Here is a 57,105-nt window from a genome sequence, read left to right as displayed (position 1 = left end):
CGACCAGCACCGGGATTTTGGCCTGGCGCAGACGGGCCAGCAGCTTGCCGATGCGCTCGATGTTGCCGGGCAGGTAGGCCTGGTACCAGCAGCGATTGCCGGTGGCTTCCTGCAGGCGCTCGAGCGGCACGCTGGAGGCGCCGCTGATGATGAAGGGAATGCGGGATTCCTGGGCGACTCGCGCCAGCGCCAGGTCGCATTCATGCATGACGATCGCCGAAAATCCCGTGGGCGCGAAGCCCACGGGCATGGCGTAGTCCTGGCCGAACAGGCTGACCTGGCTGCTGCGCCGGTCCACCACGCGCAGGCCGCGCGGGCGAAAGCCGATATCGCGCGGGGCGCGCAGGCTTTCGGCCAGCGATTCGCCGTCTTCGGTGCCACCGCAGATGTAGCCTTCGACGCAGCGCGGCATGATGCGCCGCGCTTCGCGCTCGAAGTCGCCCACCGACAGGCAGCGGTCCAGGCGACTCATGCGGCCACCGGCGTACCGGCTTGCGCGCCCAATGCTTGCAGGCAGGCGGCCAGCGAGCGCGCCTGCGTGTCTTCGTACAGCGCCAATTCGTCCATCACGGGCGCACCCAGGGCCTGCTCGAACGCGGCCTGGCTGGCGTTCTGCGCGTACTCGGCCTGCGCCTTGTCGCCCAGGTTCGATTGGAAGATGCCCGCGGCGCTGACCGGCAGGAAGTCTTCATACACCAGCGGCTCGAACTGCAGGTAACCCTGCCCGATCAGCGTGGACAGGTCCGTCGCGTCCGGAGCGCCTTCCTTGCCGGTCAGGAAATAGCGGAAATACGCCAGCCCCTGGTCATGCAGCGCCTTGTAGTCATCCGGAAACGCGGCAAAGCATTCCTGCAGGTTCTGCATGTAGGCGGCCGCATTGCCTTCGTTGGGCGCGCCGCTGATGCGGCTGCGCGCCAGATCCAGCAGCTGGTCGTACAGGGCGCGGCCCTTGCGGGTCAGCGCCACGCCGCGCTGCTCGATCTCGCCGAAGCGGGCCGTATGGCTGCCCACCGACGTGCCGCCGTCCGGGCCGGCAAAGCGCACGGGTTCCTCCAGCGCCTTGAAGCTGGTCTGGCGCAGCAGGATCGGGCACTTGCGCGGCGGCGGGCCTTCGATGACGGCCTTGGCCGACACGCCGCGCCGGGGCATTTCGGCCTGCGCTTCGTCGATGTCCAGGGTGCGCGGCGTCAGATGGTTGATGTGCGGTCCCTTGAAGGCCACCACGTCGGCAATCAGGCGGTGCAGCCCATGCAGCTCGCGATAGTCTTCCAGGCTGACCGTGGACTCGCTGTGCCAGCGGAAGGTGTGCAAGGCCTCGGCAACGAATTCCTGCGCATCGGCGTCGTTCAAACCGCCTTGCGCTTCGGAACAGGCCGTCAGCTCAAGCACGCGGGCGGTGAAAATCCGGCGCGCCGACAGGATCCGGGCGGCCTTCTCGCGCAGCGCCGCGTCGTCGATCAGTTCCAGCCGCAGCAGGGACGTGAAAACGCGGAAGGGGCTGGCCTGCAGCGCGGCTTCGTGCGTCGCGCGAAACGCAGTCGAATGCACGGGGACGCCGGCTGGCGACAGGTCGTAGTAGCCCACCGGCTGCATGCCCATCACGGCGAAAACACGCCGCATGTTGGCCAGCTCTTCGGCGGTGCCCACGCGGATCGCGCCATGGCGCTCGATGTCCAGGCGCTCGATCTCGCCGGTGCGCGCCAATTGCGCGGCCAGTTCCGGCTGCCCGGCCATCGTCTTGGCGTTCACCTGGGCCACCAGGTCCAGCAGCGTGTCGTACAGCGGCACTTCCTGCTTGTACATGTCGGACATGGCGCGCGAAAACCAGGCGCGGATTTGATCGGGACTGACGAAACTCTGACTCATGGCGGGCTCGGCGCATCGGTGAACAAGGGATGGCCCGCATGAAATCACGCCCGGCGGGGCGCAATCAAATGAAAAAAATCGGGTTAATCAGTCCGTTTTTTCATGGACCGCGGCCGCGGGGCCTTTCGGGCGTCCAGCCGCCCGGCCTCGTCTTCCACCCAGGCCACGAATTGCTTGATCTTCGGCACCTCGGCCGAATGCTCGGAGTACGCGACGAAGTACGCGCCGTCGCTGGGCTGCACATAGTCCCAGGGGATGACCAGCTTGCCGGCCTGCAATTCTTCTTCGGCCAGCAGCCGGGGCGTCAGTGCGATGCCGCAGCCGCCTTCGGCCGCGCGCACGCACATGTAGAACGTATCGAACCGCGGGCCGTGGTAGCTGCGGTCGGACTGGAATCGCTGATGGGAAAAATAGTCATGCCAGGCCTCGGGGCGCGAGGCGCACTGGATCAGCGTCTGCTGGCCCAGCTCCTCCAGGTCGGCGACCTTGTCGCCGCGCAGGAATCCGGGCGCGCAGACCGGCACCACGTCGGCCTCGAACAGTTCGCGGCATTGGGCGCCGGGCAGCGTGCCGTGCCCGAAGAAAAACGAAATGTCGATCCTGGCCTGCATCAGATCGAACGGCCGGGTCTCGCTGCGCACCTTCACCTGGATGTCCGGGTGCGCGGCCATGAAGCGCTGCAGGCGCGGGATGAGCCAGCGCGCGCCGAAGGTCGGCTGGGTGCCGATGGTCAGGACCTGGGTTTCGCTGCCGTAGGTCAGGATGGTGCGCGAAGACATGTCCACCTGGTTCAGAATGGCCCTGACCTCGGACTGGTAGAGCGCCCCGGCGGGCGTCAATTGCAGTCGGCGCCGCACCCGCAGGAACAGCGGATTGCGCAGCAGCGACTCCAGCTGCGCGATCTGCTTGCTGATCGCGCTCTGCGTCATGTGCAGCTCCTCCGCCGCGCGCGTGAAGCTCATGTGCCGCGCGACCGCCTCGAAACACTGCAGCGCCATCATCGACGGCATCAAGCGCTTTTCCATGGAGCTCCCCTGCGGATCACTTCACTGCTGCAACAATAAAAAAAGGCCGGCATGCGCCGGCCTTTCTTCCTGCTGCCACCTTACTTTGCCGGCGCGGCGGGCGTTTCCGCCGGCTTTTCGCCAGCAGGCGCGGCGGGCGCGGCCGGCGCCGACGGCACCGAGGCGTCGGGCTTGGCGGCGGGAGCCGGAGCCGCGCCGGGGACCGACGAAGCGCCAGGCACGGACGACGCGCCAGGAGCGGCGGGCACGGAACCCGGCGCTTGCGGGACCGAGCGGTCGGCCGGGAAGCTTTGCATCACGCCGGAATCAACGGCCGGGCCGCTGGTGCCCTTGTGGCTGACGTAGGCCAGGCCGGCGGTGGACGCGAAGAACACCACGGCGGCCCACTTGGTGGCGCGCGACAGGAAGTTCGCCGCGCCGGTGGCGCCGAACAGGCTGCCCGACGAGCCGCTACCGAAAGCGGAGCCCATGTCGGCGCCTTTGCCCTGCTGAAGCAGGACCAGGACGATGATAGCCAGCGCCGAGATCACTTGGACGGCCAGCAGAATTTTGAGCATCAGGGGCATTACAGACTCCGGAACGGAAACTTAGATGGCGGCAATTCGCAAAAACTCTTCGGCCACGAGCGACGCGCCGCCGACCAGGGCTCCGTCGATATCAGTCATGGCGAACAAACTGGAGGCGTTGGCGGCTTTCACGCTGCCGCCATACAACACTTGCACCTGCGCGGCGCCCAGGGTGCGCAGCGCGGCGCGGATGGCGCCGTGGACTTCCTGGGCCTGCTCGGGGCTGGCGGTGCGGCCCGTGCCGATGGCCCAGACGGGCTCATAGGCCAGGACCATGCGCGACACGGCGTCGGCGCCCAGGGCCAGCACTGGCTTCAACTGGCGTTCGATGACGGCCAGCGTATTGCCGGCCTCGCGGTCGGCCAGGGATTCGCCCACGCACACCACCGGGGTCAGCCCGGCGGCCAGCGCGGCCTGGGCCTTGGCGGCCACGACTTCGTCGGTTTCACCGTGCAGCACGCGGCGCTCGGAGTGGCCGGCCAGCGCCCAGCGGCAGCCGAATTCCTTCAGCATGGGGCCGGACACTTCGCCCGTGTATGCGCCCTTTTCGTGCGCGCTGACGTCTTGCGCGCCCCAGGTGACGCTGCTGCCGGTCAATGCCGAAGCGGCCTGCGCCAGGTACGGGAACGGAACACAGATGCCGATTTCGCAGTGGCTCGCAGCATCCGCGGCGCGAAGCTCGGTCAGCAACGCGGCGTTCTCGGCCAGGTTGCCGTGCATCTTCCAGTTGCCCAGCACGAGGCGGGCGCGGTTTTCGACTGAAGTCATGGCGAATTTGTTTGGCGAATTTGTCTGGAGGCGGCAAAAGCCGGGACCACATGCACCCTGTCCGGGCGGGCCGGCCTGGAAATCCAAGCAGCGGGACCTGAAACAGGGGTCTTATGGGGCAACTGCGGCAACCGCCCACGGGCCTGCCTGGAAAAAATTCCAGGCGAAACCCGAGATTGTATCCTGTTGCGCGGCGATACGCCGAACGCCGCGCGTTTCTTACATTGTCAGGATGATTTTGCCGATGTTTTCACCGCTTTCCATCATGGCGTGCGCCTTGGAAGCCTCGGCCAGGGGGAAGGTGGCGTGGACGATGGGCTTGATGGCCCCATTTTCCAGCAGCGGCCAGGCCTGTTCGCGCAGGGCGCGGGCAATGGCGCCCTTGAAAGCGACCGGACGAGGACGCAGGGTGGAGCCGGTGATGGTCAGGCGGCGGCGCATGACCTGCGAGGTGTCCACATTGGCGTGGGATCCGCCCAGCTGGGCGATGATGACGATGCGCCCGTCGTCGGCAAGGCATTGCATGTCGCGGCCGATGTAGTCGCCGGCCACCATGTCCAGGATCACATCCACGCCGCGGCCGCCGGTAGCGTCCAGCACTTCCTTCACGAAGTCCTGCGTCTTGTAGTTGATGCCCTTGTCGGCGCCCAGCGCTTCCACGGCACGCGCGCGGTCGTCGCTGCCGACCGTTGCATAGACCTTGTGGCCCAGTGCGCGGGCAAGCTGGATGGCCGTGGTGCCGATGCCGCTGGCGCCGCCGTGCACCAGCAGGGCTTCGCCGTCGGCCAGGCGGCCGCGGTCGAACACGTTGCTCCAGACGGTGAAATAGGTTTCCGGCAGGCCCGCTGCCTCGATGTCGGACAGGCCCTTGGGAATGGGCAGGCATTGCGCCACGGGCGCGACGCAGTATTCGGCGTAGCCGCCGCCCGCCACCAGCGCGCAGACCTTGTCGCCCAGGGCAAAACCGCTGCCCGCCACGTCGCCGCCCACGATCTCGCCGGCCACTTCCAGGCCCGGCAGGTCGGACGCGCCGCGCGGCGGAGCATAGTTGCCCTTGCGCTGGAACACGTCGGGACGGTTGACGCCCGCGGCGCTTACTTTGATCAGGACTTCGCCGGCCCCGGCTTCGGGCGTGGGACGCTCCACGGGGACCAGGACATCCGGGCCACCGGGCCGGGAGATTTCAACAGCGTGCATCGCGTGCCTCCTTCGCAGCAAATGGATTATTATTGCGCCCTTTACGGGATATCGCGCCTTCGTTCGGGCAGAATGTTTGCCAGACGGCCGGATTGCGAGGCAACAGCCTGGCAGTATCCGCGCAGCAGTGTCAGGGCAATAACCCGGCAATACCAAAGCAGTACCAGAGCAATACCCCGGAAGCGTGGCAGAGTGGTCGATTGCACCGGTCTTGAAAACCGGCAACGGGCAACCGTTCGTGAGTTCGAATCTCACCGCTTCCGCCAAAATCAAAGGCAACCGTCCCCTTCAGGCGTAGTATGGACGCAGATTCCCCCTGGAGGTTGCCATGTACAAGCACATACTCATCCCCATCGACGGATCCAGCCTCGCCAATTCCGGCCTGGAGCAAGGATTGGCCCTGGCCCGCGAGCTCGGCGCCAGCGTCACGGTGCTGACGGTGTACAGCCATTTCCACATGCCATCCATGGAGACCGTGCAGCTCGAGGGCGTGCGCCAGGTCTACGAACATCAGGCCAAGGAACTGGCCAGCTCATATCTGTCGGAAGCGGCAGGCAAGGCCAGCACGGCAGGCGTCGCCTGCGCCACGGAAATGCGCGAAAGCGATACCCCTTATCAGGTGATCGTCGACGTTGCCGTGACGCGCAATTGCGACCTGATCGCCATGTCCTCGCACGGGCGCGGCGGCATGGCGGCGCTGCTGCTGGGCAGCCAGACCCAGAAGGTGCTGGCGCATTCCACCTTGCCGGTACTGGTGTACCGCTGACCTTCAGGCGGCTGCGTAGGTCCTGGGAATGCCCGCGGCGGCCACGCCGCTGCGCAGGCGTTCGTGCGGCAGCGACGCCGCCAGCAGTTCGCGCGCGGCAAGCAGCCGGGGCAGATTTACGCCCGTCCGGTAGCCCATGCTTTCCAGCATGAACACCAGGTCTTCCGTCACGATGTTGCCCGATGCGCCCGGCGCGAACGGGCAGCCACCCAGCCCTCCCAGGCAGGAATCGAAGCTGCGGATGCCTTCATCCAGCCCCGCCAGGACATTGGCCAGCCCCAGCCCCATCGTGTCGTGCAGGTGCAGCTTCGTGAGCGTGGCGCCCACTGCGTCCTGCGTGGCGCGCACCGCCTCGCGCACCCGCGCCGGGTGGGCGTAGCCCACCGTGTCGGCCAGCGCGATTTCATCGGCGCCCGCGCGCGCCACCGCCGCGGCCACCTGGGCCACGCGCCGCACCGGCACCTCGCCTTCCATCGAGCACCCGAAGGCCGTCGCCACGGCCGCGTCGATGCGCATCGGCCGCGCCTGCGCGCGCACCCAGTCGACGATGGACTCGAGCATCGCCACCTGCGCATCCGTGCCCTTGCCCACGTTGGCGTGGCTGTGCGTGTCGCTGACCGACACCGGAAACGCCAGCACGTGCGCGCCCGCCTCGTACGCGGCGATGGCCCCCTTGAGATTGCAGGCCAGCGCGCAGACGGTCAGGCCGCTTATCTTCAGGACCTCGGGCAGGATGGCGCCCGTGTCCGCCATCTGCGGCACCAGCCGCGGCGACACGAAGCTGCCCACCTCGATCTCGCGCAGGCCCGCGTCGGCCAGTTGCCGTATCCAGCGCAGCTTGTCCGCGCCGGCCATCATGCCCTTGGCCATCTGCAGGCCGTCGCGCGGCCCCACTTCACAAAGCCTGACTTCCTGGTTCATGTGCGTCCCGTTTGCCGTTTCCGGATCTATTGCTGGATGACGATGCCGGCGCTCTTGATGGTCTGGCGCGCCTTGCCGATGTCCGACTGGATCAGCGCGGCGAATTGATCGCTGGACACCGGGTCGGTTTCCAGCCCTTGGGCCGCCAGCGCTTCCTGCACGTCCTTGCGCGCCAGCAGCTTGTTGAAGTCGGCGTTCAGCCGGGTGACGATGTCGGCCGGCGTCTTGGCCGGGGCCAGCACGCCGTAGTAGGTCACCACGCTGAAATCCTTGTATCCCAGCTCCGCCACGGTGGGCACGTCGGGCAATGCGGGATTGCGCTTGGGCGAAGTCACCGCCAGCGCGCGCACCTTGCCGGACTTGATGAGGGTCGCGGCCGACGAGATCGACGAGCCCGCAAACTGCAGGTGTCCGCCCATCAGGTCCGCCAGCGCCGGCGCGGATCCCTTGTACGGCACATGCTGCATCTTGAAGCCGGCTTCGTGCTGCAGCATTTCCATGGCGATGTGTACGCCCCCGCCCGTGCCCGACGTCCCGTAGGAGATCTTGTTGGGTTCCTTCCTGGCCGCCTCGATCACTTCCGGCAGCGTCTTGTAGGGCGATTGCTCGGCCACCAGCAGCACCATCGGCGTCGTGGCCACCAGCGCCACCGGCGCCAGATCCTTGACGGGGTCGTACGCCACCTTCATCAACAGCGGAATCAGCGTGACGTTGTCGGACTGGCCTATCACCAGGTCATAGCCCTGCGCGGGCGAACGCGCCGCTTCGGCCAGGCCCAGCGCCGTGCCCGCACCGGGCTTGTTCTCGGGCACGACCGCCCAGCCGGTCAGTTCATGCAGCTTGGTGCTCATCAGGCGGCCGATGTAATCGGTGCCCCCGCCCGGCGTGGACGGGATGATGATGCGGATGGGTTTGCTGGGATAGTCCTGCGCATGGGCCGTGCATGCGACGGCCAATGCGGCCATCGCGACTAGTTTGCGGATCATCGGGTTGTCTCCTCTTTGATGGACGTCTTGGCGGTCTGGCGCCGCCTCGACAGGGATCAGGCGCTACCGCCCGGTCTTCATGCAATGACTCCCTGGGCGCGCAGGGCTTCGATGCGCGCGGCATCCAGGCCCAGGCCCTGCAGAATGGCGTGCGTCTGCGCGCCCTGCTCCGGCGGATCGAACCGCTTGCCCGCCTTGCGCCCATCGAATTCGATGGGCAGCGCCGCGGCCGATATCTCGCCGCCGTCCGGCAGCCGGGTCTGGAGCAGCGCGCCCCCGGCGTTCAGGTGCGCATCGTCCAGCAGGTCGTGCGGCTGGCGGATCGGCCCATAGGACAGATTGGCCGCTTCGAGCGCCGCGCACAGGTCGTCGGTCTTCCAGGTTTTCAGGATCTCGCCCACGCCGGGAACCAGCCAGGAGCGCGCAGCCTCGCGGTCGACAGCCGTCGCCAGGCGCGGATCCGCGGCCCATTCGGGCGGCAGGAACTTCTGCGCGAAATTGCGCCATTGGGCATCGCCCACCACCGCGACGAACACGCGGCCGTCGGCGGTCTCGAACACGTCGTACACCCCCCATGGCGGCTTGCGCTCCGCGCCCATGGGCTTGGGCGCCATTCCGGTCAGCTGGAACTGCGCGATGAACTGGGCCACCAGCAGCAGGTTGTTTTCAAACAGGCCCGACCGGACATGGCGGCCGCGGCCGGTCGCGTGGCGGTCGTGCAGCGCGGCCAGCGCGCCCACCACGCCGAAGGTGCCGCCCAGGATGTCGTTGACGGATGCCGCCACCCGCTGCGGCGTGTCGGCGCCGCCGTTGATGTAGGCCAGCCCGCCCATCATCTGCACCACTTCGTCCAGCGCGGTGCGATGCTTGTAGGGCCCGGACAAGAAGCCCTTCAGCGAGACATAGATCAATCCAGGGTTCTCGGCCGACAGCGATTCGTAGTCCAGCCCGTATTGCGCCAGGCTGCCGTCGCGAAAATTCTCCACGATCATGTCGGTCTGCAGCGCCAGCTTGCGCACGACTTCCTGGCCCTCGGGCGACTTGAGATCGATCGCAAGGCTCTGCTTGTTGCGGTTGAAGACCGGAAAGTAGCCGCTGCCGGATCCCTTCAGGCGACGGGTGCGGTCGCCGTCGATGGGCTCGACCTTGATCACGTCCGCGCCCAGGTCGGCCAGCGACAGGCCGGCGGCCGGCCCCATGATCATGTGGGACAGTTCCAGCACCTTGATGCCGCGCAAGGGCAATTCGGCGCTGTCCATGAAGTGTGAAGCCCGTGCTGCTGTCATCAACGATTTCCTCTTGCCTGCCTGATCAACGGAGGGAACGGCAAGAATGGAATCAGGCCTGCCGCCGCCAGAATGGACCCATGATCGCGGGCTTGCGCGGGCAGCGGGTAGCGGTCTTTCAGCACGGGGGCATTCTCGTTTCGGAACGTCCGGGTTTGCCCTGAGCCACGCCCAGCGTCAGGCGGACGCGGCGGGCAGCACCCCCAGGTGCGCCAGCAGCGCCCGCGCGGCCGGCGACAGCGCTTGCGGATCCCGCACCGCAATGCAGAGCGGCGTGCTGGACCAGGGGCCCCGCAGCGGAATGAAGCGGATGTCCAGGTGCGCCAGGCGCGGCTTCAGGTAATGCGGCACCACGGCAACGCCCATGCCGCGCGCGACCAGCAGGCAGACGGTCTCGTGCGAGCTGACCCGCGCGCTGATGCGGCGCGTCATGCCCGCATCGCGCGCCGCCTGGTCGAACACGCTGCTGATGCCGTTATCGCGGTTCAGCTCGATCTGCTCGAACGGCAGCAACTGCGCGTAGTCCAGCGTCTCGCGGTCGGCCAGCAGGTGCTGGCCCGGCACCACGGCCGCCAGTTCGCAATGGCCGCAAGGGAACACCTGCAGGCCGTCATGGCCGAAATCCGACCCCGCCGCCACGTCCGCCTGCCCATCCAGCACGGCGCGGAACGCCGCCTGGGTCGTGTCCTCTTCCAGCGAGATATCGATCTGCGGATACGCGCGCCGGAACGACTGGATCTGCGCCGGCAGATCGCCCGACAGCGCCGCGAAGCTGACCGCCAGCCGGATATGCCCGCGCACGCCAGTGGCGAACCCAGCCATGTCCCGGTGCATCCGGTCGATGTCCTGCAGCACGCGGCGCACGTGGGTAGCCAGGGCGTCGCCGGCCGGCGTCGGCTGCACGCCCTTGACGCCGCGCTCCAGCAGCGGCACGCCGAAGGCGTCTTCCATCTCGGACATGCGCTTGCTGACGGCGGACGGCACGATGTTCTCGCGGGCGGCGGCGCGCGCCAGGCTGCCTTCTTCCAGCGCGGCCAGGAAAAGGCGCAGGGAGACGGGATCGATATCGCGGATAGTCGGGGCGGGCGGGGTCGGTTTCATGGCGCAAAGTGTCGTCCCTGCCCCCCCGGGCCGGGATCGGGGTTTTCCCGGCCGCAGCCGGATTCGGGCTTCCGGCGATCCAGGCCGGACGCCATTCGCCCGATCCGGGAGACGCGCGTATCATCCGCAGTCCCGCCGCCCCGGCCCCGATATCCGCGCCGCACCCTCCATGCAATGCCCCCGCTGCAACTGGCAGAATCCGGCCGCCCACACGGTGTGCTTCAACTGCAATAGCCCCCTGCCGGTCAAATCCGCCGCGCCGCCCGCCCAGCGCGCCCGAACCGGCAATGCCCCGGTGTTTCCCAGCATCTGGCCGCGGCTCGGCGCCACGGCGATCGACGCCCTCTTTATGCTGGCGGCGATCACCGTTCTGTGCCTGGCGGCCTCATACACCTACCAAGGCCTGACCGGCGCACACCACCCATTGGCGCTGATGGCGGCGGCGGGGCTGCTGGGCTGGCTGCTCCCCGCCTTCATGGACGCCTGGGGCAATGGTTCGCCCGGCAAGCGGCTGCTGAAGCTGCGGGTCGTCGCCCGCAAGGGCGGCGCTCCCGGGCTGTTGCGCTCGATCTGGCGGCACACCCTGAAATACACGCTGAACGTGGCGCTGCCGGGCATCTTCCACCACATACAGCAGACCATTTTTGGTGAGCGCGCCATGCACAACGCCCTGGCGGGCACGCATGTGGTGTCCAGCCAGGCCGATCCCCGCGCCGTGCCGCCCGCGCTGGCCCAGGCCCGCACCGTCACGGGCGCTGGCAAATTCCTGTTCGTTGTATTCGGCGTTGCCGCCCTGGTCCTGGCCGGCATGGTGATCGGCGTGGTCGCACTGGACAAGGACAAGGGCGACAATCCCCTGCAATCCGCAGTGATCCATCTGGACCGGGTGTCGGATCCCGTTCGCAGGCTGGCGGAAAGCCACTACCAGCGCACGCGGACGTTCGCACCCGACATGGCCGCCCTCGGCGTGACACAGGCTTCGCTGGAAGCCAGCGGCTTCAGCAAGCTGGACATGAACCCCGTCAACGGCGTGCTGCGCTTCACCATCGCCGGTGAACCGGGCACGGCGGATGCGCCTTCGCTGGGCGGCAAGCACCTGGTCTACCTGCCCGAGCTGCGCTCGGAAAAGAAGGGCGGCGGCGTGCGCCGCTGGCAGTGCGGCAGCGACGACATCCCCCGCGCAGACCGCCCTTATAGCTGCCGCCACGAAGCCGGCGCCCTGGCGCGTTGACCCGACATCCTGAATACGGAACCGCATGTCCAGCCTGATCGACTCCATACACCGTGCCGACGACGGCCACGACGACGCCCACATGCTCGCCCTGTGCGAACAGGGGCTGCGCGAACAGCCCGCTTCGGCGGTCATGTGGGCGTTGCGCGCCCGTTATCACGACAAGCGCCGGGCGTACGCGCAACGGGATGCGGACCTGAACCGCGCACTGGCGCTGGATCCGCAATGCAGCGATGCCATCCGCGTGCGCGCCACCGCGCTCTACGACTCGGGAGAGCGCGAGGAAGCCTGGCGCCTCCTGCGCGATGCCCGGCAACGCGCGCCGTCGCACTTCGGGCTGCTGATGTCGGAAGGCTACCTGCTGATCAACGACCGCCGGCTTGACGACGCCATTGCCAGCTGGACCACCGCCTCGCAAATGCGGCCCTCTGCCGCGGCGCCGCACTGCTATATCGGATCGAACCTGCATAACGCCGGCCGCTATCGGGATGCCCTGCCCTACCATCAGCGCGCCGTGGCGCTGGCGCCCAACAACGGCAACTTCCTGTACGACGCCGGAAACAACTACCGCCGCCTGGGCGACCTGGACAACGCCATTGCGATGTTCGACCGCGCCCGCGCCATCCTGGGCGAGGAAAACGCCATCCAGCACAACCGGGCTTCCTGCCTGCAGGCGCTGGAACGCCACGAGGACGCGGTGGAAGAATGGACCAGCCTGCTGCGCCGCGAACCTGACTGGGACTGGCCGCTGGAAGGCAAGGCCCGTTCGCTGCACCGGCTGGGGCGGGCGGACGAGGCGGCGCCGCTGTGGCGGCATCTGGATGCGCTGTCGGACAGCGGCTGGGACGGCCGCCGCGAACAGGCTCGGGAGTATGTGCGCAGCGGCGATCCCGAACTGGCGGAACAGGTCCTGCAGGGACTGGATCCGCTGACCAGCGGCGACTCGCAACTGCTGTTCGTGGCTGGCAATGCGCAGCGCGACCAGCGCTGCTGGGAAGAGGCGCTGGCCTACTACCAATGTGGTTATGCGCTTGCGCCCGGCAACGACTTCCTGCCCGGCAACGCCGCCGACATGCTGAACCGCCTGGAACGCCACGACGAGGCCCTGCCCTTGTCTGAAGTCGCGATCTCGCTGGATCCGGACTGGCTGAAATGGCGCCGCGCCCGCATCGAGGCGCTGACCCGACTGGGCCGCGCGGCCGAAGCCATCGCCGATGCCGACCGGGCCATGGAACGCTGGCCGGACAACGGTGCGCTGCATGCCGACCGCGTCAATGCCCTTATTGCCGCGGCCCGGTACGAAGAAGCACTGTCCGCCTGCGACCGCCTCATCGCGCTGGATCCGGATTACCGCAGTTGGGCCCTGTTCTCGCGCGGCGAAACCTACGGCCACATGAAGCGCCATGCCGAGTCGGCCATGGCCTTCCGTCAGGCAGCGGCCTCTTACCAGCAGAACGGCAAGCCGTACTTCCAGGAGCTGTCCCTGAAGAACGCACTGGCCGCCGAAGAAGCCGCGGCCGCTCCGCGCGGCTTCCTGGGCCGCCTGTTCGGACGCAGATAGGCGCAGCCGGCGCGAATTGCTGCGACGCGTTCCTAGGCGAGCGCCCAGTCAAAACTGTCCAGCAGCCCCAGCAGGCAGCGCCTGACGGCCGCCACCGCTCCATCGCGCAAGGCGTCGCCACGCCAGCCCATTTCGATCGCATACCCGGGCATCGCGACCGGGCACGGCAGCATCCGCAGGCCCGACGCCTCGGCCAGGCCACGCGCCGCATGCGTGGGCAGGGTCGCCAGCGACTCGCCGCCCCGCAGCAGGAAGGCCAGCGCGGAGAAATGCGTGGTCGACGCCTGCACCCGGCGCGTCAGGCCCAGGCCATGCAGCACTTCGTCCACCACCCCGATGAAGCCGCCCGAAGACACCAGCACATGCTGGCGGCGCGTGAATTCCTCGACCGTCAGGCTTGCCTGGCCCGGCGCCAGCGTCGCGGGATCCAGCAGGCAGGCATAGCCGCCCTGCCCCACGGTCACGTGCTGCAGCGCCGGCGCGGTCAGGCCGCCCGATGCGATCACCAGATCCACTTCGCGCGCCATCAACATCTCGGCGGCCAGACGGCTGTGCGTCTGGCGAAAAATGATGCGCAGGCCGGGCGCGCTGTCCGCCAGCGCGTGGATCACGTCGCGCCCCAGCGCGATCTCGAAATCGTCCGACAGCCCCAGCGTCACCGACCGCCCCACGTGACCTTGCGCGCCAGGGCGCACCAGCGACAGGCTCTGCCGGAACTTGTCCAGCGCCTCGCCGATGATCGGCCGCAATTCGCGCGCACGCAGGCTGGGTGTCAGCCCCCGCCCCGTGCGCGTGAACAGCGCGTCGCCATACAACACGCGCAGCCGCCCGAGCGCCGCGCTGACGGCCGATTGCGTCACGCCCAGCCGCAAGGCGGCCCGGCCCGCGCCGCCCTCGTCATAGATGGCCTCGAAGACCTTGAGCAGGTTCAGGTCGGCCGACTCGATATCGATCTGATTCATATCATTTATCTTTAGGCGGGATTGATTGATTTTAGGGCGGACCAGACACTAGCTGCTCCCCCGTCCACTTCCGCCAAGGAACCGCCATGACCGCCACCACCGTCGCCGCCCTGCAGATCGGCTCCGCCCCCGAGGGCAAGGCCCGCACCCTGGATCAGATCCTTGCATTCGAGGCCGACATCGCCGCCTCGGGCGCCTCGCTGGTGGTCATGCCGGAGGCGCTGCTGGGCGGCTACCCCAAGGGCGAGATCTTCGGCACCCGGCTGGGCTACCGGCTTCCCGAAGGCCGCGAAGCGTTTGCGCGCTACTACGACAACGCGATCGACGTGCCGGGTCCCGAGACCGAAGCGCTGGCCGGCCTGTCCCAGCGCACGGGCGCCAGCCTGGTCGTGGGCGTAATCGAGCGCGGCGGCAACACGCTCTACTGCACCGCCCTGTTCTTCGAACCCGGCATCGGCCTTGCCGCCAGGCACCGCAAGCTCATGCCGACCGGCACCGAACGCCTGATCTGGGGCCAGGGCGACGGCTCGACCCTGCCCGTCATCGACGCCGCGGCGGGGCGGATCGGCGGCGCCATCTGCTGGGAGAACCACATGCCGCTGCTGCGCACCGCCATGTACGCCAAAAACGTCGAAATCTGGTGCGCGCCCACGGTCGACGAGCGCGACATCTGGCAATGCTCGATGCGCCACATCGCCCACGAAGGCCGCTGCTTCGTCGTCAGCGCCTGCCAGGTGCAGCCCTCGCCCGCCGACCTGGGCGTGGACGTGCCCGGCTGGGATGCCGGCCGCCCGCTGATCAACGGCGGTTCGGTCATCGTCGGGCCGCTGGGCGACGTGCTGGCGGGTCCGCTGCGCGGCGGCACGGGCCTCTTGACCGCCCGGATCGACACGGCGGACCTTGTACGCGCCCGCTACGATTTCGACGTGGTGGGCCACTATTCCCGCCCCGACGTCTTCTCGCTGACCGTGGATGAACGCCCCCGCCCGCCCGTGCGGTTCATTTCGTGATTACCCTCGCTTTGGCGTCGCCCGGCAAAATCCCTGCGGGCAAGATGGTATAGTCTCGCCCGCTGCCGGCCCGCCACGGGCCGCGCAACGCCCGAGTGGTGAAATTGGTAGACACAAGGGACTTGAACTAATTTGAGCCCTTCGGAGGAAACTCCAAAGGTGAAGCCCGTCAAACTCGGCGAAGGCCCTGGACCTGTTCCGCGCTAACGCCGAGCCAAGCCCCGGTTCCGCAACCGGGGAAGGTGTAGAGAGCAGACGGCGGGCACCTAAGGCCCATGGGCTATGGTGAAGGCGTGCTCCAGACCACGAACAGCAAGCCCTTGCTGGCGGCGAAAGCCGAAGTGGTAAGAAAATCCCTCGGCCTCGCGGCCGTACCGGTTCGATTCCGGTCTCGGGCACCACCCCGCTTTTCCCCAATGCAATCCCTCGGCGGACCAGCACCGCGCTTCAGCCCATGCCGGGCTGTCCGGCCTGCACCCTCCCCAAGCTGGACAAAATGCGCGGCATCGGCGCAAGCTTTGACATCCAGGAGGCGTCCGGCTGCGGCTCCTGAAGTCCGGGAGCCGCGCATGTGTTCGCACTATCAGACGCTTAAGGATGCGGAACTGCTGCTGAAGCGATTCGGCGTGCGGCAAAAACCGGCCGCGGTCGGAAAGTACGACATGTGGCCCCGGTACGAAGGCGTCTTCGTGCGCCGCCCGCCCGAACACGATGCAGGCGATGACGCCGTGCCCGACCGCGAAGCCGTCGCCGGCCGCTGGGGCCTGATCAGCGCCATGACGCGCGCGGACGGCCTGGACAGGGCCGGCAAGCTATCCACCTTCAACGCCCGAGCCGAGACGGCCGCCACCTCGTACACCTTCGGCAACGCCTGGCGCCGCGCGCAACGCTGCATCATCCCGGCCGACGCGATCTTCGAACCCGACTGGCGATCCGGCAGCGCGGTCGCCACCCGATTCACCCGCGCCGACGGCGAACCGCTAGGCATCGCCGGCCTGTGGGACCGATACCGCGACGCGGCCGGACAGTGGCGCGACAGCTACGCCATGCTGACCATCAATGCCGACAACGATCCCGTTTTCAGGCACTACCAGCAGGCGGGCAAGGAAAAGCGCATGGTCGTCATCCTGCCCGAAGGCGCCTACGAAGACTGGCTGACCGCCACCGCAATGCAGAGCCGGGATTTCCTGCTTGCCTTTCCCCCCGACAAGCTGGTCGCCACGCCGGCCGGGTGAAACGGCATGCACGGCCCAGGCAGCGCGGGGGGCCAGGCGCTTCAGCGCCCATTCGCGGGCTTGCCCCTGGCCACCCTGGCGGGAGCAGCAAAGCCCGCAGCAGGTCTGGACTTGGGCGGAGCCTCGGCCAGCAGCGTGCGCGGCAGCGCGAATCCGTCGAAGAGCGCCTGAGTGAACGGATTGTTCGATTTCTCGGCCATGATCCGATAGCGCATCGCCCCATCGCTCGCGGCAAAGCTCAGGTCGACGCTGTTCGTCGTCGCGCTTTCGAGTCTGGCCTGGCTTAACAGGCGGAACATGGACCAGGAGCCCCGGTAAACCAGGCTGGTGCTGGTGCCGCTGCCGCCCACCAGTGAAATACGGCTTTCGGTGTTGGCGCCGAGGCTGTTGGGCCAGATCAGCCCGACGCTGTTGGCGGCGCCATGGCTGTAGGAAATCAATTGGCCCTCCACGCTCAACACGCTGCTGCGCCGGGTCGGCGCCAGACCCAGAGGCTCCACGCTGAACTGGACGCCCAGCGCTCCCCGGCTGTTGAAGAACGCATCCCGGATGCGGTCCGCCGCCTCCAGCTGTTTCAGCACATCCATCCGCACCAGATATCCCCCGCGCCGTTCCGAATACAACGCTTCCAGATTGTCCTCGAGGAACAACTTCAGATACTGCTCCTTGAACTGCGCCAGCCTGCCTTGCGGACCGAACATGGCCGTGAAGTCCTCCAGCGAAGCGTCTGTCCTGCCTGCGGGATTGAAAGGATAGCGGTTGGCAAGCCGTTCGTCGTAGAACCGGTAGACCTCGTCGTTCCAGCGGCGCTCCAACTCCTTCAGCGCTTCGATCACCAGCACCTGCGACGACTCGTCCGCCAGCTTCCTCACCTGCCTGTTCAGCGGCTCCGGCATGCCAGCAGCCATGCGCTGCAGGTTTCCGATGGGATCCGAGCCCTTCAGCGCGAACCTGTCCAGCACCACGCCCAAGGCGGCCCTGCCAGGGTTGGGACTGTCCTGTACGCTCTTCATGACGTCATAGACGCGGGCGATCGCCGCCATGCTCTCGTCCAGATAGGAGGGCTTGTCGTCGGCCGATACCAGCACGCCGGCGAGCGGCGCGAACGGCCGCGCGATCGTCGCGATTTGCTGCGCCCTGGCGGCGCCCGAGGGCGGCAGCGCGGCAGGGTCCGATTTGGCGGCAGCGGACGAAGGCTCGGCCGGCTGCAGGCTGGTGTTGTCGCGCACGGTCTCGACCAGCCGGCGCAAAGGCGCCGTCGGGCTGGTGACGCTGCCCAGCACGCTGACCGCCTGCGAAATGTCGTCGAAGTCCACGACTTCCAGGCGATTGATCCCTCGCTGCCAGGTATCGATGTAGTCGCGGTTGTAGATGGCGCGGACGCGCTCCGCCAAGGCCTGCTTGTCGGCTTCGGAATAGTCGATGCGCTGGCGTTCGCCCAACGTCCATTGGTCGATCATGGCCAGATCGGTGAAGTCCAGGCTGCGCGGATCGAAGTATCCGCGAAATCCCTTGGCGGTGAGCAGGGCATCTATCCGCGTATCCATCGCCTCACCCCCGCCCTGCACGCCGCCCCCCGACCGGAAGACGATGTCGAAGGTGGGACCGATCTCGTTGCGCAGGTCCAGCGGGCTGCGCAACGCTTCGGCGGCCTGCTCCCGCATGCTCATGTACACCCGTTGCGGCATGGGCATCTGCCGCAACCGCTGCTGCACCTCGGCCACGCGCCCCCGGTACTGCGGAAGGTCAGCACTCGCGTACTTCATTGCATAGGCCAGATGCCGCATCAATCCGTCCTGCACTGCGCCGTCGCCCGGAAAGGCCGCTTGCCATTGCTTGCTCATCCAGTCCTGCACGATGGGCGCGCGGCGATTCGCGCGATCCTCGATCATCCGATAGACGCGCAGCGCGGCCAACTGCCGGTCACTGTCGGCGGGCGCCGCGTTGACGGCGTCCATGACACCGCCGGCCAGTTCCGGCAAGAACCGCCTGGACAACAGTTGCAGATATGCCTCGTCGACCTGGGGACCGATTTTCCGCCCCTGGTACAGCCCCAGGTCAGACACCAGGGGCCACGCTTCGCGGTAGTCGCCAAAGACCGCCACCGCGCTCCTGATCTGGTCCAGCGGCTCGAGCAGGTTGCGGCCCGTCGGATCCGCGCCGCCATCTATCTGGCGGGCGCTGAAGTCCCGGCTCTTTTCCAACACCCGGTCCAACATGTCGCGATTGATGCCGTAGTAGTGATACCAGCCGCCGACAATCAGACAACCGCCCAGCGCAGCTACGGCAAACCCCACTCTCAGCACGCGCCGCTTGTCCGCCAGGACCTTGAGGTTGTCGCCCGCCAGGCCGGCCTCGGGGTAGATGATCCGCTGGAACACCCGCTGCGCGAAATACACCACCGAGCGCCCGGCCGGCTGTGTTTCGGCCACCGGCTCGTTGAGGCCGTACGATTGCGAGGCCGCGTTGACAAAGGCATTGCACAACAGCCCCTGCTGATAGACCGAGGAAAAGTACACGCCCCGCGGCAGCGCCGGCGTGGTGTAGCGGTCGCTTCCCAGCGTCTCGGCCAGAAAGCCCAGCAGCACGGACCGCATGCCCGCCAACTGCCGCATCAGCGAAAACAGGGCTTCCCGCGTTTCCAGCGAGCCTGCCTCGCTCAGGGCGTCGAACACACGCTCGTTCAAGCGGGAAATGAACCCGTCATAGCCACCGGCCAGCTCATCCAGCCACGCGTCATAGTGCTTCACGGAGTCCAGCGTGAACGTAAAGCCGAAGATCTCCTCGCGTGCCGCGCGCGGCAGGCGGGCGAAGAACGGTTCAAAACCGGCCAGCAGGTCGAACTTGCTCAGGACGACATAGAGCGGCGGCCGCGTGCCCAACTGGCGGCTGAGTTCACTCAACCGGGTGCGCAGCAGAATCGCAAGCGCCTTGCGGTCGCTCGCCTTCTGGTTCAGCAAGGTCGCCAGATCCACCATCAGCACCACGCCGTTGAGCGGACGGCGGCTGCGGTTGCGGCCCAGCCAGTCGATCAGGCTCTCCCAGAGCCGCCCGTGCAGGCCGGGAGGAAGGTTCCTGCCCGGCGCGGCCGTTTCCGCGTCGGCATGGCCGTCGGCCGCCTGCGGCCCGGTGCCGGCGGCCCGGGAGTCTTGAGTTTCAACCTGGCTGATCAGTTCACCCGGCGGATCGATCAGCACGGCTTCGCCGCCCATCCACCAATCGATGGCGTAGGCGAGATCGGGGTCGGCCATGACTCGCCTGCTGCCCGCCTTCAATTCGCCGGTCAGCGAGAAATTCTGGTTCGAGCGATTGATGAAGCTGGTCTTCCCGGAATTCTGCTGACCCAGCACCAGGTACCACGGCAATTCGTAGAGACCGTTGCGCCCCCTCAGGTTGCCGCGCAGGGATGCGAGGCTCAGGTCCAGGGACCGCTCCTGCGCCTGGACGAACCGCAGCGCGGGATCCTCCTGCAACTGCACGTTCTGCGCGCGTTCCCTCTCGAGCCGGCGATTGCGGCGCGTCAGCGCCAACAGGCAGCCCAGCAACGGGATGATCAGCAGAACCAGCGTGGCCAGCACGCGCGCGGCCGGCTCGGCCAACGGTTTCCGCTCGCCCCAGCTCCAGTGCGGCCCCAGCCACCAGATGCCTGCCAGCAGGAAAATAACGGCCAACAGCAGCAGCACAGGCATTGCGCTCTTGAACTGGCGCAGCACGGGCAAGCCAAAGCGCTTGAAAAAGGCCCAGATCTTCGACATCGTGTTTCCTTCCATGAATCCCGCTCTATCGGGGGGCTGCCGCATCCTGCCGCGCGGGCGCGTGCTTGCTCAAAAGTCCGAACAGGTCCGGCTCCCACTGGCTGGCCGGCGTGCACGCCATGATTCCCCGCACGCTGGCATACAGGTCCTGCGCCAGCCAGGACAAGCCGCGCGCGGCGAGCATGTCCGCGGCGATGGTCGTGGCATGGCCGCGCTGACGCGGGCTGGTCTCGCCTTCCTGAATCTCCTGCAACCGCCGCAGCACGACTTCAACCCCGTCGCATTCCAATCGCGCCGCCAGCTCTTCGCGCAAGGCGCGAAACTCCTGCGCAACCGGCTGGCCTCCGTCCCCCCCATCCGCGCCGCTCAACCAGGCCAGCGTTTCACTGTCGACGAACGGACGGCCATCGTTGAACTTCAGTTCGACCAGAATGGGAATGCGGCGCACGAAGCGTTCGGTGGCCAGCCTTATCGCCACGGCCACTTCCTTCATTTCCAGACGCCCGGCGATGCTCGCGGCAAGGAAACTCCCGCGTATCCAGTAAGGCGAGGCCACGACGCTTTTCTCCACGCGCTGCAGCAAGGCAGGGTTTATCGTGTTGGCCGACAACGCTTCGCGATAGCTCTCGGCAATATCGGTCGGCACCGCCATCAACTCGGTGCGATGCTCCTTGCGGGCGGGCGGTGCGGCGTTCAGGTGAGCCCACAAGGCGAAGCGCCGGAGCTGGTAACCCGTCGGGTCATAGGCGTCCTGCTGGTTGATAAACTCGGCCACGCCCAGCAGGGAGCGCCGGCTCGCGCGTTCGTCGCCCAGTTTCAACGCATCGCCCGGGCTGCTGAAGAACGCCTCGCTGATCGCCTGGCCTCCCTGCTTTTCCGCCTGCGCCACGACCGCGGCCGGCTCCGGGAATCGGACCTGCTCCATACGACGCGCCAGCAAGCCTTCCAGGCGGGTCAGCATGGCGACGTCGAGCCTGGCCGCGGCGGCGCTGGCGTGCAACGCGTCCAGCGCCCGCCGCGCGCTCTCCTGGTATTCCCGCGCATCCGCTTCCGCGCCCAGCTCGGCCAGCCCCTCGCCCAAACGATCCACCTGCAGCGCGACAAATTTTCGTTTCGCCGGGTAGCCCGTCGGGCCGGGTTTCGGGTAGCCGGTTTCCCAATAGCCCTCCACCATGCAGACCAGCACGTTGGCGGCTTCGGTCCAGGTGCGCCAGGACCGCCCGCGCAGGCGCGCCGCGATCAGATGGCCTGCAACGCGGAAATGCTTGCACTGCGAGCCCAGATACTGGCGCGACGCCTCGTCCACGTACGCCCAATCCATGCGAGGCTCATGCAGCCCGCCCAGCTTGACCATTTCGTGATCGATGCCCTGAAAGGTTTCGTCTTCCTCATCGAAGCAGCCCGCCGGATTGATCGCATCCAGCGGGGCCAACAGTTTGTCCAGGTCGAGGGGAGGATAATTGTTCACCAGTGACAGGCCTCTCGTTGCTGCGCGACCAGGCCCTGCAGGCCTTCCGCGTCGAACATCAGCCCGTGGGCCGGGGCATAGTCGCTCTCCACCCGCAGCCGGCCTCCCGACGACAGCAGGCGCAGCAGTTCGATGGCAACCAGTCCGCGTCCCGCGTCGATCACAAGGCCCTCTTCCATCACCTGCCACGTCCGGGTCGTCGACAGCGGCCGGGCGTCGACAAACAGCCGGATGCGAATCTGATTGCGCTCGGCCGGCCTGGGCAGGAGCAATTGCAGGCGGGAGATGTTCGAGATACAACTGATCGCCAGGTAGGCGCGCTGCGCGGAGCCATCGAGCGCCGGGGCGGAGATCACCACCTGGTTCTGCTCCGGCTGCTGGTCTTGCACGCGAGTCATCCGGAAAGAAACATCCCGCTCGTCGCGTTCCGCTTCGTTCAGGCGGACCAGTTCAATCACGTCGGGTATGGACGGCGAAGGCGCGAACGGCGCGGGCGCAGCGGCGCCCGGTGCGGCGACGCTCCCTCCTGCGGCGCCCGCCACGGGCGTCGGCGGTGTGCCGGCGCCGGCATCAAAGCATGCAAGCCGTTCAATGTCGGACACGATCATCCTGCAATCGCGCGCGGCGGAGCCGGTCGCCTGCCCGGCGTGGCAGTGGGCGGCGGCCAACAGCAGCGGCAACAACGTTGTGAGCAATTTCATGGTTGGGGTTCCTCTCGGTCCAGATTCCAGGCCTGGCACCTGCGCGCCAGCGTGCGCTTGGGAATGCCCAGGCTCTGCGCGGCGCGGCTGCGCGACCCGTCGAGCGCACGCAGGCGAGCCGAAACAAGCAGCCGCTCGAAGGTCTCGAGGGCATCGGGCAAGTTGTCCGTCTGCAGCAGACCGCGAAGATTCCCGTCGCAGAGACCGTCCGCGTCCGCGTCGTCGGCGCCCGCCTGCAGTTGGCGCAGCAACGGCTCGCTGATCGGATGGCCCGTCTCGGTCCTCTCGGCGGCAACCAGCAACAGGCTGCGCAATTCGCGCACGTTTCCGGGAAACGCATGCCCTTCGAGAATGGCCAATGCGCCAGGTTCGATGCCGGCCACGTGGGTGCGCCGTTCCCGGTTGTGCTGCAGGATGATGTGCGCCGCCAGCACGGAAATGTCGCCCTTTCTGTCCCGCAACGGAGGCAGGTTCAATGTCTGCTGCCGGATGCGGAAATACAGGTCTTCGCGGAACCGCCCTTCACGGATAAGCTTCAGAAGCGGCTGATGCGTGGCGCAGATCAGGCGGAAATCCGACGAAAATTCCCGCGAGGAGCCCAGCGGGCGATACTTCTTTTCGTTGAGCAGGCGCAGCAGGGCGGCCTGCAGCGCCATCGGCATATCGCCGATTTCGTCAAGAAACAGCGTGCCGCCGGCTGCCTCGGCAACCAGGCCCGAGCGCGCCTGGGTCGATCCGGTATAGGCGCCGCGGACACTGCCGAAAAGTTCGGCCTCGATCAGATCCTTGGGAATGGCGGCGCAATTCACCGGCACGAACTTTCCACCGCGCGGCGATGCCTGGTGAATGAGCCATGCGGCGTGGTCCTTTCCCGTGCCGGTCTCCCCCGTCAGCAGCACCGCCAGCGTTGACTCGGCGAAGCGGAGGATGTCTTCCCGCAGCGTTCTTGCCGCGGCGCTCACACCGATGAATTCGGCGGCCAGCAAACGTCCCGCGTGCACGCGCCTGCGCTCTTCCTGCGGCTGGCGGACGCTGCGCTCGTAGCGCGCGTCCTCCGCCACGCTCATGTGTTCCAGCAGCCGGGCGGACAGGCGTTCGTGAATCTGCAGCAGCATGGCCCACAGGGGATCATCTCGCCATGCCGTCACGGCCGCCACATCGCCCGTCGCCACCAGCACGGAATGCGCCTGCGTGCGCCAGTCCCGCAGCGGCACGACCAACATCGCATTCCACGGCCCCAGGCATCCGGCCAGGGTTTCGAAGCCGGCGCCCACTCCGACCAGGTTGGAAATGCGCTTGATCAGGCAGCTCCGCCCTCCCGTCAGGCTGTAGACGAGCGGATCGTCCACCGCCTCCATGCCGATCGCCGGCAGGCGTTCCCGCGCGATCGGCGTGCTGGCCAGAGGAACCAGTTTGTCGCCGGCCGCATCGCGCCGGTACAGACATGCGGCCCGCAGGCCCTCCAGCCGCGTCGCGGCCGAAAGCAACGCAAGGGCCTGGTCGTCCGGGCGTTCAGCCAACACCATGGCCCGCACAATGCCCGTCGCCTCAAGCGCGTCCATTGCAACCTCAGTCCAGCGTGGCCGCGAACGTGCCGGCGCGCCAGTGCAGACAGGCCTTGCGTATCGGCTTTCCGCTCGCAAGGCGCTCCAGCACGGCCATGGACAGCGGCGGCAGCAACTCCCCATCGATGCTGGCGTCCAGCAACCGGGCGCCGTTCTCGTGACGGCTGCAGCGGCCGTGCAACGCTTCGCGCGCCTCGTCATCGATCTGCAGCAAGGCGTCATAGCGTTCGCTGAACTGGTCGCGCAGGCGCTGCAACCTGCTCTCTATGATCTCGCCAAGCACGGCCTCATCCAGATACCGGTAGGGAATCAGTTGCATGCGTGCCAGCAGCGCAGGCTTGAAGAACGCCAGGAGCCGCTGGCGCAAATCCTGCTCGGACAGGTCCGTCAGGGCGCCGCCATGCTGATCGAAGCCAAGATTGGAGGTCAGGATGAACAGGGTGTTCCTGCAATCTATCCGGCGCCCTTCGCCATCGGCAAGCTCGCCCTTGTCGAACGCCTGGTAGAAGATATTCAGGACTTCGGGATGTGATTTCTCCACTTCATCAAGCAGCACCACGCCGTACGGCTGCTTTCGGATGGCCTCTGTCAGCACGCCGCCTTCGCCGTATCCGACGTATCCGGGCGGCGCACCCAGCAGCCGGGACACTGTGTGCTTTTCCTGGAACTCGGACATGTTGATGACCGTCAGGAAATTCTTGCCGCCGAACATCGCATCGGCCAGCGCTAAGGCGGTTTCGGTCTTGCCCACGCCGCTTGGTCCCACGAGAAGAAATGCGCCCAGCGGCGTGCCGGGCCTGCGCAGGTCGGCCGTCGCGGTGAGCAGGTGCTTGTGCAGCCGCTCGATCGCCACTTCCTGGCCCTTGACCCGATCGCGCAACAGCGCGGGCAATTGCGCCAGGCGCTCCATCTGGTTGCGGTTGATGGTGGTGACGGGGATGCCGGTCCAATCAGCGATCACCTGCGCGATCTGCTCGCGGCCGACGTCGGCATGCACCAACGCGGCCGTGCGCTGCAGCTCGGCCAGGCGCGCCACTTTTTCGGCCAGGTCGTAATCCTGAACATGGGATTCGTCCTCGTTCTGAATCCCCCTCGATGCGACGATTTCATCCACCAACCCCTTCTGAAGCGTCCAGGACTCGCGCAGTTGTCCGATCTGCTGTTGCACCTCCAGCCCTGCGGCTTGCAGCGCAGCCAGGCGGCCGGGACTCGCCTTCCTGCCCGCTCTTTCGTCGCGCCGCAACAACGCAACCTCGGCGTCGATCCGGATCTGTTCCTGTTCCAGGCCCGCAAGGCGCCGGGGCGGTTCCGCCAGTGCCGTGGCCACCCGTGCGCTCGCGGTATCGAGGACGTCTATCGCCTTGTCGGGCAACTGGCGCCCGGACAGATAGCGCGCGGACAGCGTCACCGCCGCCTGAATGGCGTCCTCGCCGATGTAGACGCCGTGGGCTTTCTCGTAGGCCTGGCTGAGACCGCGCAGAATATGGATGGCGCTCTCCTGGCTGGGCTCGTCCAGCTTGACCGGCTGAAACCGCCGCACAAGCGCGGGATCCTTTTCAAAGTACTTCTTGTATTCCGACCAGGTGGTGGCCGCGATCGTGCGCAATTCGCCTCGGGCCAGCGCGGGCTTGAGCAGGTTGGCGGCATCGCCGCCGCCCGCCGCATTGCCCGCCCCGATCAGCGTGTGCGCTTCGTCGATGAACAGGATGATGGGTTGCGGCGAGGCCTTGACCTCATCGATTACCGATTTCAGGCGCTTCTCGAACTCGCCTTTGACCGAGGCGCCGGCCTGCAGCGCGCCAAGGTCCAGCGTCCACACCGCCACCCTGCGCAGCGGTTCGGGAACACGCTCCTGCGCAACACGCAACGCCAGGCCCTCGACCACGGCGCTCTTGCCCACGCCGGCGTCGCCCACCACGATGGGATTGTTCTTCCGGCGTCGCGACAGAATATCGATCATGAGGTCGATCTCCACATCCCTGCACAGCACCGGATCTATCCGCCCGGCTCGCGCCTGCGCGGTGAGATCATGACCAAACCGGGCAAGCGCGCCCTCCGCGGCGGGAGCCGCGGACGGAGACGAAGCGGGAACGTCCGCCGGCGCCTCCGACGAGTTCGCCAGCAGAACCCCGAAGTTCTTGCGCCAGTCTTCCCGGTTGATGTCCGCAAAGGCTGTGATGGCCTCCAGGGGCAAATAGCGCGCCGGATTCAGCAGCGCCGCCAGTAGCACGCTGCCGCCCCGAATATCCGCCGAGCCCAATTCGAGCGAGCCCAGCAGCCAGGCCTCTTGCAGCAGCTCGATCAACAGAGGCGAAAACGTTGGATATTGACCCGGACTCTCGTCTTGAAGCGGCCCGCTCGCCGTCAATGCCCGCCGGGCGTCGTCCAGATCCACGCCTGCCTGCCTGAGAAGCAGCTGCGCGTCGCCCATGGGCTGGTCCAGCAATTTGAAGATCAGCAGCGCCGCGGTCACCTCGGATCCGCGCTGGCTGATGCAAAGGCTCGCGGCTTCCTCCAACGCATGGCGACATGGAGAATTCAAACGCTGAATAATCGATGGCAAATCAATTCTTATCATTTATTGCATGCGCCACAGGATAACGGGGCATTTTCCAGCCGGAGATTCGAATCTCGGAAAACGCGCCAACAATAATGCTTGCCGGGGTATTGGAAGAGCCTGAAATAAATAGCGAGAATATGCGATCAACACGCATATAAACAAGAAATTATTTTTCGAATTTTTATTATTTCTAGCCGGCCGCCAACCCCATAGCATCGCCGAACCAGTATTTCAAAACATTCAATTAATCCCGCGAAATACGGCCAGAACCAACACCGGCACACTCTCTAGATAATCATTCAGCCTTATTAAAGAATGGCCCGGCTCTCCAAGCCGGGCCCGCTTTCTGTTTCCCCGGCGGTTATAACCAGGAGTTCACATGGCGAAAAAAATGGCGTCAGTCGCCCCCCAAGAACGTATCAATATCAAGTACGTGCCAGCGACTGGCGATCAGCAGGCTGAAATGGAACTGCCGCTGAAGCTGCTCATTACCGGCGATTTCAAGGGGCATGCTGAAGAGGCCCCCATCGAAGAGCGTCCCCTGGTGCGCATCGACAAAGACAATTTCGACGAAGTCCTGTCGGGCGCGGGACTGCAGCTGGCAATGCAGGTTCCTTCGCGTCTGGGCGACGGCCAGGAAGACGACACGCTCAGCGTCGGCCTGCAGTTCAAGGCAATCAAGGACTTTTCGCCCGATTCCATCGCCCGGCAGGTGCCGGAACTGAACAAGCTGCTGGAACTGCGGGAGGCCCTGGTAGCCCTCAAGGGTCCGCTGGGCAACGTGCCGGCATTCCGCAAGCAGCTTCAGACACTGCTGGCTGACGACAAGGCGCGCAGCGCGCTGGCCAAGGAATTGAATCTGGTGCTGGACTCGGCCGCTTCCTGACCGCATCCGCTTTCCGCACGCCCCATCGGTTTACAAGGACAAGAGCATGAAAGCTCAATCTAGCGTTGCCCAGGAAATGAAACCAACCCATGGCCTGCTCGAGCAGATCATGGCGCAGACCCGCATCGAACCCAGCCACGAAGGCTATGCCGTCGCGGAACGCGGAGTCGCCGCGTTCATCGGCGAGATCCTGCAAAGCAAAGATCGCGAACAGCCGGTCAATAAACAACTGGTCGATCAGATGATTGCGGAAATCGACCGCAAGATCGGCCACCAGATGGATGCCATCCTGCACCACAAGCCGTTGCAGGAACTCGAGTCCGCATGGCGGGGCCTGAAACTCCTGGTGGACCGCACGGATTTCCGGGAGAACATCAAAATCGAAATCCTGCACGTCACCAAGGATGAACTGCTGGAAGATTTCGAGAGTTGCGGCGATATCACCCGCAGCGGACTCTACAAGCATGTATACACGGCAGAATATGGGCAGTTTGGCGGCGAGCCCATCGCAACCATCGTCAGCAACTACACGTTCGGCCCCTCCGCGCCCGACATCAAACTGCTCAGCTACGCAGCATCGGTCGGCGCCATGTCGCATGCGCCGTTCCTCGCGGCGGCGGGGCCGGAATTCCTGAATATCCAGAGCTTCCAGGACTTGCCGAACCTGAAAGAAGTGAAGGACATTTTCGAAGGGCCGAGATTCGCCAAATGGCGCGGCTTGCGCGAGTCGGAAGATGCGCGCTATCTCGGGCTCACCATGCCGCGGTTCCTGCTGCGCCAGCCCTACGATCCCCTCGAGAACCCGACCCGCAGCTTCGTATACCGCGAGGCTATCGACGGCGCCCACGACAATTACCTGTGGGGCAATACCTCATACCTGCTCGCCACACGCATCACGGACAGTTTCGCCAGATACCGCTGGTGTCCGAATATTATCGGCCCGCAGTCCGGCGGCGCGGTGGATGACCTGCCGGTTCATCTCTACGAATCATTGGGTCAGTTGCAGGCCAAGATTCCCACCGAGGTGCTGGTCTCGGACCGCAAGGAATTCGAACTTGCCGAAGAGGGATTCATTCCCCTGACCATGCGCAAGGACAGCGACAACGCGGCGTTCTTCTCCGCGAATTCGGTGCAAAAGCCCAAGCTTTTCCAGAAAACCCCGGAAGGCCAGGCAGCCCAGACCAATTACAAACTGGGCACGCAATTGCCGTACATGTTCATCATCAACCGCCTCGCGCACTACATCAAGGTGCTGCAGCGCGAACAGATCGGAAGCTGGAAAGAGCGCCAGGATCTCGAACGCGAACTCAATGGCTGGCTGAAGCAGTACATCGCGGACCAGGAAAGCCCCTCCTCCGACGTGCGCAGCCGCCGCCCCTTGCGCGCCGCGCAGGTGCAGGTGCAGGACGTGGCCGGCAATCCGGGCTGGTACCAGGTGTCCCTGGCCGTGCGGCCGCACTTCAAGTACATGGGCGCCAATTTCGAGTTGTCGCTGGTTGGGCGGCTCGACAAGGAATAGTCGGAAATGCCCAGATCAGCCGGGCAAGGCAGCTTGTTCGAACGCCTGGATCCGGACGCGCCGCCTCGGCGCGTCCGATCGCGCAAAGACGCCGCATCCGAACGCATTCACGCCATCAGGCGGCACCTTGAGCTCATCCTGAACAGCCGTCGCGGCTGTTCGCAAAGCAGTCCCGAATTGGGGCTGCAGGATTTCAACGACGCCGCGATCGGCAGCTCCGACCTGTTGCTGCAAGTAAGCCGGGATATCCGTCAGTCGGTGGCCGCGTTCGAACCCCGGGTGAAAGTGCTTGGCGTGCGGGCGCGTCCCGATGTTTCGGAACCGCTGAGTCTCAATTTCCGTCTCGACTGCCTGGTGCCGATCGCCAATGAGGAAGAACAAGTGGAGATCGATCTCGTGATCCAACGTCCGGACCGATACACGCGAGTCGTCTAGCGCGACGCCGAGGGAGAAAGGAAAAGCATGCCGCTGCGGGGAAAATTCCGCGAAGAGATGGATTATCTGCGCCGGCTCGGCCGCGAATTCGCGCGCGAGAATCCGCAATTGTCCCAATTCCTGGGCGATGAAGCCGCCGACCCCGACGTGGAGCGGTTGCTGGAGGGCTTCGCATTTCTCACGGCCAAGCTGCGCCTGAAGATCGAGGACGATCTACCCGAGCTGACCCACTCGCTGCTGCAATTGCTGTGGCCCAACTATCTCAGGCCATTGCCCAGCGTGACCATCATGCGCTTTGATCCGATCGATCGGGCCATCACGACGCGCCAGGTGATTCCCAAGGGAACCCAGATCCTGTCCCGGCCCGTGGAAGGCATACGCTGCGAGTTCCGCACCTGCGCGGATGTGACGCTGTATCCCCTGCGTATCCAGGAGGTCAGCGATGCGCACACGCGCGAGAAGTCCATCATGCGCGTCGACCTTGCGCCCATGGCCGGTAACTCCCTGGACAGCTTCGATTGCGACCAGCTGGATTTTCATCTGGCCGGCGACGAAACGACCGCGCTCACGCTGTATCTGTGGCTGTCCAGATACCTGGCTGAAATCCGGGTCGATGTCGGGGGACAGACCCGCCTGCTGACCGCGCGCCAGATCAAGTTCCCCGGATTTTCTCCCGACCAAGCGCTGCTGCCCTATCCCAGGAACGTTTTCGATGGCTACCGGATCCTCCAGGAATACTTCATCTTTCCGCGCCGCTTCCAGTTCTTCAGCCTGACCGCGTTGCGGTCATTGTGGCCGGCAGGCAGCACGGACAATGTGCGCCTGGAGTTCCACTTCAACCGGCCCATGCCGGTGGACATCCGCCTTCGAAACAATGACCTGATGCTGTACTGCACGCCGGCGGTGAATCTGTTCGCGCATGATGCCGAGCCGATCAATCTCAACGGCCGGTCCGTCGACCAGCGGATACTGCCCGGCGGACAACGCCCGGACGCCTACGAGATCTTCAGCATCGATGATGTCAGCGGATGGCATCGGTTCGCCGATGGCGGGCGCGGGAAATTCCTGCGGACATTTCATCCCTTCGAATCCCTGCAGCACGAGATCGAGCACGCACAAGGGCGCACAGCGCTCTACTATCGGACCCGGATCGAGAACGCGCTGACCGAGGGCGGCGTGCGGCACCGCGTGGCGTTCATCCGCGGCGACGAGACGGATTACATCGACGAAGACGAGACGGTGTCGCTGGCCCTGACCTGCACCAACCGGGATCTGCCACTGGCGCTCGGCGTGGGCGATATATGCCAGCAGACACAGACGACGCCGACGTTCGCCAGCTACAGCAACATCACGCGCCCCACGCCGTCCTACCGTCCCGTGCTGGACGGCGAACTCCAGTGGACGCTGATCTCCAACCTCTCGCTGAATTATCTTTCGCTGCTGTCGACCGAGCCACTGAAGGCCGTGCTGCGAGGATACGACTTCGCCGCGCTGCACGACATCCAGCGCGCGCGGACCACGCGCAAGCGTCTGGACGGCATCGGGGAGGCCGTCACCACGCCGACGGACATCCTGATGAAAGGCCTGCCCATACGAGGGCTGAAGACCAGGCTACGCCTCGATCCGAGCGCGTTTCTCTGCGAGGGAGACCTATATCTTTTCGGCACCGTGCTCAGCCATTTCTTCGCGCTTTACGCGAGCATCAATTCCTTCCATCTGCTGGAAGCCACCAACTCCGGCAACAACGAGCATTACGAATGGCCACTGCAGACCGGCAAGCAACCGCTGATCTAGCCAACCACCTGCTGGCCGACGCGAAAAACTATGACTTTTTCCGTCTGCTCGAGCGGTTGCACGGCCTGCACGGCGATAACCTGGAGGCCTCCGAGAGCACCGACCCCGCGCATCAGCGCGTACGCCTTGGCAGCCATGCCGGGCTGGGATTTCCTGCCTCGGACGTGGCCCTGGCCGAGCGCATGCCCGACTCCGCCAGCAGCGACTATCGCGTGCAGGCCACCTTTTTCGGGCTGCACGGACCCGATTCTCCGCTGCCGGGCTATTACCTGGACCGGCTTGCCTATGAGTCCGGTCAGGGGGTCGGGATACGCCCGGCATTCCTGGACTTCTTTCATCACCGGCTACTGACGCTGCTGCACCAGGCCTGGCGAAAATACCGTTATTACGTGCGGTTCCGCCGGGAGGCCGAGGATCGCTTCTCGCGCTATGTTTTCTCGATGGTGGGGCTCGGCGACGTCGAGCTGCGCGGCGCCACCCCCATCCCGTGGAGCCGGCTGCTCAGCTACGCGGGCGCCATCGCCGGCCGCAGCCGGTCTCCCCAGGTTGTCGCGGGCATCGTCGCGCATTGCTTCGATCTCAAGACAGTCCGCATCCGCGAATTCGAGCCGCGCTACATGCACATATCGACCAGCCAATGCCTGTCGCTGGGCAGTCGCAATGGCTCGCTGGGCGAGGACTTCGTGATCGGCGACCGCGTCCGCACGCGCTACAGCAAGTTCACGATCGTCATTCCCGATCTGGATCAGAAGCGCTTCCGCGAATTCCTGCCCAGCGGCCAGAACTTTGAGCGCTTGCGCAAATTGATCGACTTCCTCCTGCGCGACCCCGCCGCGTATGACCTGGACCTCGGATTGCGACAGGAAGAAGTGCCGCCGTTCAATCTCGGCCGCGCCAGCGGCGCTCACCTGGGCTGGACCAGTTTTGTCGCGCATACGGTCGTGCGGCGCACCTCCACTGTCAAGATAAAGGCTCGGCTATGAACACGCTTCCAACCGGCGCCGGCATCGCGCTCGTCGTCGCCAACCCGCATTCGCTCCAGCATGGCAGCACGCCCCGCCATCGGTTCGGCATTGCAGGCGGCAGCATAGGCAGCCAGGGCGCGAGCTGGATACTGGTCGACAAGGGGCGGCGCGTGCTGCCAGTGCATTGCGAAATCCGCCATAGCGACGGGTTTTTCTGCGTGGTGGACACTTCCGGCCACACACGCGTCAATGACGCCGGTGACCCGCTGGGCTCGATGGTCGGCGCCCGCCTGCGGGATGGCGACATTCTGCACATCGGCCCTTACCAGGGCGCCGTGCACCTGCAGGACGACGTCCACGGGTTGCCCGACCCCGCCCGCCATCTGGCGCAGTATGAAGTCGCCGAACTCCTCAATGCGCGCGGCGACGACATGGAGACGCTCCCGCAAGGTCTCTACTCCTTCGAGCAAGACCCCGTCAATCCCGGCGCCGACGCGGCTTTCCACGCCTTGGCTAGGCAACGGGATCCGCAAGCCGATCTGGATCCGTTACGCGCGTTGGATGCCGCGGAACGCACGGAGCGGCACCCGGCCGCAATTATCGATGTCGCCGCTGCCCCGCATGCGCACATGGGAAGCACGCCAACCCAGCCCGACCACGCCGCAACCCGATACGCCGCTGTCGCCGGCGCGCCTCAAACTTCTTCCGTAGTCTCCTGCATGTCGAAGTCACGCGATCATTTTGTATCAGACTCAACCTGGCCAACGCCTTCGCCCGACGCACGCAGCGATGCCCTGCATCCGGCCGCGCCGCTGCAGCAAGCGCTGGGCATGTCGCCGGCTCCTCTTGACCTGACGGCCAGCCGCACGCTGATGCGAGAAGCTGGCGAAGCCCTGGGCGCGGCCATTCGCGGGATCGCCGACCTGTACGCAGACCCGGTGGGAGACGAGCGCCGGTTGACGCTGAACTCGTTGACGTTGCAGCCCATCGAAGACAATCCCCTGCGTCTGAATCAGAGTTATCACGACACACTGCAGGCACTGTTCTCCAGCGAGCGCAGCGTCGTGCATTTGTCGCCGGCGGCCGCAGTCGAAGAAAGCATGGCGCAGTTGAAGGTGCACCAGACGGCAACAATCAAGGGCATAGAGGCCGGTCTCCATGCCCTGATGCGCGCTTTTTCTCCCGATCTTCTGCTGCAGCGCTTTCATCGCTATCGGCCTGAGCAGAGCCAGCAGACCGATGCCGGCGACTGGGCCTGGAAGATGTATGCCCACTACTACGATGAACTCAGCTCCACTCGCCAGAGCGGGTTCGAAAAACTCTTTTGGGAAGTCTTCGAACAGGCCTACGACCGCGCCCTGCGCGCGGAGGCGCAATGAAGCCCTGTATTGCGGCCCTGCTTGCGGCCGCACTCCTTGCGGGTTGCGGCGCGGTCGGAGACGTCCTGACGAAGACGGGCCAGATTCTGATGGACCCCTCGATTCCCGTGGGGACGCCCGAAGATCAGCCTAGCCAGATTGGCTTGAGCCTGTACGCCGCCGACGACGTCAATCCCAATCCGCAGAGCACGGCCGACCCTCAGGCGGACGAAGCGGCGCGGTCCGCGCCACCCGCCGAAGGGCCGTTCGAAGTCAACCTGAAATCCGGAAGCCGGCGCGAGCTGATAGAAGGCCTGCGCGGCCTGCTGGACGAGCTGGAGGTTCCCAAGGCTTCGGAGTTCCTGAGCCGTATCGACCAGCGCTCATCCCGTGTGGCGCAGGCCGCGGGCGCGCCCGGCGCCGCCTCGCTGCCTTCAGGGATCGACGTCTCTCAGTATTTCATGCCCAATCGGCAGCTCGGCGGCAAGCCGTCCCTGGCGACACAAGGCGTGACCCGCGCGCCGTTGCCGTTGGCGCTGGCTCCCGAGGATCAGCCGGACGCCGACGCCTCGCCCGACGGCCTGGAACGCGGGCCGGGCCAATACAGCCATGGGCAGGTCGCCGCCTTCGCGGCGCCTGCCTCCGCGGCCAGGAATATCGCCACGCCGGTCGCGTTCAAGGTGCTGCAGCTCAAGGATGATTCGCTCCTGCTGAACGCGGATCCGCTGCTGTTGGCAAAGGATTTGAAAAAGACTCTGGGCACCACATTCGTGGCCCAGGACGACTACGTCCTCGTGCCGGGCCAGTTCAAGTACATCGATTTCGCCAGGATCCAGTCGGACACGAAGTATGTGGCCATCGTGGCGGACTTCCATGAACAGAACGGCGCCGTGTGGAAACAGGCGTTCCGCCTCGAACCCAGGGGACGAAAGTATGCACTGCTTCTGACGCTGCGCGGCAATCGCGTTGCCATTACCGACGAAAGCCATCGACCATCCCAACCGGGCTCCCAACCATGACATCCCGCAATCCCGTTATCTGGAGCGAGGGGCTTTTCGTCAAGCCCCAACATTTTCAACAACAAGCCCGCATGACGGAGCACCACGCCAATCAGCGGATCAGCGGCGTCAGCGAGCATCTCTATGGATTCAGCGAGCTCGAGCTGAACCAGGAGTATCTGAGCTTCGGCAAGATCGCGATCGTGCGCGCACGGGGAGTCATGCCCGACGGCAGCGTGTTCGACATTCCCAATGACCAGCCTCCCCCCGCGCCGTTGCCCGTCATGGACGCCTCAGCGGTCAACCAGACGGTTTACCTGACGTTGCCGTTGCGATCGGACGGCGTGCTGGAAGTGCAATGGCCGGAAACGTACGCCAATTCCAGATATGTGACCCGCAACGAGGAGATCCGGGACACGCACAGTCAGGAAGGCGATTATGTGCCTATGAATCTGGCGGCGTTGAACCTGCAGATGGCGCTCGAGCGAGACGACCGCAGCGCATTCACCGGCATCGCGATATGCCGCCTGCTGGACCGTCGGCCGGACGGAAGCCTCCTGCTGGACGATACGTTCTATCCCACCGGCATTTCGCTGAACGCGATTCCCCCGCTCAAGCGGTATCTCGGCGAAATTTCCGGGTTGATGCGCGAACGCGCGAAAAACATCGCCGAGCGTATCGGCTCGCCGGGCCAGGCGGGCGTCGCCGACGTGACCGATTTCAACTTGCTGCTGGTGCTCAATCGCCTGCACCCTTTGTTCCTGCACCTGTCGCGCCTGCGACAGGTCCATCCGGAGCAGGTGTACATCGCCTTCAGTCAGGCATGCGGAGAACTGGTCACGTTCACCGACGAAGGCCGGCTTCCCCAGGAGTACCCGGCCTATCAGCACGACAATCCGCGCGCGTCGTTTCGCGTGCTCGAGGAGACCTTGCGCCGCTCGCTGAGCACCGTGCTGCAACCGCGCGCGGTATCACTGCCCATCGAACGCCAGCAGTACGGCGTACTGACCGCGGCCGTGCACGACCGAAGCCTGTACGCCAATGCGGATTTCATCCTGGCCGTGCGCGCCCGCATGCCGCTGGACAAGTTGCGCCAGCAGTTCGTCCAGCAGACCAAGATAACGTCGATGGAGAAGCTGGGCGAACTGGTCAGCCTGCAGTTGCCCGGCATTCCGCTGCTGCCCCTGCCGGTTGCGCCCCGGCATCTTCCTTTCCATGCCGGCTTCACCTACTTCCAGCTGGACCGCAGCCATCCGAGCTGGCAGATGATGCGTGAGACGGCGGGCTTCGGTTTCCATATCGCTGGCGACTATCCCGAAATGGAACTGCAATTCTGGGCGATCAGGAGCCAATGAAATGAGCACCACCGAGACCACCCTTTCCGGCGACGGGAGCTTTCTGCGCACCGCCCCGGTTGCCGCGATAGACCGGAAGGAAGGCATCGCGTTCGACACCGTCGGGCACATCGACCACGACGTGGACCTGGGATTCCAGCTCCGCGGCCATGGCTACAATCCTCTGGTGGACGGAGCGCTGCCCCTGTTCGGCCTGGTGATCCGCTTGCGCAAGCTCTCGCACTACGAAGGCGTGGAGCGGCTCTACGCCACCGTCCGGGACCAGATTTCGGCGCTGGACGAAGAAATCCGCCATCACGGCTACGACAGCGCGACCCAGCTTGCCTATCGCTACGCGCTGTGCAGCTTTGTCGACGAAGCGGTGATGAGCACCCCTTGGGGAGCGCATTCGCGCTGGGCCGAACGGTCCCTGCTCAGCGTGAACCACAACGAAACCTGGGGCGGCGAAAAATTCTTTACGGTGCTGTCGCGCATGATGATGGACACCGGCAAGTATCGCGATGTCCTGGAGTTCAAGTATCTGTGCCTCTGCCTGGGCTTCAAGGGCAAGTACGGCATGCAGCACAGTCAGACCGAAGCCCTGCAAGCGATCATCATCAAACTTCACCGCCAGCTTCGCGAACTGCGCGGCGAGTCGCCGGATGTCCTGACCGACGCGCAGGAGAATATCGTGTCGAGCCGTTACCGCGTCGGCCGGCTGTGGCCATGGTGGACACCCTGGCTGATCGTCCTGATTCTGCTGGCCGCCGCCTATGCCGCCTTTGCCACAAGCCTGGGTAATACCAGCGAACTGGTGCTCCGCTCACTGGACGAGATTCTCCGGAAGTGACTCGGGCGCGTCCCGGGAAGCGGGCTGGAGGGCCGCGGGCCGGCCGGGCGGCCCGGATCCGCCATACGCCAAAAAAAGAATGTGCAAAGGGCCCCGGCGGATTTAATCTGATCCGGCCATCAGGGAGCTCGCCATGATCACCCTCCACTCCTACCCCGGACTCTTCGGCCTTGAAGACAACAATCCGTATGGCCTGAAGGTCTACGCGTTCCTGAAGCTGTGCCGCCTGCCGTTCGACCACGAGCACGGCATCGACGTCAGCGCCGCCCCCAGGGGACAGCTTCCCTACCTGACCGACAATGGCCTTGCCATCGGCGACAGCGACGCCATCATCGCCTACCTGAAGCGCCAGTACGAACTGACCATGGACGCCTCGCTGAGCCACGCGCAACAGGGCCAGGACCTGATGATCCGGCGCACCCTGGATGATCTGTACTGGGTGATGTCCTATTCCCGCTGGCGCGACGACCGCTATTGGCCCGCCTTCCGCAAGGCCCTGCTGGACACGCATCCCGAGGTCGCCCCGCAGCAGTTGGAGGCCGCGCGGCAATACAACTTCCAGCGCTACCACTATCAGGGCATCGGCCGGTATGCCCCCGAGGAAGCCTATGCGCGCGGCGTCGCGGACCTGGACGTGATCGCCGACCTGCTTGGCGACAGCCCCTTCATGTTCGGCCCCAACCCCGGCAGCGTGGACGCCGGCATCTACGGCTTTCTGGCCAATATCTACTACTACGCCATCGACACGCCGCTCAAGCAGCGCCTGCTTTCACGGCCGAACCTGGTGAGCCATTGCCTTGCCCTGCGGGCAGAGCTGGACTGAGGCCTGCGCGGCAAATCCGGAAAATCGTTATGCTTTCCGGCTTGCTCCCCGCCAGATCGATGTTTCAACCTTGACCGCCCCCACTGCTTCGCCCCCCTTTATCGTCCTCGACGCCTGCGTCCTCATGTCCGGCATCCTGCGCCGGCTGCTGCTGCGCCTGGCCGAGGCCGGCGTGTTCCTGCCGGTCTGGACCGAACGCATCGGCGAGGAATGGCGCCGCAATGCCTCGCGCATCTGGGACATTCCGCCGGAAGTGATGGCGGACTTCTGGGCGGACATGAATGCGCGGTTTCCCGGCGCCATCGAATCCGACACCCAGGTCTACGAAGCCTCGTTGCGCTACAGCGACCCCAAGGACTTCCACGTGATCGCGGCGGGACTGGCGCGGCGCGCACGCTGCGGCCTGCCGCAGACGCCCACGGTGCAGGTGCTGACGTGGAACCTGAAGGATTTCAACCGCTCCGAACTGCGTCGCCAGGGACTGGACGTGTACAACCCCGACCGCATGCTGGTGCAGTGGTGGCACGCGGGCGCGGACCGCATGCGCGATGCCATCGCGCAGATTCCCGCCGACTACATCGCGCTTGGCCGCGAACCCGAGCCGCTCGCCACGACCTTGCATCGCGAACGGCTGTACGGCCTGAAGAACCTGGTTTCAAGGGAATAAAAAAAGGGCCTGGCCGGCTTGCGCCGAACCAGACCCGGAGCCAACCCTCTGCGGCCTGTCAGTCGACCTCTACGAAGGCTTCCTCGCGCTTCTTGCGCAGCGCGGGCATCGTGACCAGCACCAGCAGGATCGCGGCCAGCGCCAGCAGCGTCGCCGACAGCGGACGGGTGACGAAGGTGCTGAATTCACCTCGCGAAAGCAGCAGCGCCCTGCGGAAGTTCTCTTCCATCATCGGCCCCAGCACCAGTCCGAGCAGCAGCGGCGCGCCTTCGCAGCCCAGCTTGCTCCACACATAGCCGACGATGCCGAAGATGGCGAACATGAAGATGTCGAACGCGTTGTAGTTCAGCGAGTACACGCCGATCGTGCAGAACACCAGGATCGCGGGGAACAGCATCCGGTATGGCACGCGCAGCAGTTTTACCCAGATCCCGATCAGCGGCAGGTTCAGGATGACCAGCATCAGGTTCCCGATCCACATGGACGCGATCAGCCCCCAGAAAAGCTCGGGGTGGCTGGACATGACCTGCGGACCCGGCTGGATGTTGTGGATGGTCATCGCGCCCACCATCAGCGCCATCACCGCGTTGCCCGGGATGCCCAGTGTCAGCAGCGGGATGAACGAGGTCTGCGCGCCGGCGTTGTTCGCCGATTCGGGGCCCGCCAGCCCGGCGGGATGGCCCTTGCCGAACCGCTGCGGCTCTTTCGAGAGCTTCTTTTCCAGCGTGTATGACGCAAAGGCGGACAGGACCGAACCGCCGCCCGGCAGGATGCCCAGGGCCGAGCCCAGCGCCGTGCCGCGCACGATGGCCGGAGCGGCCTCGCGGAATTCCTGGCGGCTGGGATAGAGCGACCCGACCTTGTCGGTGATCTCCACCCGGTTCTCTTTCAGCTCCAGGTTGCCCATGATTTCCGACAGGCCGAACACGCCCATCGCGACGATCGCGAAATCGATGCCGTCCTGCAGTTCAGGGATGCTGAAGTCGTAGCGGGCCACGCCGGAGTTGACGTCGGTGCCGACCATGCCCAGGAGCAGGCCCAGCAGGATCATGCAGATGGCTTTCGGCAGCGAGCCTGACGCCAGCACCACGGCGCCGATCAGGCCCAGGGCCATCAGGGAAAAGTATTCCGCGGGCCCGAACGCGAATGCCACTTCGGCCAATGGCGGGGCGAAGGCGGCGATGAGCACCGTCGCCACGCTTCCGGCAAAGAACGATCCGATGGCCGCCAGCGATAGCGCCGCGCCGGCGCGTCCATTGCGCGCCATCTGGTGGCCGTCCAGGACCGTCACCACCGCGGAGGTCTCGCCCGGCAGGTTCACCAGGATCGCCGTGGTGGAGCCGCCGTATTGCGTGCCGTAGTAGATGCCCGCCAGCATGATCAGCCCGGCGGTGGGCGGCAGCACGTAGGTGATGGGCAGCAGCATCGCGATGGTGGGCACCGGTCCCAGGCCGGGCAGCACGCCGACCAGGGTGCCCAGCAGGCAGCCGATGAATGCGTAAGTCAGGTTCTCGGGGGTGAAGGCCACCGAGAAACCCAGCATCAGGTTTTGTAGCAGTTCCATGTGCGGTCTCCTAGTTGGTCAGCACGCTGGGCCAGAGCGGAAAAATCAGCCCAAGTCCGCGTATGAACGCCAGGTAGGAGAAAACCACCAGGAACAGCCCGTTGGCGACCGCCACCTTCCAGTTGAATTCGTGGCTGGCGTAGCTGCTGATGAGGACGAGCAGAAATACCGAGAGGTACAGCCCGAGATAGCGCAGGGAAAAACCGTACACGACCACCGAGCCGACCACGAGCAGCAGGATGCGGAAATCGAAGCGGCTGATCGTGGTGGTCTCGGCGCGCGGCGACAAGGCGCTCATCAGCACCGTCGCGCCCATCAGCGCCAGCACGATGCCCAGCCAGAAGGGGAAGTAACCCGGTCCCATGCGGGCCGCGCTGCCCATGGAGTATTGGGTGGCCTGCGCGGCGAAGGCGCCCCCCAGGACAATGAACATCACACCGGACCAGAAATCCTGTCTGTTTCTTATCAAACCGCTGTCTCCCTAATCTGCCGCGCCCCGGTGGTCACCCCCCTGAAAGCGCGCAATCCTCGTTCAGCGCAGCCGAGTCAGGTGGCCCGGCAACGCCCTGAACGCCGGATGGTAAGTCGTGAAGCGACATGATCAATATCCGGATGAACCATGATTTTTTTCGGGATATCCCCTAGACCATGGAACGGACAAATTTCCAGGGAAAGCTTCGTGAAATCCTTCGAAATACAGGCAGAACCAGCCTGAAAGGCGCTGTTTTACTGGAAGTTCGCTCCTTCACGAAAAGTTCCGTTCTGCGTTGTCGTTCGTGAGCGTAGAAATATTCAGATGCATTTTTTCCCGAGCCCTGCGGGACGCGCATGAATGCGAACAGGGCAGACGACGGGGCGGAGAACGCGCGGCGGCTCCGCCCAAGCGCCCTTTGGCCGCAAGGTTTCCTGAACCTGCGGCCTGGACAGCTAGTTGACAGTTATCTGAAAGCTTTTTGCGTGTACGCAGCGGCGCGAAGCGCCGCGCAGTCGCTCAGTGATCGTGATTGCTGGCGGCGAAGCCCGCCGCATTCAGGACGTCGATCACTTCCTGGATGTGGTCCGGCCCGCGCGTCTGGAGCACGAAGTCCACTTCCACGTTACGCACCGGCAACGAGGTGAACGCGCGCTGGTGGTGCACTTCGGTGATGTTGGCCTGCGCATCGGCGATGAGCTTGGTCGCGTGGGCCAGCGCGCCCGGCAGGTCGCGCAGGTCGACGCGGATGCGCGCCAGCCTGCCGGCCCGCACCATGCCGCGCTCGATCAGTTCGCCCAGCATCAGGGGATCGATATTGCCGCCGGTCAGGACCAGGCCGATGCGCTTGCCCTTGTAGCGGTCGCTGCCCTCTTCCTGCGCACGCAGCAACGCGGCAAGGCCCGCGGCACCCGCGCCCTCGACCACGGACTTTTCGATTTCGAGCAGCACCACGATCGCGTGCTCGATATCCGCCTCGCTGACCAGTTCGACGCGGTCGACCAGCTTTTGCACGATCGGCAGCGTCAGGTCGCCGGGGGATTTAACGGCGATCCCTTCGGCGATGGTGTACTGGCCCTGCGGCATGGATACACCCTTGACCGCCGCGTACATGGCCGGAAAGCGTTCGGTCTGCACGCCGACGATTTCGATGCCGGGCTTCAAGGCCTTGGCGGCCGTGGCGATGCCCGAGATCAGCCCGCCGCCGCCGATGGCGATGACCAGCGTGTCGAGCTGCGGCTGGTCTTCAAGCATTTCCAGCGCGACCGTGCCCTGCCCCGAGATGACGGCCTCGTCATCGTAGGGGTGGATCATGATCAGGCCGCGTTCGTTGGCCAGTTCGTAGCCGCGCGCCTTGGCGTCGTCGAAGGTGTCGCCCGCCAGCACGACCTCGGCGCCGAAGCGCCGCGTGTTGGCGACCTTGACCGTCGGGGTGAAGCGCGGCATCACGATCACGGCGGGCACGCCCATGCGCTGCGCATGATAGGCGACGCCTTGGGCGTGGTTGCCCGCCGACACCGCGATCACGCCCTTGGCGCGCTCGTCGTCCGACAGGGTCAGCATGCGGTTCAGCGCCCCACGCTCCTTGAAGGACGCGGTGAACTGCAGGTTCTCGAACTTCAGCCAGATCTCGGCGCCGAAGATGTCGGACAGCGTGCGGGACAGCGTAAAGGGGGTCTTCAGGACCTGGCCGCGCAGGTTTTCGCGGGCGGTCTGGATGGAGGCGATATCGATCACGATGGAAATCCTGTTAGCGCACGGGCAGGAAATTGAACAGCAGGAGGCCTTGCGCGTAGTTGATCCCGATGCGTCTGGAATTCTCGCCGAGCAGATTGGCGATCAGGTCCAGCCGGCCGATGATGGCGCCGAACTCGCGCTCGAAGCTGAGATTCGTGGCGTTCGGGGACATTTCATTGGCCAGCAGCAGCAATTCGCCCTGGTTGTTGCGGCGCGACGCCAGCAGCCAGGCCGCGGCCTCGACGTTCCGAGCGGCATTGTAGACCCGCTGCCCGTCCAGCGCGTCCGTGGCGTAAAGGCGGGTCTTGCCGTTGTGCGCGGCGATGATGGTGTCGGCCAGGCCGTAGATGAAAGCGCCGACCCGGTCGCCCGGGTAGTTCGGGTCCAGTGCGACGGCCAGGATCTGGATGTCGCGCAGCCCCGACAGGTCGCTGGGCGGAACGCGGACTTCAATGGAGTGCTTGACCCGGTTGACGGCCGTCGCCAGGTCCGGCGCCCCCGTCTTGCGCCATTCGCGGGGATTGCGCCTGTACAGCTTGTCCAGCAGCGAATAGAGGCTGTTCAGGTTGTCGCGCACTTCGAGCGTGACGGTGCGGTTGAAATCCGTCTGCGCGAACTGGTCGGCGGACATGTCCTCGCCCTTGGGGCCGCGCTGGCCCGGCCCGGAAGGCATCATGCAGCCGCTCAGCAGCGCGGCAAGCAGCGCCGCGGCGACGGCGGTTATCGGCCACGCTGTCATGCCTTGCTCATCCGTATGCCCCCTTCAAGATGCGTCCAGGGCGCCTGCCGGACCGCGCGGCGCCTCTCTCGCGCAAGACTTTACAGGAAGGCGGCCGAAGTGGGGAGACACCCCGCGCGGCGTGCGCGCGGGGGAGCCGGTTCTCGGCTGAGTCGCAAAAAAAAACGGCGCCTCGCGGCGCCGTCTTTCAATCAGTGACCTGCAGGCTTATTCGGCTTGCGGTTCCGATTGGGGGGCAGCTTCGGGAGCGGCAGCGGCTTGCTGCTGCTCGATGCCGCCGATCGCCTTGATGGACAGGCGCAGGCGGCCCTTGTCGTCGGCCTCGATGACCTTGACGCGGACTTGCTGGCCGACCTTCAGCACATCGTTGATGTTCGCGATGCGGTAGTTGGCGATTTCCGAGATGTGCAGCAGGCCGTCGCGGCCCGGCAGCACCTGCACGATGGCGCCGAAGTCCAGCAGACGCAGGACCGAGCCGTCGTAGATCTGGCCCACTTCGACGTCGGCGGTCAGTTCGACGATGCGGCGCTGGGCTTCCTTGGCCTGCGCTTCGTCGACGCTGGCGATCACGATCGTGCCGTCGTCGGAGATGTCGATCTGCGTGCCGGTTTCTTCGGTCAGCGCGCGGATGGTGGCGCCGCCCTTGCCGATCACGTCGCGGATCTTCTCGGGGTTGATCTTGATGGTCAGCATGCGCGGCGCGAAAGCCGACAGCTCGCCGCGCGAACCGTCCAGCGCATCCTTCATCTTGCCCAGGATGTGCAGGCGGCCTTCGCGGGCCTGAGCCAGCGCCACTTGCATGATTTCCTTGGTGATGCCCTGGATCTTGATGTCCATCTGCAGTGCGGTGACGCCGTTCTCGGTGCCCGCGACCTTGAAGTCCATGTCGCCCAGGTGATCTTCGTCGCCCAGGATGTCCGTCAGCACGGCGAACTTGCCGCCGTCCAGGATCAGGCCCATGGCCACGCCGGCCACGTGATCCTTGACCGGCACGCCGGCGTCCATCATGGCCAGCGAGCCGCCGCAGACCGAGGCCATCGACGAGGAGCCGTTGGACTCGGTGATTTCCGACACGATGCGGATCGTGTACTGGAAGTCTTCGGGAGCCGGCAGCAGCGGGATCAGCGAGCGCTTGGCAAGACGGCCGTGGCCGATTTCGCGGCGCTTGGGCACACCGATGCGGCCCGTTTCGCCAGTGGCGAACGGAGGCATGTTGTAGTGCATCATGAAGCGGTCGCGGTATTCGCCCATGAGCGCGTCGATGATCTGCTCGTCCTGCTTGGTGCCCAGCGTGGCCACGACCAGCGCCTGGGTTTCACCGCGGGTGAACAGCGCGCTGCCGTGCGCGCGGGGCAGCACGCCCAGACGCACGCTGATCGGGCGCACGGTGCGGGTGTCGCGGCCGTCGATACGCGGTTCGCCATTCAGGATCTGGCCGCGCACGATGGCCGATTCCAGCGAGAACATGATGTTGTCGACGGTCACGGCGTCCGGCAGCGACTCGCCCTTTTCAGCGGCGGCGGCAGCCAGCTTGGCCGACACGTCGGCCGACACTTCACGCAGCTTGGCGGTGCGGGCCTGCTTTTCGCGGATCTGGTAAGCGGCGTTCAGGCCTTCCTGGGCGGCGGCGGTCACCGCGGCGATCAGGGCTTCGTCCTTGGCGGGAGCTTGCCAGTCCCAATCGGGCTTGCCAGCGTCCTTCACCAGTTCGTGAATGGCGTTGATGACGGCCTGCATCTGCTCGTGGCCATAGACCACGCCGCCCAGCATGATTTCTTCGGAAAGCTGTTGGGCTTCCGATTCCACCATCAGCACGGCGTTTTCGGTACCGGCGACGACCAGGTCCAGCTTCGAGGACTTGAGCTGCGAGGCGGTCGGGTTGAGGGCGTATTGGCCGTCGATGTAACCCACGCGCGCGGCGCCGATGGGGCCGTTGAACGGGATGCCCGAGATGGCCAGCGCGGCCGATGCGCCGATCATGGCGGCGATGTCGGGATCGATTTCAGGATTGACCGACAGCGTGTGGATGACCACCTGGACTTCGTTGTAGAAGTCTTCGGGGAACAGCGGGCGCAGGGGACGGTCGATCAGGCGCGAGGTCAGCGTTTCCTTTTCGGACGGCTTGCCTTCGCGCTTGAAGAACCCGCCCGGGATGCGGCCGGCGGCGTAGGTCTTCTCGATGTAGTCGACGGTCAGCGGGAAAAACGTTTGACCCGGCTTGGCCTTCTTGGAAGCCACGACGGTGGCCAGGACGACGGTGTCCTCGATCGACACCACAACGGCGCCGGAGGCCTGGCGAGCGATTTCGCCGGTTTCCAGGACGACCGTGTGCTGGCCGTATTGGAACGATTTTGTCACTTTATTGAACATGACGATTATTCCTTACAAATGAAAAACCGTGGCCGCTGCGACATGCGTCGCACCGACCACGGTTGCGTCATGGGGAGCCAGCCCCGTCGATCACTTGCGCAGACCGAGTTTTTCGATCAGTGCGCGGTACGAATCGGGATTGCGGCCCTTGAGATAGTCGAGCAGCTTGCGGCGACGGCTGACCATACGCAGCAGACCGCGGCGCGAGTGATGGTCCTTCATGTGTTCTTTGAAGTGACCAGTCAGTTCGTTGATACGGGCGGTGAGCAGAGCCACCTGAACTTCGGGGGAGCCGGTATCGCCCTGAGCGCGTTGGAACTGCGCAACGATATCGGATTTCTTGATGTCAGCTACAGACATTGATGACCTCTTCGGACATGCGACAGGGCCGAGGCGCCCTGACGTGGTTGGGAAAAATTTGCGCGAGCCTGGCTAAATTCGCTTTCTCACTGCAGCCAATGTTGGCGCGCAAAGCATCTTGCAAAATCAACTTGCAGAATCAATACACTTGATAAAGCTCGATGATTATAGCTGAATAGCTAGAATTACCCCAATGAGGGTCTGCGCGCCCGCCAGGAGGCCGCTCCCACCCCGCGGCACCGGAAGGAGAAAACATGATCAATTGTTACAGAACAGCCCGATTGACCTTGGCTTCATTGGCGCTGGCCGGACTGACGGCCTGCGCCAACATGGCCCAGGTGCCGCCCGGCACGCCACTGGCGGAGGTCCAGGCCCAGTTCGGTTCGCCCAATTTCGAATGCCCGCAGGCCAACGGCGGTCGCCGCGTCATCTGGACCCAGCAGCCCATGGGCCAGTACGCGTGGGGCGCCAATGTGGGCGCGGACGGACGGGTGGACCGCGTGTTGCCGCTGCTGACCGACGCGCATTTCAAGGTGCTTGAAACGGGTGACTGGGGCCCGGAACGCGTGCGCTGCGAATTCGGGCCGCCGGCCCGAATCGACGAGGTCGGCCTGGGCGAAAAGCGCGAGGTCGTCTGGTCCTATCGCTACCGGGAAAACAGCGTGTGGAATTCGCTGATGTACGTCTACATGAGCCGCGACGGCAGCAAGGTGACCCACTTCCACCCTGGTCCCGACCCCATGTACGACGACGACAAATTCCTGTGGCACTGACCTGATAAAAAAACCCGCCTTTTCATAGGCGGGTTTTTCTTTGCGGCATCAGGAGGACTGGCCCCGGCGTTCTTGTTGCAGGCGCCGGACCTTGTTCCAGCGCCACGCCCAGGTCACCCAGCCCGAAAGGCCATAAAGCACGAACAAGCCGAACAGCACGACGGGGGGATCGCTGGACACGAACACGAACACCGCCACCACCAGCAGGATGCCCCAGAACGGCACGCTGCGGCCCAGCGCGAAGCTCTTGCCGCTGAAGAACGGCGCATTCGACACCATGGTGATGCCGGCATACATGGTGAGCGTGAACGCCACCCAGGCCATCAGGCTGTCATGGATGGGCAGCTTGTTGTCCACGGCCAGCCAGACGAAGCCCGCCACCAGCGCAGCCGCGGCGGGGCTGGGCAGCCCCTGGAAGAAGCGCTTGTCCACGACGGCGATATTGGTGTTGAAGCGCGCCAGGCGCAGCGCGGCGCCGGAAACGTAGACAAACGCCGCCAGCCAGCCCCAGCGGCCCAGGTCGTTCAAAATCCATTCGTACATGACCAGCGCGGGCGCAACGCCAAACGACGTCATGTCGGAGAGCGAATCGTATTGCTCGCCGAACGCAGATTGCGTGTTGGTCAGGCGGGCCACCCGGCCGTCCATGCCGTCCAGCACCATGGCGACGAAAATGGCGATGGCGGCCACTTCGAAGCGGTCGTTCATGGCCTGCACAACGGCATAGAACCCGGCGAACAAAGCGGCGGTGGTGAACGCGTTCGGAAGCAGGTAGATGCTCCGGTGGCGGTTCTCGGAATCGCGCATGGAAAAATTGGGCATGGTCTCAATAACTTACAACGGACTTTGAAAGGTTAACCTATCTGGCCCTGCTTGCGGGCCACAGCAAGGCTCGTGCCTGGCCCAAATCGCTTAAATCGCGGAAATGGCGAAAAAAACGGCATGCCCTTGCAGGCATGCCGTTTCGCTACTGATATCGAGGGCCGGGCGCCGCCCGGCCGCGGGAATCAGTTCTTGGACTTGTCCACCAGCTTGTTGGCGGCGATCCAGGGCATCATGGCGCGCAGCTTGCCGCCCACTTGCTCGATCTGCGATTCCGCGTTGATGCGGCGGCGCGAGGTCAGCGTCGGGGCGCCGGCGGTGTTTTCCAGGATGAACTTCTTGGCGTATTCGCCGGTCTGGATATCCGTCAGGCACTGGCGCATGGCCTTGCGGGTTTCTTCCGTGACGATCTTCGGACCCGTTTCGTATTCGCCGAATTCGGCGTTGTTCGAAATCGAGTAGTTCATGTTGGCGATGCCGCCTTCGTAGATCAGGTCGACGATCAGCTTCAGTTCGTGCAGGCACTCGAAGTACGCCATTTCGGGCGCGTAGCCGGCTTCCACCAGCGTATCGAAGCCGGCCTTGATCAGTTCGACGGTACCGCCGCACAGCACGGCCTGTTCGCCGAACAGGTCGGTTTCGGTTTCTTCGCGGAAGTTGGTCTCGATGATGCCGGCACGGCCGCCGCCGTTGGCGCTGGCGTACGACAGGGCCACGTCGCGCGCGGCGCCCGACTTGTCCTGGTACACGGCCACCAGGTGGGGCACGCCGCCGCCCTGCTTGTACGTGTTGCGCACCGTGTGGCCCGGGGCCTTGGGAGCGATCATGATGACGTCGATGTCTTCACGCGGCACGACCTGGCCGTAGTGGACGTTGAAGCCGTGGGCGAACGCCAGGGCGGCGCCGGCCTTGATGTTGCCGTGGACTTCCTTGTTGTAGACCGAGGCGATGTTCTCGTCGGGCAGCAGCATCATGACAATATCGGCCGACTTGACCGCATCCGCCACTTCCTTGACTTCCAGGCCGGCGTTGGCGGCCTTGTTCCACGAGGCGCCGCCCTTGCGCAGGCCGACGACGACCTTCACGCCCGACTCATGCAGGTTCAGCGCATGCGCGTGGCCTTGCGAGCCATAGCCGATGATGGCAACGGTCTTGCCTTTGATGAGGGACAGATCGCAGTCTTTGTCGTAGAAAACTTTCATGTTGTGCTCCAGATTCCAGTATTTGGATATTCGATTAATTCAGATGTAGGGTGAGGCCAGGCCTGGAAGGCCGGTCAAATCTTCAAAATCCGTTCACCGCGTCCGATGCCGGACACGCCGGTACGCACGGTTTCAAGGATGGCACTGCGGTCCAGGGCCTCAAGGAAGGCCTGTACTTTTTCCTGCACCCCGGTCAGTTCGATGGTGTAGGACTTGTCGGTGACGTCAATGATGCGGCCGCGGAAGATGTCCGCCATGCGCTTCATTTCCTCGCGTTCCTTGCCCACGGCGCGCACCTTCACGAGCATCAGCTCGCGCTCGATGTGGGCGCCTTCGGTCAGGTCCACCACCTTCACGACATCCACCAGGCGATTCAGGTGCTTGGTGATCTGTTCGATGACTTCATCGGAACCGGTCGTCACGATGGTCATGCGCGACAGCGTGGAGTCCTCGGTGGGCGCCACGGTCAGGGTTTCGATGTTGTAGCCCCGCGCCGAAAACAGGCCCACCACGCGCGACAGCGCGCCGGGTTCGTTCTCGAGGAGGACGGAAATCACGTGCTTCATGGGTGGCCTCCTTACAGGTCTTCAGAGCCGAGCAGCATTTCGGTCAGCCCGCGGCCGGCCTTGACCATCGGCCACACGTTTTCCGTGCGGTCGGTGATGAAGTCCAGGAAGACCAGGCGCTCCTTGTGCTTGCCGAACGCTTCGCGCAGCGCCGGCTCGACATCGGCCGGGCGCTCGATGCGCAGGCCCACGTGGCCGTAGGCCTCGGCCACCTTGACGAAGTCGGGCAGCGAATCCATGTACGACTCTGAATAGCGCGAGCCGTAGTCGATCTGCTGCCACTGGCGCACCATGCCCAGGAACCGGTTGTTCAGGCAGATGATCTTGGGCGACAGGCGGTACTGGTGGCAGGTCGACAGTTCCTGGATGTTCATCTGGATGGACCCTTCGCCGGTGATGACGGCAACGTCATGCCCGGGATTGGCCATCTGCACGCCCATCGCGTACGGCAGTCCCACACCCATGGTGCCCAGGCCGCCGGAGTTGATCCAGCGGCGCGGCTTGTCGAACTTGTAGTACTGGGCCGCCCACATCTGGTGCTGGCCCACGTCGGAGGTGACGAAGGCGTCGCCGCCGGTCACTTCCCAGAGCTTTTCCACCACGAACTGCGGCTTGATGACTTCGTCCGAGTTGGCGAACTTCAGGCATTCCTTGCCGCGCCAGGTCTCGACCTGCTCCCACCACTTGGCGATGGAGGCGGGCTTGTGCTCGGCGGCCGCGATCTCGTATTGCGCGCTGATGTCGGCCAGCACATCCTTGACGTTGCCCACGATCGGGACGTCCACGCGCACGCGCTTGGAGATCGACGACGGGTCGATGTCGATATGGATGATCTTGCGGGCGTTCTGCGCAAAGTGCTTGGGATTGCCGATCACGCGGTCATCGAAGCGGGCGCCGATGGCCAGCAGCACGTCGCAGTGCTGCATGGCCATGTTGGCCTCGTACGTGCCGTGCATGCCGGGCATGCCCACGAACTGGCCGCTGCTGGCCGGGAAGCCGCCCAGCCCCATCAGGGTGCTGGTGCAGGGCGCGCCCAGCTGCGACACGAGCTTGTTGAGCTCGGGCGCGGCGTTCGACAGGATGACCCCGCCGCCCGTGTAGATCATGGGCCGCTCGGCGGCCAGCAGCATCTGCACGGCTTTCTTGATCTGCCCCTGGTGGCCCTTGTTGACGGGCGCGTAGGAGCGCATCGAGATCTCGCCCTTGGGCGGCGTGTACTTGCAGTGCGCGACGGTGATGTCCTTGGGGATATCGACCAGCACCGGGCCGGGACGGCCCGTGCGCGCGATGTAGAACGCGCGGCGCATGGTTTCGGCCAGGTCCTTGATGTCGCGCACAAGGAAGTTGTGCTTGACGCAGGGACGCGTGATGCCGACGGTGTCGCATTCCTGGAAGGCGTCTTCGCCGATGGCCGCAGTGGGCACCTGCCCGCTGATGATCACCATCGGGATGGAGTCCATGTAGGCGGTGGCGATGCCGGTGACGGCATTGGTCACGCCCGGGCCGCTGGTGACGAGGCAGACGCCGACCTTCTGCGACGAGCGCGAATAGGCATCGGCCGCGTGCACGGCGGCTTGCTCGTGACGAACCAGGATATGCTGAAATTTGTCTTGCTTGAAGATAGCGTCGTAGATGTAAAGCACCGCGCCGCCGGGATAGCCGAAAACGTGTTCCACGCCCTCATCGGCCAGGCAGCGCACGACGATATCGGCGCCATTCATTTCCATGTTGTATTTCCTTTCAGTACCGGCCCTGCAACCCTGACTGCTGCTCGCCCGGATACGGCGGCAACTGAACCCATACCGGCTACGACAACATGATCCGGCGCTTAGCGGCTCACGGAGCCACGCCACCCGGACACCTTGCCGACCCGGCACACGCTCGACAGAACGCAGTGCAAACGCCCCTTGGGGACGCTGGAGGTCGAAATGGAAGCCTTGGCAACACACGCTTGTGGCGCGGCCAACGGCAGGTGTAACTGCTGCAGGACGGCTGGGATGTGACCCTGGCCGTTCGCATCAACGCTCCGGTTTCGGATAGGCAGACCGAAGCAAGTGGAGCAATTTACCGCGTTGCGTCAAAGGTGGCAAATCGACCTTTTCCGACCGTTGCGCGGAAGGTTCGGTAACCATCCGGCCCCAAAAAGCCGGACAGCCTCTCTATACTTGTTCCGTCGTCCAGAACCGAGCCGCCGCCCATGGATTTGCGCATTGCCAGCATTCGCCGCTTCCTCTACAGCCACTACTTCTTCGGAGGGGTGCGCCAGGGGGTCGGCATGCTGTTGCCCGTGCTGGTGCTGGGCGGCCTGTTCGGCAACTACACCACGGGCCTGGTCGCCACCTTCGGCGCGCAGTGCCTGGCCATCATCGACCAGCCGGGCGGCCCGCAGCGCCACCGCACCAACGAAATGCTGGGCGGCGCTGCGCTGGGCACCATCACGGTCATCATCACCGGCCTGGCGTCCACGCATCCCGTGCTGATCTGGCTGGTGGTCATCGCGCAGTGCTTCGTCTATTCGATGTTCACCGTGTTCGGCAAGCGCGGCGGACTGATCGGCTTTGCCGGCCTGCTGCTGATGACCCTGACCATGCATTCGCCGCTGGAGCCGCACGAGGTGCTGGCCCATGCCGCCGCCACCCTGGGCGGCGCGCTGTTCTACGTGGCGTTCAGCCTGGGATTCTCGCGGCTGTTCTGGCTGCGCGAAGAGCAGCAGGCGATGTCGGTGGCGCTCTTTGCCACCGCCGACTACGTGGCGGCGCGCGCGTCCTTCTACGATGAAACCGCAGACCTGGACGAGGCCTACCGCACCCTGATCCAGCGCCAGTCGGTCATGACCGAGAAACACCAGGCCGCGCGCGACATGGTGCTGCGCGCCCTGCCCCGCGGCAAGGGCCTGGGCGACCGCCAGCGCGTCATGATCTGGAACATGTTCGTCGACATGCTGCAGCTGCTGGATACGCTGGTGGCCACGCACACCGACTACGCGGCGCTGCGCCGCACGCTGGCCGGCAACGACTGCCTGATGTTCATGCGCGACGCGCTGGTGAAGATGTCGCTGGAACTGAACCGGATCGCGCTGGATGTGTCGCGCGGCCGCAAGGTGCAGTACCGCAGCAGCGCCAAGGCCGAGCTGCGCGCCATCGAATACGAGATCGAACAGCTCAAGCAGCAGGGCCTGGGCGAACGCGATCCCGAGATGCTGGCGCTGATCATCCAGGTGCTGCGCCGCCTGCGGAACTCGGCGCGCATCGTGGACCGGCTGGCCGACCACACTGCGGCCTCGCCCGACGCCAGGCCCACCGACGTGCTGCGCATCAACAAGTCGCTGACCCGTTTCATTTCGCGCCAGGAATTCCGCTTCGGCCTGCTGACCAGCAACCTGCGGATGGATTCGCCGCATTTCCGCTACGCGCTGCGGGTGACGGCCGCCGCGGCAATCGCCATGACCCTGGCGAGCCGCTGGCTATCGCCGGCATTCTCGGCGCACAACTACTGGATCATGCTGACCATCGTCATCATCATGAAACCGGGCTTCGCGCTGACGCGACAGCGCAACGGCTGGCGGCTGATGGGCACCCTGATCGGCTGCATCTGCGCCCTGCTGCTGTTCAACGTCACCGACAAGCCCGGCGTCCTGTTCGCCGTGCTGCTGGGCGCCTGCATCATGGGCAACAGCCTGGTGCAGCTGAACTACATGGCCAGCGCCATCTTCAACACGCTGTTCGTGGTGCTGGTCTTTCACTTCGTATCGCCGGGCACCGTGTCCATGTCGGTGATCGGCGAACGCGCCATCGACACGCTGCTGGGCTGCGCGCTGGCGCTGATCTGCAGCTATATCCTGCCCTGGTGGGAAGCCCGCTACCTGAAGCCCCTGGCCTCGGCCGCGACCCGCGCCAACCGCGAGTACCTGCTGGCGGGGCTGCGCTACGTCGAAGCCATGCAGGCGCACGGCGCCCCCGTGGGCGCAGCGGCGGCCGAGACTCCCGCCGTGACCGACGCAGACCTGGCCTGGCGCCTGGCCCGCAAGAACGTGCACATCGCGTTCAGCAATTTCGCGGAAGCCTTCTACCGGATGATGAGCGAGCCCAAGTCGCACCAGGTCGACGTCCCGGAGCTGAACAACCTGCTGATCCAGAATCACGTGCTGGCCTCGCAGATCACCGCCGCGATCCCGATCCTGGCGGCGCTGCCGGCCACGCCCGAACCGGTCCAGCGGGCCCTGAAAGGCATGGCGGACCTGCTTGACGAAAACAACACGCAGCCGCCGGCCAACCTGCCGACCCAGTTCGACACGGGGGGCGATCAGGCCGCCCTCGCCTATCCGGTCAAGCAGATGCTCAAGGCCACCCACATGATCCGCCAGGAGCTCCAGGCGCTGGCCGATCCGATGCACGCGCCCCCGGTGGCGGCGGCAGCGACGTAAGGGTCGCGGGCGGTATTCGCAGGCAAAAAAAGCCGGCCCCGAGTGTTTCGGGGCCGGCTTTTTGCCGAGCCTGAAAGCGGGTGCAACAGCGAGCCGATGCGCCGTTGCCCGCCGCCTCAATCCAGCTTGCGGCGAAATACCAGCTTGTCTTCCGACGACGCCGCGGCGTCGTACGCATAGCCTTCCAGATCGAAGCCCTGCAGGCCTTCCGGCTTGGCGACCTTGTGCTGGATGGCGTAGCGGGCCATCAGGCCGCGCGCCCGCTTGGCGTGGAAGCTGATGACCTTCCAGGCGCCGTTCTTCCAGTCCTGGAACACGCACTGCACGACCCGCGCCTTCAGCGTCTTCAGGTCGACCGACTTGAAGTATTCCTCGGACGCCAGGTTGACGATGACGGGCGACTTCTGGCCGGACTGCCGTTCGTTCAGATAATCCGCGATGGCGCTGCCCCAGTATTCGTACAGGTTCTTGCCCTTGGGGTTGGCCAGGCGCGTGCCCATTTCCAGCCGGTACGGCTGCATCAGGTCCAGCGGACGCAGCACGCCATACAGGCCGCTGAGGATCGCGACATGCTCCTGCGCCCAGTCCAGCTGCCTGGCGGACAACGTGCCGGCGTCCAGGCCTTCATAGACGTCGCCGTTGAAGGCCAGCACGGCCTGGCGCGAATTGGCCTGCGTGAAGCTGCGCTTCCAGTGCGCATAGCGCTGGACGTTCAGCTCGGACAGGGCCGGGCTCAGGCTCATGAGTTCCGAGATGTCCTCGGCGGTCTTGGTCTTCAGGACCTTGATCAGGCCGGCGGCCTGGTCCACGAACAGCGGCTGGGTGTGCGTCTCGATGTGCAGCGGCGAGTCGTAGTCCAGCTTCTTGGCGGGGGAAAGCAAAAACAGCATTCAGGAATTCCTTTGTTAGCGCGCGGTCCAGCCGCCATCGACGGAGATGGTGGTGCCGGTGATTTGCGCGGCGGCGTCCGAGGCCAGGAAGACGGCGGTGCCGCCCAGTTGCTCCGGCGTCACGAATTGCAGCGAAGGCTGCTTTTCGCTGAGCAGGTCGCGGGCGGCGGCTTCCTGGTCCACGCCATTCTTTTCCGCCAGCGCGGTGATCTGCTTTTCGACGAGCGGGGTGCGGACCCAGCCCGGGCAGATGGCGTTGGCGGTAATGCCCTGGCCGGCCGTTTCCAGCGCCGTGACTTTGGTGAAGCCCACCACGCCATGCTTGGCGGCCACATAGGCCGACTTGCTGGCCGAAGCCACGAGGCCATGCGCCGATGCGATATTGATGATGCGGCCGGAGCCCTGCTTCTTCATGTGCGGCAAGGCGGCGGCGGTGCCGTGGAACACGGCCGACAGGTTCAGCGCCAGGATGGCGTCCCATTTCTCGACCGGAAAGTCTTCGATCAGCGCGGTGTGCTGGATACCGGCGTTATTGACCAGGATGTCGATGCGGCCCAGCTGGCGGACGGTGTTTTCGACCAGTTCGCGCACGGCTGCGCCCTTGGACAGGTCCGCGCCGTCGTAGATCACCTTCACGCCATGCTTTTCGGCCAGGCCGGCACGCAGCTTTTCAATGTCGGCCGCGTCGCCAAAGCCGTTCAGCACGATATCGGCGCCCTGCTGGGCGAAGGCCGTGGCGATACCCAGGCCGATGCCGCTGGTGGAACCGGTGACAAGCGCTACTTTTCCTTTGAGCATGAGCATTCTCCTGTGAGCTGGCGCATAAATCGGAAAGCGAAAACGGGCTTCAAGTGTAGCTGCCCGGCAAGGCGGTCATCATGCCATGCCCCCACGCGCCGCGGGGTCAAGCGGCGGGCGGCTTGTCCGGCGGCGCCGCTTCGGTCTGCGGCTCGTCCGCCACGGGCAGGCCCGCCATGCCGCCGTATCTTTCCGGCACGCGCTCGAGCACCTTGATCAGCACGGGCACCACGCCCATCGACACCGCGACGATCACCGACAGCACGTCGCGCTGTTCCAGGTTCACCAGGTGGTTGTCCCAGGCTTCGTTGAAGATGGCAAAGCTGAATTCGCCGCCTTGCGCCAGCACCAGGGCAAACAGCAGGCGATGGTAGCGGGGCAGGCCCAGAAAGCGCGCGAATCCGTAAAGGATCAGGGCCTTGACGGCCAACAGCGCCGCCACCCCGCAGAAGATGAACATCCAGTGGTGCGCCACCACCTTCAGGTTGATCGACATGCCGATGGCCACGAAGAACAGGCCCAGCAGCAATCCCTTGAAGGGGTCGATCGCCTTTTCGAGTTCGTCCCGATAGCGCGATTCGGCCATCAGGACGCCCACCAGAAAACCGCCCAGGCCCGCCGACAGGCCCGCATAGTCGAACAATTGGGCGGCGCCCACCACCATCAGCAGCGCCGCCGCGGTGAAGAGTTCATTCAATTCCGCCTTGGCCGCCCAGCCCAGCAACCGCAGGCGGTAAGCCAGGGCCACGACCGCCACGGCGACCAGCGCTTCCTTGAAGGACGGCGCCGACGTCCCGTCCGATCCCAGCAGGCCGGCCGCGACCAGCATGGGAATGGCGGCCATGTCCTGGAACAGCAGCACGCCCAGCGCCGAGCGGCCGAGCGGCGTGCGGGTCAGCTGGCGCTCGTCCAGCAGGCGCAGGGCCACCGCGGTGGACGACAGCGCCAGCGACAGGCCGCACAGTACCGCCGCCTGCCACTCCATGCCCGCCAGATGCCGCAGGGCCGCCCCGAACACCACCCCGAGCAGCAGTCCGCACACCAGCATCTGCAGGGTGCCCAGGATGAAGACCTCGTTGCGCATGGCCCACAGGCGCCTGGGCGACAGCTCCAGGCCGATGATGAACAGCATCATCACGACGCCCCACTGCGAGACGCCGATCATGGTGTCCACGTTGGTCACCAGCTTCAGGCACGACGGCCCGACCAGCACGCCCGCGATCAGGTAGCCCGGAATGGCCCCCAGACCCAACCTTTGGGTGATGGGCACGCAAAGCACGGCCGCGAGCAAAAGGATGAGGATCAGGTCCATGGAGGGAGCGGTAGGCGGAATGGGGGCAATTCTGGCCAAAGATTGCCCCGGCTGGAAGCCGGATGAAACCCGTGTGGTCCTTTTACCCGTTCTTTTTTCCTACCGCTTTACACAAACAAAAAAAATCCTGTAGAATTGCGGGCTTCGCTGCTCCGACAACGATGATCCTTCCGACCAGGGATCTGTGTGAAAGACCCGTTCTAAAAAACGGCGACTTCAACGTTACGGAATCCAGCCACGGAGAGGTGGCAGAGTGGTCGAATGTACCTGACTCGAAATCAGGCGTACGGTATCCCCGTACCGTGGGTTCGAATCCCACCCTCTCCGCCAGTATTCAAGAACGAAGCCCCTGAGAAATCAGGGGCTTTTTTCTTTTTGGCTTTCCCCGCAGCGCGGGGAAAGCCATGGAAGAAAAGGCTCGGACAAAAAAGGACGCAGGCAAAGCCGTCCGGGGCGCTGGATGGACGGCTGCCCGCCGCCTCCGCCCTATCCCGGCCCACGCAGCGCCTGCATCGGATCAATAGGCGGCGAGCCTCAACGCCGCGGACGATCCGACCGCCTCGACGGTTGCCACCGCAATGCCCCCCTGCCCCCCTCCCGGCAGCCGGAAGGCGCTGACCGCGCGCGTCAGGTCGGCCGCCTGGTCCTGCATGGACCCGGCCGCGGCCGCGGCTTCTTCCACCAGCGCCGCGTTCTGCTGCGTCACCTCGTCCATCTGCGACACGGCGCGGTTGACCTGTTCGATGCCGTCGGCCTGCTCGGCCGAGGCCGCGGCGATCTCGCCCATGATGTCGGTCACGCGCTGCACGGAACTCACGATCTCCTGCATCGTCGCCCCGGCGCGCTCGGCGCTGCCCGAGCCCTGGCTGATCTTCTGCACGGTGTCCTCGATCAGGACCTTGATTTCCTTGGCGGCCT

At 65.2% G+C, this 57,105-nt stretch carries 48 protein-coding genes and 2 tRNA genes (2 of these 50 only partly in view); 20 read left to right on the top strand and 30 right to left on the bottom strand.

Annotated features, from left to right (window positions below):
- The 6 genes from ABE485_RS03480 to ABE485_RS03455 all read right to left on the bottom strand — a co-directional run.
- Positions 1 to 472, bottom strand: the 5' portion of a protein-coding gene (locus tag ABE485_RS03480) for an alpha-hydroxy acid oxidase (RefSeq protein WP_346513477.1). 722 nt of this gene lie to the left of the window's left edge; the window shows 472 of its 1,194 coding nt (coding positions 1-472); its start codon is at positions 470 to 472; the stop codon falls past the left edge of the window.
- On the bottom strand, positions 469 to 1,866 hold the full coding sequence (hglS, locus tag ABE485_RS03475) for a 2-oxoadipate dioxygenase/decarboxylase HglS (RefSeq protein ID WP_346513475.1): 1,398 nt from the start codon (positions 1,864 to 1,866) through the stop codon (positions 469 to 471). Before hglS ends, ABE485_RS03480 begins: the two co-directional genes overlap by 4 nt.
- A gap of 83 nt (positions 1,867 to 1,949) precedes the next feature.
- Positions 1,950 to 2,891: a LysR substrate-binding domain-containing protein gene (locus tag ABE485_RS03470; protein ID WP_346513474.1), complete on the bottom strand. Its 942-nt coding sequence runs from the start codon at positions 2,889 to 2,891 to the stop codon at positions 1,950 to 1,952.
- An 80-nt stretch (positions 2,892 to 2,971) separates the two neighbouring features.
- Positions 2,972 to 3,457 (bottom strand): preprotein translocase subunit SecG, encoded by a 486-nt coding sequence (gene secG / locus ABE485_RS03465; protein WP_346513473.1) that lies wholly within the window; start codon positions 3,455 to 3,457, stop codon positions 2,972 to 2,974.
- A 21-nt stretch (positions 3,458 to 3,478) separates the two neighbouring features.
- Complete coding sequence (gene tpiA, locus ABE485_RS03460) at positions 3,479 to 4,225, bottom strand: triose-phosphate isomerase (protein WP_346513471.1); 747 nt, start codon at positions 4,223 to 4,225, stop codon at positions 3,479 to 3,481.
- Positions 4,226 to 4,444: 219 nt separating this feature from the next.
- The gene (locus tag ABE485_RS03455) at positions 4,445 to 5,422 is read right to left on the bottom strand and encodes an NAD(P)H-quinone oxidoreductase (protein WP_346513470.1); all 978 of its coding nucleotides are present in this window, start codon (positions 5,420 to 5,422) and stop codon (positions 4,445 to 4,447) included.
- A gap of 178 nt (positions 5,423 to 5,600) precedes the next feature.
- On the opposite strand from ABE485_RS03455, the gene ABE485_RS03450 reads away from it, so the two are divergent.
- Together ABE485_RS03450 and ABE485_RS03445 are read left to right on the top strand one after the other, a co-directional pair.
- A tRNA-Ser gene (locus tag ABE485_RS03450) sits at positions 5,601 to 5,688 on the top strand.
- Between the two features lie 62 nt (positions 5,689 to 5,750).
- The gene (locus ABE485_RS03445) at positions 5,751 to 6,188 is read left to right on the top strand and encodes a universal stress protein (RefSeq protein ID WP_346513469.1); all 438 of its coding nucleotides are present in this window, start codon (positions 5,751 to 5,753) and stop codon (positions 6,186 to 6,188) included.
- Between the two features lie 3 nt (positions 6,189 to 6,191).
- Here the strand turns inward: ABE485_RS03445 and ABE485_RS03440 are convergent, their stop codons facing one another.
- From ABE485_RS03440 to ABE485_RS03425, 4 genes are all read right to left on the bottom strand, one after another.
- Complete coding sequence (locus tag ABE485_RS03440) at positions 6,192 to 7,109, bottom strand: hydroxymethylglutaryl-CoA lyase (RefSeq protein ID WP_346513468.1); 918 nt, start codon at positions 7,107 to 7,109, stop codon at positions 6,192 to 6,194.
- 26 nt (positions 7,110 to 7,135) lie between these two features.
- Positions 7,136 to 8,095: a Bug family tripartite tricarboxylate transporter substrate binding protein gene (locus tag ABE485_RS03435; protein WP_346513466.1), complete on the bottom strand. Its 960-nt coding sequence runs from the start codon at positions 8,093 to 8,095 to the stop codon at positions 7,136 to 7,138.
- Positions 8,096 to 8,172: 77 nt separating this feature from the next.
- The gene (locus ABE485_RS03430) at positions 8,173 to 9,381 is read right to left on the bottom strand and encodes a CaiB/BaiF CoA transferase family protein (RefSeq protein ID WP_346513464.1); all 1,209 of its coding nucleotides are present in this window, start codon (positions 9,379 to 9,381) and stop codon (positions 8,173 to 8,175) included.
- 177 nt (positions 9,382 to 9,558) lie between these two features.
- A complete protein-coding gene (locus ABE485_RS03425) occupies positions 9,559 to 10,482 on the bottom strand; it encodes a LysR family transcriptional regulator (RefSeq protein WP_346513463.1) in 924 nt (307 codons plus the stop codon).
- A gap of 169 nt (positions 10,483 to 10,651) precedes the next feature.
- On the opposite strand from ABE485_RS03425, the gene ABE485_RS03420 reads away from it, so the two are divergent.
- Together ABE485_RS03420 and ABE485_RS03415 are read left to right on the top strand one after the other, a co-directional pair.
- Complete coding sequence (locus ABE485_RS03420) at positions 10,652 to 11,713, top strand: RDD family protein (protein ID WP_346513461.1); 1,062 nt, start codon at positions 10,652 to 10,654, stop codon at positions 11,711 to 11,713.
- 25 nt (positions 11,714 to 11,738) lie between these two features.
- Complete coding sequence (locus tag ABE485_RS03415) at positions 11,739 to 13,274, top strand: tetratricopeptide repeat protein (RefSeq protein WP_346513459.1); 1,536 nt, start codon at positions 11,739 to 11,741, stop codon at positions 13,272 to 13,274.
- Between the two features lie 32 nt (positions 13,275 to 13,306).
- Here the strand turns inward: ABE485_RS03415 and ABE485_RS03410 are convergent, their stop codons facing one another.
- Positions 13,307 to 14,236: a LysR substrate-binding domain-containing protein gene (locus tag ABE485_RS03410; RefSeq protein ID WP_346513457.1), complete on the bottom strand. Its 930-nt coding sequence runs from the start codon at positions 14,234 to 14,236 to the stop codon at positions 13,307 to 13,309.
- An 86-nt stretch (positions 14,237 to 14,322) separates the two neighbouring features.
- On the opposite strand from ABE485_RS03410, the gene ABE485_RS03405 reads away from it, so the two are divergent.
- Both ABE485_RS03405 and ABE485_RS03400 read left to right on the top strand, forming a co-directional pair.
- Complete coding sequence (locus ABE485_RS03405; RefSeq protein ID WP_346513455.1) at positions 14,323 to 15,246, top strand: carbon-nitrogen hydrolase family protein; 924 nt, start codon at positions 14,323 to 14,325, stop codon at positions 15,244 to 15,246.
- A 569-nt stretch (positions 15,247 to 15,815) separates the two neighbouring features.
- Entirely contained in the window at positions 15,816 to 16,481 is a 666-nt protein-coding gene (locus ABE485_RS03400; RefSeq protein ID WP_346513453.1) for an SOS response-associated peptidase, read from the top strand.
- 41 nt (positions 16,482 to 16,522) lie between these two features.
- Here the strand turns inward: ABE485_RS03400 and tssM are convergent, their stop codons facing one another.
- The 5 genes from tssM to tssH are packed head-to-tail and all read right to left on the bottom strand — an operon-like array spanning position 16,523 to position 26,548.
- Positions 16,523 to 20,236 (bottom strand): type VI secretion system membrane subunit TssM, encoded by a 3,714-nt coding sequence (tssM, locus tag ABE485_RS03395; RefSeq protein ID WP_346513451.1) that lies wholly within the window; start codon positions 20,234 to 20,236, stop codon positions 16,523 to 16,525.
- Between the two features lie 25 nt (positions 20,237 to 20,261).
- On the bottom strand, positions 20,262 to 21,704 hold the full coding sequence (gene tssA, locus ABE485_RS03390) for a type VI secretion system protein TssA (protein ID WP_346513450.1): 1,443 nt from the start codon (positions 21,702 to 21,704) through the stop codon (positions 20,262 to 20,264).
- Entirely contained in the window at positions 21,701 to 22,405 is a 705-nt protein-coding gene (gene vasI, locus ABE485_RS03385; protein WP_346513449.1) for a type VI secretion system-associated protein VasI, read from the bottom strand. Before vasI ends, tssA begins: the two co-directional genes overlap by 4 nt.
- A complete protein-coding gene (locus ABE485_RS03380; protein ID WP_346513448.1) occupies positions 22,402 to 23,967 on the bottom strand; it encodes a sigma 54-interacting transcriptional regulator in 1,566 nt (521 codons plus the stop codon). Before ABE485_RS03380 ends, vasI begins: the two co-directional genes overlap by 4 nt.
- Positions 23,968 to 23,974: 7 nt before the next feature.
- Positions 23,975 to 26,548, bottom strand: coding sequence for a type VI secretion system ATPase TssH (tssH, locus tag ABE485_RS03375; protein WP_346513447.1), 2,574 nt, complete (start codon positions 26,546 to 26,548; stop codon positions 23,975 to 23,977).
- Positions 26,549 to 26,921: 373 nt separating this feature from the next.
- Between tssH and tssB the strand changes: the two genes are divergently transcribed.
- The 11 genes from tssB (at position 26,922) to ABE485_RS03320 (ending at position 38,159) form a co-directional block, all read left to right on the top strand.
- Positions 26,922 to 27,416: a type VI secretion system contractile sheath small subunit gene (tssB, locus tag ABE485_RS03370; RefSeq protein WP_346513446.1), complete on the top strand. Its 495-nt coding sequence runs from the start codon at positions 26,922 to 26,924 to the stop codon at positions 27,414 to 27,416.
- 46 nt (positions 27,417 to 27,462) lie between these two features.
- The gene (tssC, locus tag ABE485_RS03365; protein WP_346513445.1) at positions 27,463 to 28,935 is read left to right on the top strand and encodes a type VI secretion system contractile sheath large subunit; all 1,473 of its coding nucleotides are present in this window, start codon (positions 27,463 to 27,465) and stop codon (positions 28,933 to 28,935) included.
- Between the two features lie 33 nt (positions 28,936 to 28,968).
- Complete coding sequence (gene tssE, locus ABE485_RS03360; RefSeq protein ID WP_346513444.1) at positions 28,969 to 29,370, top strand: type VI secretion system baseplate subunit TssE; 402 nt, start codon at positions 28,969 to 28,971, stop codon at positions 29,368 to 29,370.
- A 27-nt stretch (positions 29,371 to 29,397) separates the two neighbouring features.
- The gene (tssF, locus tag ABE485_RS03355; protein WP_346513442.1) at positions 29,398 to 31,164 is read left to right on the top strand and encodes a type VI secretion system baseplate subunit TssF; all 1,767 of its coding nucleotides are present in this window, start codon (positions 29,398 to 29,400) and stop codon (positions 31,162 to 31,164) included.
- The gene (tssG, locus tag ABE485_RS03350; protein ID WP_346513440.1) at positions 31,128 to 32,147 is read left to right on the top strand and encodes a type VI secretion system baseplate subunit TssG; all 1,020 of its coding nucleotides are present in this window, start codon (positions 31,128 to 31,130) and stop codon (positions 32,145 to 32,147) included. Before tssF ends, tssG begins: the two co-directional genes overlap by 37 nt.
- A complete protein-coding gene (gene tagH, locus ABE485_RS03345) occupies positions 32,144 to 33,508 on the top strand; it encodes a type VI secretion system-associated FHA domain protein TagH (RefSeq protein ID WP_346513438.1) in 1,365 nt (454 codons plus the stop codon). The genes tssG and tagH overlap by 4 nt, the downstream gene beginning before the upstream one ends.
- Positions 33,505 to 34,506, top strand: a complete 1,002-nt coding sequence (gene tssJ / locus ABE485_RS03340; RefSeq protein ID WP_346513436.1) for a type VI secretion system lipoprotein TssJ — start codon at positions 33,505 to 33,507, stop codon at positions 34,504 to 34,506. The genes tagH and tssJ overlap by 4 nt, the downstream gene beginning before the upstream one ends.
- Positions 34,503 to 35,840: a type VI secretion system baseplate subunit TssK gene (tssK, locus tag ABE485_RS03335; protein ID WP_346513434.1), complete on the top strand. Its 1,338-nt coding sequence runs from the start codon at positions 34,503 to 34,505 to the stop codon at positions 35,838 to 35,840. Before tssJ ends, tssK begins: the two co-directional genes overlap by 4 nt.
- A gap of 1 nt (position 35,841) precedes the next feature.
- Positions 35,842 to 36,669: a type IVB secretion system protein IcmH/DotU gene (gene icmH, locus ABE485_RS03330; RefSeq protein ID WP_346513432.1), complete on the top strand. Its 828-nt coding sequence runs from the start codon at positions 35,842 to 35,844 to the stop codon at positions 36,667 to 36,669.
- Between the two features lie 133 nt (positions 36,670 to 36,802).
- Positions 36,803 to 37,492, top strand: coding sequence for a glutathione S-transferase C-terminal domain-containing protein (locus tag ABE485_RS03325; RefSeq protein WP_346513431.1), 690 nt, complete (start codon positions 36,803 to 36,805; stop codon positions 37,490 to 37,492).
- Positions 37,493 to 37,616: 124 nt separating this feature from the next.
- Entirely contained in the window at positions 37,617 to 38,159 is a 543-nt protein-coding gene (locus ABE485_RS03320) for a PIN domain-containing protein (RefSeq protein WP_430795385.1), read from the top strand.
- A gap of 58 nt (positions 38,160 to 38,217) precedes the next feature.
- Here the strand turns inward: ABE485_RS03320 and ABE485_RS03315 are convergent, their stop codons facing one another.
- The 6 genes from ABE485_RS03315 to rpsO form a co-directional block, all read right to left on the bottom strand.
- Positions 38,218 to 39,723: a tripartite tricarboxylate transporter permease gene (locus tag ABE485_RS03315; protein WP_346513427.1), complete on the bottom strand. Its 1,506-nt coding sequence runs from the start codon at positions 39,721 to 39,723 to the stop codon at positions 38,218 to 38,220.
- Positions 39,724 to 39,733: 10 nt separating this feature from the next.
- Positions 39,734 to 40,156: a tripartite tricarboxylate transporter TctB family protein gene (locus ABE485_RS03310; RefSeq protein ID WP_346513658.1), complete on the bottom strand. Its 423-nt coding sequence runs from the start codon at positions 40,154 to 40,156 to the stop codon at positions 39,734 to 39,736.
- A 558-nt stretch (positions 40,157 to 40,714) separates the two neighbouring features.
- Positions 40,715 to 41,932, bottom strand: coding sequence for a threonine ammonia-lyase (locus tag ABE485_RS03305; RefSeq protein WP_346513425.1), 1,218 nt, complete (start codon positions 41,930 to 41,932; stop codon positions 40,715 to 40,717).
- Between the two features lie 13 nt (positions 41,933 to 41,945).
- A complete protein-coding gene (locus ABE485_RS03300) occupies positions 41,946 to 42,671 on the bottom strand; it encodes a hypothetical protein (RefSeq protein ID WP_346513423.1) in 726 nt (241 codons plus the stop codon).
- 207 nt (positions 42,672 to 42,878) lie between these two features.
- On the bottom strand, positions 42,879 to 45,041 hold the full coding sequence (gene pnp, locus ABE485_RS03295) for a polyribonucleotide nucleotidyltransferase (RefSeq protein WP_346513421.1): 2,163 nt from the start codon (positions 45,039 to 45,041) through the stop codon (positions 42,879 to 42,881).
- Between the two features lie 90 nt (positions 45,042 to 45,131).
- Complete coding sequence (gene rpsO / locus ABE485_RS03290; RefSeq protein WP_006223612.1) at positions 45,132 to 45,401, bottom strand: 30S ribosomal protein S15; 270 nt, start codon at positions 45,399 to 45,401, stop codon at positions 45,132 to 45,134.
- A 254-nt stretch (positions 45,402 to 45,655) separates the two neighbouring features.
- Here rpsO and ABE485_RS03285 point away from each other — a divergent pair, with 254 nt between their 5' ends.
- Entirely contained in the window at positions 45,656 to 46,174 is a 519-nt protein-coding gene (locus tag ABE485_RS03285; RefSeq protein ID WP_346513419.1) for a hypothetical protein, read from the top strand.
- Positions 46,175 to 46,222: 48 nt separating this feature from the next.
- On the opposite strand, the gene pssA is transcribed toward ABE485_RS03285, so the two are convergent.
- From pssA to ABE485_RS03265, 4 genes are all read right to left on the bottom strand, one after another.
- Positions 46,223 to 46,996 carry a CDP-diacylglycerol--serine O-phosphatidyltransferase gene (gene pssA / locus ABE485_RS03280; RefSeq protein ID WP_346513417.1) on the bottom strand — a complete coding sequence of 258 codons (774 nt, stop codon included), beginning with the start codon at positions 46,994 to 46,996 and terminating at the stop codon, positions 46,223 to 46,225.
- 185 nt (positions 46,997 to 47,181) lie between these two features.
- Positions 47,182 to 48,198, bottom strand: coding sequence for a ketol-acid reductoisomerase (ilvC, locus tag ABE485_RS03275; RefSeq protein ID WP_346513415.1), 1,017 nt, complete (start codon positions 48,196 to 48,198; stop codon positions 47,182 to 47,184).
- A 74-nt stretch (positions 48,199 to 48,272) separates the two neighbouring features.
- A complete protein-coding gene (gene ilvN / locus ABE485_RS03270; RefSeq protein WP_006223608.1) occupies positions 48,273 to 48,764 on the bottom strand; it encodes an acetolactate synthase small subunit in 492 nt (163 codons plus the stop codon).
- A gap of 11 nt (positions 48,765 to 48,775) precedes the next feature.
- Complete coding sequence (locus ABE485_RS03265) at positions 48,776 to 50,545, bottom strand: acetolactate synthase 3 catalytic subunit (RefSeq protein WP_346513656.1); 1,770 nt, start codon at positions 50,543 to 50,545, stop codon at positions 48,776 to 48,778.
- A 416-nt stretch (positions 50,546 to 50,961) separates the two neighbouring features.
- Between ABE485_RS03265 and ABE485_RS03260 the strand changes: the two genes are divergently transcribed.
- Complete coding sequence (locus tag ABE485_RS03260; protein ID WP_346513412.1) at positions 50,962 to 53,187, top strand: FUSC family protein; 2,226 nt, start codon at positions 50,962 to 50,964, stop codon at positions 53,185 to 53,187.
- A 116-nt stretch (positions 53,188 to 53,303) separates the two neighbouring features.
- Here the strand turns inward: ABE485_RS03260 and yaaA are convergent, their stop codons facing one another.
- From yaaA to ABE485_RS03245, 3 genes are all read right to left on the bottom strand, one after another.
- Complete coding sequence (yaaA, locus tag ABE485_RS03255) at positions 53,304 to 54,077, bottom strand: peroxide stress protein YaaA (protein WP_346513410.1); 774 nt, start codon at positions 54,075 to 54,077, stop codon at positions 53,304 to 53,306.
- A 15-nt stretch (positions 54,078 to 54,092) separates the two neighbouring features.
- The gene (locus ABE485_RS03250; RefSeq protein WP_346513408.1) at positions 54,093 to 54,875 is read right to left on the bottom strand and encodes a 3-hydroxybutyrate dehydrogenase; all 783 of its coding nucleotides are present in this window, start codon (positions 54,873 to 54,875) and stop codon (positions 54,093 to 54,095) included.
- 106 nt (positions 54,876 to 54,981) lie between these two features.
- Positions 54,982 to 56,187, bottom strand: a complete 1,206-nt coding sequence (locus ABE485_RS03245) for a cation:proton antiporter (RefSeq protein ID WP_346513406.1) — start codon at positions 56,185 to 56,187, stop codon at positions 54,982 to 54,984.
- Positions 56,188 to 56,426: 239 nt separating this feature from the next.
- Between ABE485_RS03245 and ABE485_RS03240 the strand changes: the two genes are divergently transcribed.
- Positions 56,427 to 56,517, top strand: a tRNA-Ser gene (locus ABE485_RS03240).
- A 187-nt stretch (positions 56,518 to 56,704) separates the two neighbouring features.
- Here the strand turns inward: ABE485_RS03240 and ABE485_RS03235 are convergent.
- A protein-coding gene (locus ABE485_RS03235) for a methyl-accepting chemotaxis protein (RefSeq protein WP_346513404.1) crosses the window boundary here: on the bottom strand, positions 56,705 to 57,105 show its 3' portion. 1,216 nt of this gene lie beyond the right edge of the window; only the last 401 of its 1,617 coding nucleotides appear in the window; its start codon lies off the right edge, out of view — the gene reads right to left on this strand; its stop codon occupies positions 56,705 to 56,707.

It is taken from the genome of Achromobacter spanius, assembly GCF_039673305.1.
Classification (GTDB): Bacteria; Pseudomonadota; Gammaproteobacteria; order Burkholderiales; family Burkholderiaceae_B; genus Achromobacter; species Achromobacter spanius_F.
This window is presented reverse-complemented; position numbering and strand designations above follow the sequence as displayed.

What these genes read in the sequence shown, in the direction of transcription:
- vasI (WP_346513449.1), bottom strand. Translation starts at nt 22,405, where the DNA reads ATGAAATTGCTCACAACGTTGTTGCCGCTGCTGTTGGCCGCCGCCCAC.
- ABE485_RS03250 (WP_346513408.1), bottom strand. Translation starts at nt 54,875, where the DNA reads ATGCTCAAAGGAAAAGTAGCGCTTGTCACCGGTTCCACCAGCGGCATC.
- ilvC (WP_346513415.1), bottom strand. Translation starts at nt 48,198, where the DNA reads ATGAAAGTTTTCTACGACAAAGACTGCGATCTGTCCCTCATCAAAGGC.
- tssK (WP_346513434.1), top strand. Translation starts at nt 34,503, where the DNA reads ATGACATCCCGCAATCCCGTTATCTGGAGCGAGGGGCTTTTCGTCAAG.
- tssF (WP_346513442.1), top strand. Translation starts at nt 29,398, where the DNA reads ATGCCGCTGCGGGGAAAATTCCGCGAAGAGATGGATTATCTGCGCCGG.
- ABE485_RS03445 (WP_346513469.1), top strand. Translation starts at nt 5,751, where the DNA reads ATGTACAAGCACATACTCATCCCCATCGACGGATCCAGCCTCGCCAAT.
- ABE485_RS03400 (WP_346513453.1), top strand. Translation starts at nt 15,816, where the DNA reads ATGTGTTCGCACTATCAGACGCTTAAGGATGCGGAACTGCTGCTGAAG.
- ABE485_RS03285 (WP_346513419.1), top strand. Translation starts at nt 45,656, where the DNA reads ATGATCAATTGTTACAGAACAGCCCGATTGACCTTGGCTTCATTGGCG.
- ABE485_RS03300 (WP_346513423.1), bottom strand. Translation starts at nt 42,671, where the DNA reads ATGACAGCGTGGCCGATAACCGCCGTCGCCGCGGCGCTGCTTGCCGCG.
- ABE485_RS03260 (WP_346513412.1), top strand. Translation starts at nt 50,962, where the DNA reads ATGGATTTGCGCATTGCCAGCATTCGCCGCTTCCTCTACAGCCACTAC.
- ABE485_RS03405 (WP_346513455.1), top strand. Translation starts at nt 14,323, where the DNA reads ATGACCGCCACCACCGTCGCCGCCCTGCAGATCGGCTCCGCCCCCGAG.
- ABE485_RS03245 (WP_346513406.1), bottom strand. Translation starts at nt 56,187, where the DNA reads ATGGACCTGATCCTCATCCTTTTGCTCGCGGCCGTGCTTTGCGTGCCC.
- ABE485_RS03425 (WP_346513463.1), bottom strand. Translation starts at nt 10,482, where the DNA reads ATGAAACCGACCCCGCCCGCCCCGACTATCCGCGATATCGATCCCGTC.
- ABE485_RS03315 (WP_346513427.1), bottom strand. Translation starts at nt 39,723, where the DNA reads ATGGAACTGCTACAAAACCTGATGCTGGGTTTCTCGGTGGCCTTCACC.
- pnp (WP_346513421.1), bottom strand. Translation starts at nt 45,041, where the DNA reads ATGTTCAATAAAGTGACAAAATCGTTCCAATACGGCCAGCACACGGTC.
- tssB (WP_346513446.1), top strand. Translation starts at nt 26,922, where the DNA reads ATGGCGTCAGTCGCCCCCCAAGAACGTATCAATATCAAGTACGTGCCA.
- ABE485_RS03420 (WP_346513461.1), top strand. Translation starts at nt 10,652, where the DNA reads ATGCAATGCCCCCGCTGCAACTGGCAGAATCCGGCCGCCCACACGGTG.
- ABE485_RS03310 (WP_346513658.1), bottom strand. Translation starts at nt 40,156, where the DNA reads ATGTTCATTGTCCTGGGGGGCGCCTTCGCCGCGCAGGCCACCCAATAC.
- tssJ (WP_346513436.1), top strand. Translation starts at nt 33,505, where the DNA reads ATGAAGCCCTGTATTGCGGCCCTGCTTGCGGCCGCACTCCTTGCGGGT.
- tssM (WP_346513451.1), bottom strand. Translation starts at nt 20,236, where the DNA reads ATGTCGAAGATCTGGGCCTTTTTCAAGCGCTTTGGCTTGCCCGTGCTG.
- tssH (WP_346513447.1), bottom strand. Translation starts at nt 26,548, where the DNA reads ATGATAAGAATTGATTTGCCATCGATTATTCAGCGTTTGAATTCTCCA.
- pssA (WP_346513417.1), bottom strand. Translation starts at nt 46,996, where the DNA reads ATGCCCAATTTTTCCATGCGCGATTCCGAGAACCGCCACCGGAGCATC.
- hglS (WP_346513475.1), bottom strand. Translation starts at nt 1,866, where the DNA reads ATGAGTCAGAGTTTCGTCAGTCCCGATCAAATCCGCGCCTGGTTTTCG.
- tagH (WP_346513438.1), top strand. Translation starts at nt 32,144, where the DNA reads ATGAACACGCTTCCAACCGGCGCCGGCATCGCGCTCGTCGTCGCCAAC.
- secG (WP_346513473.1), bottom strand. Translation starts at nt 3,457, where the DNA reads ATGCCCCTGATGCTCAAAATTCTGCTGGCCGTCCAAGTGATCTCGGCG.
- ABE485_RS03410 (WP_346513457.1), bottom strand. Translation starts at nt 14,236, where the DNA reads ATGAATCAGATCGATATCGAGTCGGCCGACCTGAACCTGCTCAAGGTC.
- ABE485_RS03435 (WP_346513466.1), bottom strand. Translation starts at nt 8,095, where the DNA reads ATGATCCGCAAACTAGTCGCGATGGCCGCATTGGCCGTCGCATGCACG.
- ABE485_RS03380 (WP_346513448.1), bottom strand. Translation starts at nt 23,967, where the DNA reads ATGGACGCGCTTGAGGCGACGGGCATTGTGCGGGCCATGGTGTTGGCT.
- tssG (WP_346513440.1), top strand. Translation starts at nt 31,128, where the DNA reads ATGGCCACTGCAGACCGGCAAGCAACCGCTGATCTAGCCAACCACCTG.
- tpiA (WP_346513471.1), bottom strand. Translation starts at nt 4,225, where the DNA reads ATGACTTCAGTCGAAAACCGCGCCCGCCTCGTGCTGGGCAACTGGAAG.
- ABE485_RS03455 (WP_346513470.1), bottom strand. Translation starts at nt 5,422, where the DNA reads ATGCACGCTGTTGAAATCTCCCGGCCCGGTGGCCCGGATGTCCTGGTC.
- ilvN (WP_006223608.1), bottom strand. Translation starts at nt 48,764, where the DNA reads ATGAAGCACGTGATTTCCGTCCTCCTCGAGAACGAACCCGGCGCGCTG.
- rpsO (WP_006223612.1), bottom strand. Translation starts at nt 45,401, where the DNA reads ATGTCTGTAGCTGACATCAAGAAATCCGATATCGTTGCGCAGTTCCAA.
- ABE485_RS03325 (WP_346513431.1), top strand. Translation starts at nt 36,803, where the DNA reads ATGATCACCCTCCACTCCTACCCCGGACTCTTCGGCCTTGAAGACAAC.
- ABE485_RS03440 (WP_346513468.1), bottom strand. Translation starts at nt 7,109, where the DNA reads ATGAACCAGGAAGTCAGGCTTTGTGAAGTGGGGCCGCGCGACGGCCTG.
- ABE485_RS03320 (WP_430795385.1), top strand. Translation starts at nt 37,617, where the DNA reads ATGTCCGGCATCCTGCGCCGGCTGCTGCTGCGCCTGGCCGAGGCCGGC.
- ABE485_RS03470 (WP_346513474.1), bottom strand. Translation starts at nt 2,891, where the DNA reads ATGGAAAAGCGCTTGATGCCGTCGATGATGGCGCTGCAGTGTTTCGAG.
- ABE485_RS03415 (WP_346513459.1), top strand. Translation starts at nt 11,739, where the DNA reads ATGTCCAGCCTGATCGACTCCATACACCGTGCCGACGACGGCCACGAC.
- yaaA (WP_346513410.1), bottom strand. Translation starts at nt 54,077, where the DNA reads ATGCTGTTTTTGCTTTCCCCCGCCAAGAAGCTGGACTACGACTCGCCG.
- tssC (WP_346513445.1), top strand. Translation starts at nt 27,463, where the DNA reads ATGAAAGCTCAATCTAGCGTTGCCCAGGAAATGAAACCAACCCATGGC.
- icmH (WP_346513432.1), top strand. Translation starts at nt 35,842, where the DNA reads ATGAGCACCACCGAGACCACCCTTTCCGGCGACGGGAGCTTTCTGCGC.
- ABE485_RS03430 (WP_346513464.1), bottom strand. Translation starts at nt 9,381, where the DNA reads ATGACAGCAGCACGGGCTTCACACTTCATGGACAGCGCCGAATTGCCC.